We start from the raw sequence: 57,135 nt of genomic DNA, 5'->3' as shown, positions 1-57,135 counted from the left end.
GGCGATCATCCGGGGCAGCGCGGTGGGGGCCTTACGGAAGTTGGCCACCGAGAAGAAGCTCCGCCACCCCTGGTTGAAGAGCCGTCGGGCACCGGGCGCGGAGACCCAGACCGTGTAGCGGTAGGCGACGCCGAAGGCGAGGAAGACGGTGGCGACGGCGTACGGGAGCAGGGCGGAGTCGAAGTTCTCCAGCAGCCGGCTGCCGAGCACGATCGCGAGGATCAGGAGGGCGGAGACGATGACACCGGCCGTCGTCGCACGGGCGGTGACGGAGCGGGTGCCGACGCCCGGGAGGCCGGCGGCGCCGGGCCCGGCGGGTGGCTGGGTGCCGGGCACCCCGGTGGAGCCGGTGGAGCCGGTGGAGCCGGTGGAGCCGGTGCGGGCACCGGTGGCGGGCTGCGCGGCTGCGGCGGAGGCTTCTGGCGGCTCGGTCACTCCGCCACCGTAGGGTTGTACGTGACGGTTGGTCCCGTTTTACGGCTCGGCTGGGTGAGCCCGATCGCCCGTCCGGGGCATGCCCCGTTCAGCGTTGCCGACGCCCGTCTGGTGTGCTGGCTCCCATGCCCGTAATGATGGCTCGCAGCCGCACCGAGGAACATCGCGCGTCGACCCCGCTGGAACTCTTCTTCGACCTGTGCTTCGTCGTCGCCGTGGCCCAGGCGGGCGCGCGGTTGGTACATGCCGTCGCCGAAGGCCACGCCCTCACCGGAATAGGCAGCTACGCAGCCGTTTTCTTCGCGATCTGGTGGGCCTGGGTCAACTTCAGCTGGTTCGCCTCGGCCTACGACACCGACGACCCGCTGTACCGCGTCGTCACGCTCGTCCAGATCACCGGTGTGCTCATCCTCGCCGCCGGAGTGCCGCGCGCCTTCGACGCGGGCGACTGGACGATCGTCGTCATCGGTTATGTGGTGATGCGGCTCGCGCTGACCAGCCAGTGGCTGCGCGCCGCGCACTGCACCCAGGGCGGGGAGCGGCGGGTCGCGCTGCGGTACGCCGTCGGGATCACGGTGGTGCAGCTGGGCTGGATCGCCATGCTGCTGCTGCCCGCCGACTCCCGCGGAGTCCGTACCGCCGTCTTCGTCGTGCTCGCGCTCGCGGAGATGTCCGTTCCCGCGATCGCCGAGCGCGACCGCTCGACGAGCTGGCATCCGCACCACATCAGTGAGCGGTACGGACTGTTCACGATCATCGTGCTGGGCGAGACGATCGCGGCGGCCACGGTCGCGGTCCAGGAGGCGGTGGACGAGCACGACGCGCTCGGCGAACTGCTGCCGATCGCCGCAGGCGGACTGCTGATCGTCTTCTCCGCCTGGTGGATCTATTTCGCCGTGCCGATCCATGACTACCTGCGCGGCAGCAGGGAAGCGTTCATCTGGGGATACGGGCACTACCTGATCTTCGGTTCCGCGGCCGCCATCGGTGCGGGCATCGAGGTGGCGGTGGAGCAAAGCGTTGGCAAGGCCCACATCTCGGACGCGGTGGCCGCCGCCGCGGTGACCATTCCCTCCGCGCTCTTCCTGTTGACGGTGTGGGCGCTGCACGCCCGCCACTTCAAGCGCGACCTCGCGGAGCAACTGTCCCTCCCCGTGGCCGCGCTGGCCATCCTGGCCTGCACGTTCGCCGACGGGTGGGCGGTGTTGGCGGCCGGGCTGGTGGCCGCGGCGGCCGTGGCCGTGGAGGTGCTGCTGTCCCGGCGGCCCGCCATGGCCGGTTGAGCGCGACGGGACGGCCGACGACAGCTCACGCAGCGAGCAGTGCGCGGCGGGGAGCACGCAGCAAGGGGCACTCAGTGAGGAGTACGCAGTGACGGAAGAACCCCGGGCCCGGAAGCCGACGGGCCCCTCCGGCCCCCCGGATACCGCCGGGCCGAACACCGACCCGCCGAATGCCGCCCCGCCGATTCCCGCCGGGCCGCTCGACGCGCTGACCGACGTCGCGGGGCTGCGCGTCGGCCATGCGCAGGTGCCGGGCGAGGGCGCGCTGAGCGGCACCACCGTTGTCCTCGCCCCCGAGGGCGGTGCGGTCGCGGCCGTCGACGTACGCGGTGGCGGTCCCGGCACCCGGGAGACGGACGCGCTCGATCCGCGCAATCTGGTGCAGCGCATCGATGCCGTCGTCCTGACCGGCGGCAGCGCGTACGGCCTGGACGCGGCGTCCGGTGTGATGGCCTGGCTGGAGGAGCAGGGGCGCGGAGTGCGGGTCGGCCCCGACCCGGCGCACGTGGTGCCGGTGGTCCCCGCCGCCTGCCTCTTCGACCTGGGGCGGGGCGGCGACTGGCGGGCCCGCCCCGACGCCTCGACGGGCCGCGCGGCGGTGGAGGTCGCGGCAGCCGCGGGGCCGGGGGCGCCGGTGACCGAAGGGGGCGTGGGCGCGGGCACGGGCGCGGTCGCCGGGCAGCTCAAGGGCGGCGTGGGCACGGCGAGCACGCGGCTGCCCACCGGGATCACGGTGGGCGCGCTCGTCGTGGTGAACGCGGCGGGCTCGGTGGTCGATCCGCGTACCGGGGTGCTGTACGGGGAGTACGGCGCAGCCGAACCGCCGGTGCACCCGGCGCCCGAGGTCCTCCGCGCGGCGGAGCGGCGGCTCGCCGAGGCGCGGGACGCGAACACACGGCCCCCGCTCAACACCACGCTCGCCGTCGTCGCCACGGACGCCGACCTCACCCGGGCCCAGGCGCAGAAGCTCGCGGGTACGGCGCACGACGGACTGGCGCGCGCCGTCCGCCCCGTACATCTGCTCACCGACGGGGACACCGTTTTCGCGCTGGCCACCGGCGCCCGGCCGCTTGATCCGCAGAATCCGATCGCGCTCAACGACCTGCTGGCGGCCGGTGCGGATGTGCTCGCGCGCGCCATCGTGAAGGCCGTCCGGGCAGCTCGGAGCGTCGACGGCCGCCCCGGCGGCGGCTGCTACCCCTCGTACAGCGATCTCTACGGCACACCGCCTCGCCCCTCACAGCCACCGTCGGGCAACGGCCCGGAGCCCGACTCGCCTGCCGGGTAAGGAAGTTCGGACGAACCACCAGGAACCATCTGCGTGCGCCATACGTTTTCCTGAACCCCGGTCACGATGTCGGACCCAGGGACTACGTTAAGCACGCAGCAAGTAACACGCGGCAACGGCCTGGAGACAGCACCTTGAGCGATCCGTACGAGACAACCGAGCAGCACCTCGAGCGACTCCTGCGACGGGCACTCAACTCTTTCGACCTGCCCGACAGTACGGTCGAGAGACTCGGTACCGCGCTCGCCCACAGCAGTTCCCTGCACTCCTCGCACCACAGTTCCGTACTCCACCGCGAGACCTACCGGCACACGTATCTGCTGTCCGACGGCACCGCTCTCACCCTGTGGGAGCTGGTGCACGGCGGTCCGCGGAGCGCGACGGACCCGCGGTCCCGGACGGAGCCCGACCTCAGGCACCACGAGCTCTACGACGACGAGGCCGATGCCCATGTCGCCGCCGCCAGGCTCACCGGCAGCTTCGGTGAGGTCCCGGTGTTCGGGGACGACGGGCCGCAGGCCGACCTGGAGATACTCACGGTCCTGATGGCGGCTCCCCCGGCCCCGCTGCCCCGGATGTACGCCCCGGACAACTCCGCCGACCACGCCCGCCGTGTCCTGCGCCGCGCGGAGAACAGCAACGGTCCCGGCGAGGAGACCGCCCGGCTGCTGCGCGCCGCCTTCGCCCACCACATCACCCAGGTCTTCGGCCGGCAGTGCCGGGTGGACGGGCGGGACGCCGGATTCACCCTGTACGAGCACGCCTTCCTACTCCTCGACGGCAGCGAGACAAGCCTGTGGGAGGTCGAGCACACGGCCACGCCGGACGGCCGCCACATGTGCGAGGTGTACGGCGACGAGGAGACCGCACGCGGTGCCATGGAGAGCCGCACACGCATCTGCTGACCCACGGCGGCCGGCCCCCGGGGCCCGGAGCCGACACACAGGTGCCCGCACCCCCGCCGGGGGGTGCGGGCACCGTCCTCTTCTCCCGGCCGGAGGTCGGTCAGGGCGTCAGAGCGGGCTCCTTGGCGGCCTCGGAGCCGCCCGCCGCATCCGCGGCACCCGCAGCGTTCCCTGCGCCTGCCGCGCTCTCGACGCCCGCCGCGTCCACGGCCCCGTCGCCGTCCTCCACCTGCTGCCGCGGCCGCGCGGGCAGCGCGAACATCACCAGGAAGATCACCGCGAGCACCCCGGCCACCCACCACAGCGAGTTCCGGAACGCCTCCGCGAACGCCGGGCCCATCTGCGACGGCGCCGACCGGTCGTCGATCGAACCGAAGAAGACGACCGCGACCAGCCCGAGCCCCAGCGCATTGCCCATCTGCTGCACGGTGTTGATCAGCCCGGAGGCCGAACCGGAGTGCTCCTTCGGCACCTCGGAGAGCACCATGTCCGTCAGCGGCGCCACGATCAGGCCCATGCCGATGCCCATGACCACCAGCGGCAGGATCATCTGCCAGGACGTGATGCCCATGCCGTACCGGTCGGACTCCCAGATGTAGATCAGCAGTCCGGCGACCATCAGCAGCGCACCGGCCTGGAGAACCTTGCGGCCGAATTTGGGCACCAGCTTCTGTACGGAGATCCCGGCGGCGAACGAGACGGCGATCGAGAACGGCACACCGGTCGTACCGGCCCGCAGCGCGCTCCAGCCGAGGCCCTTCTGCATGTAGAGCGTCCAGACCAGGAAGAAGATGCCGAGCCCGATGCCGAAGGTCAGCTGCACCGCGATGCCCGCCGCGAAGCTCTTGACCCGGAACAGCGACAGCTCGACCAGCGGCGAACCGTCCTTGCGCGCCTTGGCCCGCTCGAACAGCACCAGGGCCAGGAACACCAGCAGGCTGCCGGCCATCGATACGTGGCCCCACAGCGGCCAGCCCAGCTCACGCCCACGGGTCAGCGGGTAGATCAGCATCAGCATCCCCAGGGTCACCAGGGCGACGCCGATCAGATCGAGCCGGAGCGCCTTCGGGGCCTTGGACTCGGTGATGAACTTCCGGCCGAGGAGCAGGCCCGCGAGGCCGACCGGCAGGTTGATCAGGAAGATCGGCCGCCATTCGAGACCGGCGATGTTCCACTCGGTGAGCAGCGCGCCCAGCAGCGGTCCCGAGACGGCACCGAGGCCGACGATCGCGCCGAAGAGGCCGAAGACCTTGCCGCGCTCGTGTGCCGGGAAGGTGGCGTGCACGATCGACAGCACCTGCGGAACCATCAGCGCGGCGGTGCCGCCCTGGAGGATGCGGGAGGCGACCAGCATCTCCGGGTTCACGGCGAAGCCGCAGAGCGCGGAGGCCAGCGTGAAGCCGCCGATGCCGATGAGGAACAGCCGCTTGCGGCCGTAGATGTCGCCCAGCCGGCCGCCGGTGATCAGACCGGCCGCGAAGGCCAGGGCGTAACCGGCGGTGATCCACTGGATCGAGCTGAACGAGGCGCCGGTGTCCTCCTGGATGCTCGGGATGGCGATGTTGACGATCGTGACGTCGACCAGGTCCATGAAGGCCGCGGTCATCACGATGGCGAGCGCGAACCAGCGTCGCCGGTCCGACGGGCCCGAGGACACCATGGGCCCGGATGCCGTGGACGACAGAGGTGCGGAAGAAGTCATATGAAGAAGCTAAACAGCCATTAGGTCAGGTCATGACCCAATAGCTGGGCATCCTGGTGGGACGACCACCACCCCGGCGTGAGACGACCGGCCCCCGGCAGAAGGCTGAGCCCATGACCGACACCCCGGCACGACTGCTGAATCTGTTGTCGCTCCTCCAGACGCCCCGCGAGTGGCCGGGCAGCGAGCTCGCCGAGCGGCTCGATGTCAGCCCGCGCACCATCCGCCGCGACATCGACCGGCTCCGCGAGCTGGGATATCCGGTCGAGGCCTCGCGCGGGTCCGTCGGCGGCTACCGGCTCGTCGCGGGCACCGCCATGCCGCCGCTGCTCCTCGACGACGAGGAGGCGGTGGCCATCGCGGTGGGGCTGCGGGCGGGGGCCGGGCATGCCATCGAGGGGGTGGACGAGGCTTCCGTACGGGCTCTGACGAAGCTGGAGCAGGTGCTGCCGTCACGGCTGCGGCACCGGGTCTCGACGCTGCAGAACGCGACGATGCCGCTGACCCGGGGCGACGGCTCGACCATCGACCCGCGGACGCTGACCGTGATGGCGTCGGCGGTCACCGGTCAGGAGCGGCTGCGGTTCGCGTACCGCGCGGGCGACGGCGCCGAGACGAAGCGGGAGGCCGAGCCGTACCGGCTGGTGAGCACGGGATGGCGCTGGTATCTCGTCGCGTACGACCTGGGGCGCGAGGACTGGCGTACGTTCCGGGTCGACCGGGTGAGCGAGCCGTTCGCGACCGGGGCCCGGTTCACACCGCGCGAGCTGCCCACGGGTGACGCGGCGGAGTTCCTCGCCGGTTCCATCTCCCGGCGGCAGCCGGAGCTGGCGGTCGATGTGAGCTTCGCGGCCCCGTCGGAATTCGTGTCCGCGCGGCTGCCGACGTCGATCGGTCCGTTGGAGCGGACCGGCGAGAACAGCTGCCGGCTGCGGGCGGTGCTCGCGGACTCGCTGGAATGGGTGGCGCTCCGGCTGGCGCTGGTGGACTGCGACTTCACCGCCCACGAGCCGCCGCAGCTGGTGGACTACCTGGGCGACCTGGGCGCCCGCCTGACCCGCGCGGCGGCACGCTGAACCCGGCCGGACCCGCCACCGCTCCCGGTCCGGATCCGCCATCCAATGGGACGCGGAGCCGTCGTGACACAAAAGAATGAGCCCCGGCGCCAGGGGGGGTGGGCGCCGGGACTCAGCTCAGGGGGTCACGCGAAGCGACCCATTTCGGAGGATACTGGACGAAGGCTCACGCCGCAGCGTCAAAACCCGTGTCGTGGGCCATTCGCTTCAATTCCAGCAGTGCGTGCTTCTCGATCTGCCGGATCCGCTCACGGGTGAGCCCGTGCTGCTTGCCGACCTCGGTGAGAGTCCGCTCACGGCCGTCCTCGATGCCGTACCTCATACGGATGATGGACGCGGTGCGGTTGTCGAGCTTGCCGATCAGGTCCTCGAGCTCCTCGCTGCGCAGCAGCGTCATCACCGACTGCTCGGGCGACACCGCGGAGGTGTCCTCCAGCAGATCGCCGAACTGGGTCTCGCCCTCGTCGTCCACGGACATGTTGAGGCTGACCGGGTCGCGGGCCCAGTCCAGGACGTCGCCCACGCGCTCCGGCGTGGAGTCCAGCTCCGCCGCTATCTCCGCGTGCTCCGGCTCGCGGCCGTGCTCACGGTTGAACTCGCGCTGCACCCGGCGGATCCGGCCGAGCTCCTCCACCAGGTGGACGGGGAGCCGGATCGTACGGGACTGGTCGGCGATGGAACGGGTGATGGCCTGACGGATCCACCACGTCGCGTACGTGGAGAACTTGAAGCCCTTGGCGTAGTCGAACTTCTCGACCGCGCGCACCAGGCCCGCGTTGCCCTCCTGGATCAGGTCGAGCAGGGGCAGCCCGGCCCGCGGATAGCGGCGGGCGACGGCAACGACGAGCCGCAGGTTGGAACGTATGAATACGTCCTTGGCGCGCTCGCCCTCGGCGACCAGCGCCTCCAGCTCCTCGCGCGTGGCTCCGCCGGCCTCGCTGTCCACCGTGCCGTCGAGTATCTGCCGGGCGTAGACACCCGCCTCGACGGTCTGCGACAGCTCGACCTCCTTGGCGGCATCGAGCAGCGGCGTACGCGCGATCTCGTCCAGGTACATGCCGACCAGGTCGCGATCGGCGATCTCTCCGCCCGCGGCGCGAACACTGCTTGCCCGGTTGGTCCCACCGGTGGTGGACGAACGACGGGCGACGGCACGGGTTGCCATGCGTGCTCCCTTGCTGAGTAGGTCGCGACACCCTTCCGGGTGCCCTGCATCCGATGGAAACAACGACTGGAATCCGGACAGAATTCCCACGCCTGGCATTCATTTTCGCGATCATGCAGTACCCTGTGCCGCCGCGAGGGGGGTGCACATGCCGGATCGCCGGACAGAAGTGCAGGTCAGGCCGGGCGTCGAGGGTGATTTGGTGGCGCTCACGGACATCTACAACCATTACGTACGTGAGACCGCGCTCACATTCGACATGACCCCCTTCTTCCCCGAACAGCGGCTGCCATGGCTGCGTTCCCACCCTGAAGACGGCCCGCACCGTCTTCTGGTTGCTCAGGATGTCCGTCTTGTCGGTCCCGCTTCGATCCTGGGTTACGCCACCAGCAGCGCTTTCCGCCCCAAGGCGGCGTACGCGACCTCGGTCGAGGTGAGCGTCTACTGCGCCCCTCACGCCACCGGCCGCGGCATCGGCACGCTCCTCTACACGGCCCTGTTCGAGGCACTCGCCGGCGAGGACCTGCACCGTGCGTACGCGGGCATCACCCAGCCCAACGACGCCTCCGTCCGGCTGCACGAGCGCTTCGGTTTCCGCCATGTCGGCACGTACGCCGAGGTGGGCCGGAAGTTCGGCGCGTACTGGGACGTGGCCTGGTACGAGAAGCGACTGGGGCCACAGCCCTAGGACCCCCGCCGGTCCCGGTCCGGGTCCGCGGTCCGTTACGCCGCGCGGGTCCCGCGCCTAGCGTGCCTCCGTATGGACGACACGACGAACGACAACAAGACGGACACGGACGACACCTCCGGCGCGGACGACACCACCGGCACGCTCGACGAGGCGCTGGAACGCCTCCACGCCTCGGGCCCCGAACGCAATGGCTGGCTGAGCAATCACGGCCCCATGGCCGTCGAGGCGCTGGTCCGGCACGGCCAGGCACCGGCCGTCCACCGCTGGCTCGACCACTACAGCCACAAGCTGGAGGACATGCCGGACACCGCGACCCGGGTGACGGCGGAGAACTGGCGCGAGGCCCTCGGCGACCCGCGCCGGATCGCGGACTGGACGGTGTACTTCGAGCGGGAGACCGCCGAGCGCCCCTGGCGGGACGTCCTCACCGAGTGGTGGCCGCGGCTGCTCCCCGGCATCGCGGCGGGCGCCACCCACCCCGTGATCCGGGTCGGCCACTCCGTACGCACCCTGCTCGCCGGCGAGGCGACCCCGCCCCGGATCACCGAGCTCGCCCACGGCCTCGGCTACTGGGCCGCCCGCCACCAGCCGCTGCCCGTGCTGACCCCGCTCGCACCCGCACCCACCGCCGCGGCAGCGCTGAACGCCGTACCGCCGGTGCCCGAGCAGGACGGCGGCATCCGGGACCGGCTGGCGCAGCTCACCGCGTTCCCGGTGTGGCCGCAGCGGTTCACCGACGACCCGGACGAGGCGCGGGCCCGGCTGGCGGAGCTGGTGCGGGCCGCGACCCACCGGTTCGCCACCCACGGGCACGGCGAACCGATCATGCTGGTGCACGCCGCGACCGCGCCCAATGCCGTGCTGCGCACCCTGCCCGCGCTCCCCCGCGCGCTGTGGGTACCGAGCCTGGGGGCCGCGTGGGCGGCGAGCGCCGCGGTCACCGCCGCGTACAGCCCGGCCGAGGCCGCCCCGTACACACCGGTGACGGCGTCCGCCGATGAGCTGTTCGCGCGGGCGGCGGCGCACGGCGACGACCACACCATCAAGTTCACCGACACCGCGCTGGACGTCGGCGACGCGACGGCCCTCGCCGCCGCACTCCGCTCGATCGAGCTGAACCCGCCGGTGCTGTGACAGACCCTGCGACAGGCGCCCGTCCGGAGCTCAGCCGAACTGCACCGACCGCTTCGCGAGTCCCATCCAGAACCCGTCGATGACGCTGCGCCCCCGGTCCAGCTCACCCTCCGAGGCGCCGAGCGTCACGAAGATCGGTGCGAAGTGCTCGGTGCGTGGATGGGCCAGCCGGCCGGCCGGGGACTTGTGCTCGAAGTCCAGCAGCGCGTCGATGTCCTGTGCTTGGAGCGCCCGGTTCCCCCAGTCGTCGAACTCCGCCGACCAGCCGGGGGTGCCGCCGCCCGCATGCCGCAGGGCGGCCAGGTTGTGGGTGAAGAAGCCGCTGCCGACGATCAGCACGCCCTCGTCGCGCAACGGCGCGAGCTTGCGCCCGATGTCCATGAGCTTCTGCGGGTCCAGCGTCGGCATGGAGATCTGGAGTACGGGGATGTCGGCACCCGGGAACATCTCCACGAGCGGGACGTACGCCCCGTGGTCGAGCCCGCGGTCCGGGATGTCCTGGACCGGCGTACCGGCGCCGCGCAGCAGCTTGCGTACGCTCTCCGCCAGTTCCGGGGCGCCCGGGGCGGCGTACCGCACCCGGTAGTAGTGCTCGGGGAAGCCCCAGAAGTCGTGGACGAGCGGAACCGTCTCCGTGGCCCCGAGGGCCAGCGGGGCCTCCTCCCAGTGCGCGGAGACCATCAGGATCGCGCGGGGGCGGGGCAGCCCGGCGGACCAGGCGGCCAGTTCGCCGGGCCAGACCGGGTCGTCGGCCAGCGGCGGGGCGCCGTGGGAGAGGTAGAGGGCGGGCATGCGCTCCGCGGTGACTGTCATGGCACTCCCCATCCACTGCTGATCCGGGTAAGTCTTCTACTGAGCCTTCTACAGGCGTCTTTTCGAGAAGGAAGGGTTCTTTAATCTTCAAGCTTCCTCCTCCTGAGACCTTAGCTCTATCTAGTTCAACTTTCAAGAAAAGGTCGTACAGTGGAGTACATGACCACGGCATCCACCGGCGAGCCCCGCTGGCTCTCCGACGAAGAGCAGAGCGTCTGGCGCGCGTATCTCCATGCCACCACGCTCATGGAGGACCACCTCGACCGCCAGTTGCAGCGCGATGCCGGCATGCCACACATCTATTACGGTCTGCTCGTCCAGCTCTCCCAGGCCCCCCGCCGCCAGAAGCGGATGACGGAACTGGCCAAGGACGCCAAGATCACCCGCTCGCGGCTCTCGCACGCCGTCTCACGGCTGGAGAAGAGCGGGTGGGTGCGGCGCGAGGACTGCCCGTCCGACAAGCGCGGCCAGAACGCGGTCCTCACCGACGACGGCTTCGAGATGCTGCGCCGGTCCGCGCCGGGCCATGTCGAGGCCGTACGCCAGGCAATGTTCGACCGGCTCACACCCGAGCAGGTGCGCTCGCTGGGCGAGATCATGCAGGTCGTCGCCACCGGGCTCCAGCCGGAGGGCACGGACGCGGACCTGCCCTGGCTGCGCTGAGCCGCACCCGCACCCGCACCGACACGGCTGTGCCCCGGTTCCGTTCGACCAGGAACCGGGGCACAGCCGCGTTCACATCATGTCCGTACCACCTGGCACCACATCACGCCGCATCACGTCACGCACCACTTCGCGTCACGCGTCACGCATCGGCGCTCAGTGGGCGACGACCGGGACCTTGAACTCGTCCTCGACACCGTCGGCCTCACCCGAACCGGAGCCTCCGGTCGCCGGGCCCGCCGAGGGACGCCCGGCGTTGATGAAGGTCACCGCGATCGCGGAGGCCACCACCAGGATGCCGACGGCCCACCAGATGGCACCGGTGAAGCCGTGCACCATCGACTGGAGCTTCAGCAGCTCCGGGTTCCTGGCGCCGAGGGCGGCGTGCGAGGAGGCGTACGCCGTCGCGGCCGACGCGGCGATGGTGTTCAGCAGCGCCGTGCCGATCGCGCCGCCCACCTGCTGCGAGGTGTTGACCATCGCGGACGCGACACCCGAGTCCCGGGGCTCGACACCGTGCGTGGCCAGCGACATGGCCGGCATGAACGCCGTACCCATGCCCAGCCCCAGCAGCAGCTGCGCGGGCAGGATGAGCCCGAAGTAGGAGGAGCCGATCTCCAGCTGCGTCAGCAGCAGCATGCCGACGGCGGCGGCCAGGAAGCCGGGGCCCATGAGCTTGCGCGCCGGGACCCGGATCATCAGCCGGGCACCGATCTGTGTCGACCCCGTGATCATGCCCGCGATCATCGGGAGGAAGGCGAAGCCGGTCCTGATCGGCGAGTAGCCCTTCACGACCTGGAGGTAGTACGTGAGGAAGAGGAACAGCCCGAACATCGCGATGACGGCCAGACCCAGCGAGAGGTAGACACCACCGCGGTTGCGGTCGAGCACGACGCGCAGCGGCAGCAGCGGCGACTTGACCCTGGACTCGGTCAGCGCGAAGGAGAGCAGCAGTACGGCGGACGCGACGAACATGCCGATGGTCAGCCCGTCCGACCAGCCCGCGGACTCGGCCCGGGTGAACCCGTACACCAGCGAGACCAGGCCCAGCGCGGACAGGACGACCCCGGGGATGTCGAGCGCCGAGCGGTTGCGGCTCCCGGCCGGCTCACGGATCACGAAGTACGCACCCGCGGCCGCGACGATGGCGAACGGGATGTTGACGAAGAACGTCCAGCGCCAGTTCAGCGCCTGGGTCAGGAAGCCGCCGAGGATCAGACCGACGGCGCCGCCGCCACCGGCGATCGCGCCGTAGATGCCGAACGCCTTGGCGCGCTCCTTGGCGTCGGTGAACATCACGGCGAGCAGCGACAGGGCCGCCGGGGCGAGCAGCGCACCGAAGACGCCCTGGAGCGCGCGGGAGCCGAAGAGCATGCCCTGGTTCTGCGCCGCGCCACCGAGCGCGGAGGCCAGCGCGAAGCCGATCAGGCCGACGACAAAGGTCCGCTTACGGCCCCAGAGGTCGGCGATCCGCCCTCCGAAGAGGAGCAGCCCACCGAAGGCGAGGGCGTACGCCGTGATGACCCACTGCTTGTTGGCATCGGAAATGCCCAGGGCCGTCTGGGCGTGCGGCAGCGCGATGTTCACGATCGTGGCATCGAGCACGACCATCAGCTGCGCGAGGGCGATGAACGCCAGCGCTTTCCAGCGACTGGGGTCCGGGAGTCGGATATCGGCTGTTTTTGACATGGGGGTATCCACCTAAGGACGTGCATGCGCGCGCATGCACGCGAAGAGTCGTGAACCGAGATGTCGGTGAAAGGTCGAGCCCTGAACGGACAGGTGATGAACGGACGGGCGGTGAACGGACGGGCCGTGAACGGACGGGTGTGAAAGGGATGGTCAAGGCGTGGCGGTCGCGTCGCCGGACTCCTGGTTCAGGTCAGGAGCCCGGCGCGGATGTCATGACCGGCGCCGCAGATCCTCCAAGGTCGCCGCCGTTCCCGGCAGTTCGGACCGGGCCGGAGCCTCCAGGCCGTCCAGGAACAGCTGTAGATGACGGTGGGTGAACCGGTCGATGTTCGGGCAGCCGATGCCGGGCAGCGGCCGGGTGAGCTGGGAGAGGGCGACGAGTACGTCACCGACGGCGATGTCGGTGCGCAGCCGCCCCGCGGACATGGCGCGCGACACGAGCCCCTCGACGGCCTCTTCGAGGCGCCGGCGCTCGGCGAGCAGTTCGGGATGGTCCTTGTCGAAGCCGCCGGACAGCATCGGACACAGTGCCCCGATCCGTTCGTCGGCCGCCGCGTGCACGAAGCGGCTGAGTGCGGCGAAGGGATCGGCCTCCTCGGCCACCGCCTCCTCCGCGCGGTCGGTGGTCCGGGAGGTGACCGCGAGCACGACCTCGTGCGTCAGCGCGGCCCGGTCGGGGAAGTTCCGGTAGAGCGTGGCGTTGCCGACGCCGGCGCGCCTGGCGACCTCGTCGAGCGGCACATCGGGCCCGAACTCGACGAACATCTCGCGCGCGGCCGTCACGATCCGCTCCCGGTTGCGCAGCGCATCGGCCCGCGGACGAGGCGTCCGGGGCTGCGTCGCTCCGGCGGCGATGCCGCTGACGGTCCCCACGACGACCATCCCCTTCCCCTGCTTCCGTTGCCACGACGACCCCTTCCCGTAACCGGGGACCGCCTCCCCGTTTCGCGGGGACACCGATGCAAACGGGGAAATGGTCCCCGGTTATTTCCCCACTTCCATGTGACCCGAGTCACATACCGGGACGGAAAACCAGCCGAACGGCGCACCCAACGAGCGGCGCCGCACCACCCGCAACAGGCTGATCCGCAGAGCGCAGTCAGGGCCGGCCGACTGCCGCGGACCCCGAGGCGCCTATATGCAAAAGCCCCGCCACCGGATACGCAACCACCGCCACCCGATCGCTCTCGCCTCCGCAACAGCCCTGGTCATCGCCGCAGTGGCCACGGGCAGCAACACCCTTCCGATAGGAAGCCGGGCCTCGGCCGGCCCGGTCGCCACCGCCCGTTCCGCAGGCATAGCCCCGTGCCGGATATCGGCGACCATGGGCGTACAGATGTCGGAAGGCATACCGACACCCGAGGGCTACGCCCGCTCCACGGGCAAGGTCCGTGCCCTCAACCTGATGATCGACTTCCCGGACGCACCGGGCGCCGGCCGGGCAATGGACCGGTACAAGGAATTCTTCCCGCAGACCACCGACTGGTTCCGGACCGGATCGTACGGACGGCTCACATATACCCCCGACGCCCCCCTGAAGTCCTGGCTGCGGATGCCACTGCCGTTCTCGGAGTACGGGATAGACCGCGGCTCACCGTACGAACCGGGCTACCGCCAACTCGTCCAGGACATCGTCGCCGCCGCCGATCCGAAGGTGGACTTCGCCGCGTACGACCTGGTCAACATCCTGGTCACCCCGAACGCCGGGCCCTCCGCCCTGGACACCGTCCTGTCCGTGACCTTCTCCGGCAACGACGACACCCCGCGGGCGGACGGCGTCCCGCTGGCCAACACGTCCTTCATCTACAGCCGCCAGGACGACGGCTCGGGATCGTTCAAACAGACCGGATACCGGGTCCTGCCGCACGAGAACGGCCATGTCTTCGGCCTCCCCGACCTCTACACGGTGGAGGGCGGCGGCTCGGTGGGGCACTGGGACATCATGTCCGAGGACTGGGGAGCCAACAACGACCTGCTGGGCTGGCACAAGTGGAAGCTCGGCTGGCTGGACAACAGCCAGATCAGCTGCGCCGCACGGTCCGGCACCAGCGACCATGTGCTCGGCCCGCTGGCCACCCGGGGCGGCACCAAGCTGGCGTTCGTACCGCTGAGCGGCAAGTCCGGCTACGCGGTGGAGGTACGGACCCAGGCCGGCAACGACCAGGCGATCTGCAGGCCGGGCGTACTGATCTACAAGGTGAGCTCGGACGTCGACACCGGACAGGGCCCGGTGTCCGTCGCGGACAGCACCAAGGGCAGCACCGGCTGCACCCGACTGCCCAATGTGCACGCCGGACTGTCAGACGCCGCGTTCCAGCCCGGCGAGACCTTCACCGACCGGACCAACGGGATACGCATATCCGTGATCGACAAGGACAAGAAGGGCAACTACCGAGTCCGCATAACCCGCCCGTGAATGACCTGTCCATGAATGACCCGCCCGCGAATGACCCGCCCGTGAGTGACCCACCCGTGAATAACCCGCCCGTGAGTGACCCACTCGTGAATAACCCGTCCGTGAGTGACCCACCCGTGAATAACCCGCCCGGTATTACCCGTCCGTGAATGACCCACCCCTGACGACGCCTCCGCCCGCACCGCTCACTCGCCCCGGACCTCCGCTTCGACGGGCCCGCGCAGCTCGCGCTTGAGGATCTTCCCGGTCGGGTTCCGGGGCAACGGCTCCTCCCGTACGAGCACATGGGCCGGAACCTTGAACGCGGCCAGGCTGCGTCCGACGTGCGCCCTCAGCTCCTCCGCGGTGACGGTGGCACCGGCCCGCAGCCGCACGACCGCGGCGACCTCCTCGCCCAGCACCGGGTGCGCCACCCCCAGCACCGCCGCGTCCTCGACGTCCGGGTGGTCGTGCAGCACGGCCTCGACCTCGACGCAGTACACGTTCTCCCCGCCGCGGATCACCATGTCCTTGATCCGGTCGACGACGCTGACCCGCCCCTCCCGCACCACGGCGAGATCACCGGTCCGGAACCACCCCTCGGTGAACGCCTGGGCCGTCGCCGCCTCGTCGCGCCAGTAGCCGCGGACCAGGGACTGGCCGCGCAGCCACAGCTCCCCGACCTCCCCCTCGGGCAGCGCCTCGCCCGCGGGCCCGGCGATCCGCACCTCGGTGGTGGGGGTGGGACGGCCGACGCTGTCCGGGTGGAGCCGGTACTCGGCACCGAAGTTGGCCAGCACACCACCGCTGGTCTCGGTCAGGCCGTAGCCGTTGCGGGGTTCGATGCGGTCGCCGTGCCGGGCGGTCAGCCGGGCGACCAGATCGGGCGGTGCGGCGGCCCCGCCGGTGTTCAGCATCCGCAGACTCTCCAGGCCGTCGCCCGCCCGCTCGGCCGCGGCGAGCAGCTGGAGCGCGGTCGCCGGGACACCGGCGTAGTGGGTGACGCCGTGCTCGCGGATCAGCCGCAGCGCCTCCTCGGCGTCCCACTTCCGCATCAGCACGATGGCGCCGCCCGCCGCCATCGCCGCGTAGAAGCCGGTGAACGCGGCGACGTGGAAGAACGGGAACGTCAGCAGCGACACCGGGGCGGGCCCCTGCCCCGGGATGATCCCGCGGCCGAGCGCGGAGGCGGCCGCGTGGAACCGCGGGTTGAGCGCCGCCCCCACCTGGGCGAGATGGGTGGCGACCGCGCCCTTGGGCCGGCCGGTGGTGCCTGAGGTGTAGATGATCGTCGCGTCGTCCTCGGGCCGGATCTCGACCTCGGGGGGCGCGGCGAGCGGATCGGGTGCGGGCAGGTCCTCGTACCGCTGGACGCCGTCCGGAACCGCCCCCTCCCCGTGGAAGACGACCACGCGCGCCCCGTTCGCCGCCGCCCAGCCGGCGACCCCGGGCAGCCGCTCACCGTCCACGAGGAGCACCCGCGGCCCGGAGTCGTCCAGCGCGTAGCTGAACTCGTCCTCGGTCCACCATGCGTTGAGCGGTACGGCGACCAGACCGGCCAGCTGAGCCGCCCAGAACGCGATCTGCCACTCGGGGTGGTTGCGCATCGCGATGACGGCCCGGTCACCCCGGCGGAGCCCGTACTCCCCGGCCATCCGGCAGGCCAGCGCGGACGCGGCGGCGAAGAACTCGGCGTACGAGTAGCTGCGCTCCGCCGAGATCAGGAACGGCTGGTCCCCGAAGGCCCAGGTGGTCTCCACGAACTCCCGGAGCGTCCTGGGCCCGTCCGCGTACACGAGCGAGCCGGCGTGCACCCCGTCCGCCACCCGCACCACGGCGAACGGGGCTCCCGGGCCGGTCAGCGTGGCTTCGATACGGATGGCGGCCTCCGCCGCGGCCGCGACGGCCTCCGGGTCGGCGGCGGCGGCGGGGGCGGGGGCGGGGGTCGGGTCGGTGTGTGGCACGAACGACCTCTCTAAGCGCTTGCTCAGTACATTCGCGACGCTATGCCCGCCCCCGCTGCCCGTCAAGACACCCGCAACACCCTCGCCCGCCGGTCAGCGCGCGGCCGGGGAACCGGCTCGGGCGGCGGCGACAAGATCCCCCAGGCGCCCTTCCCCAAGGGCCCCGGACGCGGTCGCGGCAACCCGGCCACGCGCGTCCACGACGAGGGTGACAGGCAGCCCCTGGGTGTTCAGCAGCCCCTTGGGCAGCGCGAGAAGCTGCTTCCCGCCGGGGTCGAGAATGCTGGGGTAGGACATATGGAACTCCCGGGCGAAGGCACGCGCCGCATTGGCGGAACCGTCCCGGTTCAGCCCCAGGACAACGACCCCCTGCTCCTTCATCCTCCGGTGGAACCCCACCAGGACCGGCGTCTCCTTCCGACAGGGCCCGCACCAGGAGGCCCATGCGTTGACCACGACGGTCTTCCCCGCGTAGTCGGAGAGACGGACCGGGCTCCCGTCGGCCCCGGCCCCGGTGAAGTCCGGCGCGAGAGGACGGTGCGAGCTGTCGATCGTCAGCGTGCCGTCCTTGCCGCGGTGGTAACCGTCGGGAGTACCGGGACTGCCTCCGATCGTGATCGCGCCGACGAGAGCGACGGCACAGGCGAGGGCGGCCAGAAAGGGAACATAGGGGCGTTTCATGGGGGGTCCTTCGACGAATCGACGGTCACCCGCCGCGCGGCATTCGCCCCGGAGGCCCCGAGCCCGCAGCGCACCACCACACCCCGGCCGCCCGTGCGGCGCCACCCGCCACCCCGAGGAAGATCCGAGATCTGCGGCGCGGGCGGGACATGCGAAAACACCCCCGTGCATGCTGCACAACGGTTCTTGCTGGTCAGCCAGAACGGTACGCCCACCCCCAACTCCCCCTACGAACAGCCCCCTTACGAACACACCCCCACGCCCACCTCCCCAACCGGCACCGCCCACCCGAAAGACGCCCCCCGGCCCACCCCAGTCCGTCACACCCTCGCGAACGGCCCAGGATCAGGCCAGCCGAGCACACAACCGGTCGCGGCCCCAAAGGGGTGCGACCTCCGCAGGCCCTATCCGCTAGGCTGTCAGCGCCGCCTTCGTAGCTCAGGGGATAGAGCACCGCTCTCCTAAAGCGGGTGTCGCAGGTTCGAATCCTGCCGGGGGCACACAGGTCAGAGGGGGCACCTCCGAATTTTCGGAGGTGCCCTCTCTGCTTTGACATCCACCTTTGACATCAACGGCGACGGTCACTGACGACCGGGACGCCTCCTGAGCAGCCGGTCCATGTGGCTCATGGCCTCCCGCTGCGTGTCCTGGACGACGTGGGTGTAGACGTCCATGGTGATGCTGATCTGGGAGTGCCCAAGGATCTCCATCACGACGCGGGGCGCGACTCCGGCCGCCGTGAGGAGAGTGGCGGTGCCGTGCCGAGCGTCGTGCAGGCGGATCACCCGGAGGCCGGCGGACTCGGAGACGCGGGTGAAGGAGCGGTAGACGTTCCGCAGCTCGACCTGGCGGCCGGTGCGGGTGGCGAAGACGTGGAAGGCGCCGTAGCCGGCGGAGACCGCTTCGGTGGCGGGCTCGACCCCCTGGGAACGCACGAGTTGAAAGGCCAGGTGGTCCACGCCCGCGTGGAAGGCGCGGGCGAACAGCCCGAACATGACCAGCACCCCGCCCCGCAGTCCCCAACCGGCGCTGCGGGCCCCGACGCGTGCGGCCACCACGGCCACGGCCGGCCAGAGCAGCAGGCTGCCTGCGGCGAGGAGGCCGTATGCGGTGGCCAGCAGGGTGGGGTGCCGCTCGTACGCGGCGAGTTGATCGGGGCAGAAGAAGTGGAAGCGGGCCCGCAACAACGCACCGGCCAGCATCAGGAGTGGGCCGAGGACCATGGCGGTGCCACCCGCCCAGCGTCCCGGGAAGCCGGTGGCCTCCAGCTGCTCCACCGGCAGCGCGCCACGCAGCCGGGTGCCGATCGTCGTGACCGGGGCGGCCATGGATGTTGTCGGGTTCGTCATGCTGATGACGGTGCCTTCGCCGTCCCCGCGGGGCGTCGGAACAGGAGCTGAACCGTGGGGTCGGACCTGGGTAGGACCCGTCGGGCGGCCTGCCCGCTCGCCGTCTCCGAGCCGCCGCACCGGCTCGGTGCAGGTCGGCCTGCTGGACCGGAGGATCCCAGTACCAGTGCGTCGCGCTGGCAGGGAGCAAGTCCGGGAAGCGCGGCGAGTATCGCTTCGATCGGCGGCCTGGCGGTGCGCGTCATCATGCCCTCCGGTCGGCTGGTCGTGGTTCGTAGGCCGTGGGTCGCAGGCCGTGGTTCGCAGGCCGTAGATCGCCTACAGCACATGAACACTCCTTCACGCATCAACTCCGTGTGAGCGGTGCGTGGGTGATCCGGGCCGGCACCCCTCCCCGTGCGGCGTGGCGTACGTCACACCGCCCCCGTGTCACGGACGGGACGGCAGCTTGCATCTGGTGGTCGTCAGCGGCGGAACGAGGAAGGCGAGACCATGAGCGCACAGCATGAAGCCGGTACGGCGGTCACCCACCGTGTGCTGGTCCTCGGGGCGGGTTACGCGGGTATGTCGGCGGCCATCCAGCTCGCGGGCCGCGTCGGGCGGCGCGAGGGCGTGCGAGTGGTGCTGGTGAACGCGCAGGAGCGGTTCACCGAGCGGATGCGGCTGCATATGACGGCGACCGGGCAGCAGCTCGCGGAGCTGAGCATCCCGGAGCTGCTGGAGGGCACGGGCGTGCGGTTCGTGCGCGGCTGGGTGACAGCGGTCGATGCCGGTGCGAGGACCGTACGGATCGACGACGACCGGGTGCTGCACTACGACACGCTGGTGTACGGGTTGGGCGGGGTGGCCGACACGGCGGCGGTACCGGGTGCCGAGGACCACGCGTACACCCTGAACAGCGCCCAGGACGCCGAGGTGCTGGCCGACCGGATCGGGCGGCTCGGCGGTGGCGGGAGTGGAGGCACGGTGGTGGTCGGCGGGAGTGGGCTGACCGGTATCGAGTCGGCCGCGGAGATCGCCGGCGCCCACCCGGGCCTGAACGTCGTCCTGTTGGGCCGGAGGGAGCCCGGCGCCGCCATGCACCCGAGGGCACGGGCGTATCTGCGCGGCGCGCTCGACCGGCTGGGCGTCCAGGTGCGCAGTGGGGTCGAGGTGGCGAAGGTGCTGCCCGGTGCGGTGGAGCTCGTGGGTGGGGAGAGCATCGCCGCCGACGTGGTCCTGTGGACCAGCGGTACGCGGGTGTCGCCGCTCGCGGCCGCCTCGGGGCTGGCCGTCGACGAGCGCGGCCGCATCGTCACCGACGCCGCGCTGCGGTCGGTGTCGCACCCCGAGGTGTACGCGGTCGGCGACGCGGCCGCGATCCGACAGGGCTACGGGGTCATGCACGGCACCTGCCAGGGCGGCATGCCGACCGGGGTGCACGCCGCGCTGTCGATCGTCCGGGTCCTCAGGGGCAGGCGGCCCAAGCCGTTCCGGTTCGGCTACTACCACACGCCGGTGAGCCTGGGCCGGGACGATGCCGTCGTGCAGTTCACCCGCCCCGACGACAGCCCGCGCCGGATCTTCCTGACCGGCCGCCCGGCGATCCGGTACAAGGAGACGGTGACCGCTTCGCCCTGGCCGACCTACGGCCATATGAAGAAGATGCCCGCCTCGGGCGCGTTCTGGCCGCGCGGCGGCCGCTTCACCCGTGTCCGGGAGGCCCGGTGACCGACCTGTCCGTCAACCCCGACCAGCAGGTGTTCCACGAGCACCGCAGGCTGCTGTTCTCCGTGGCCTACCGCTTCCTCGGTTCCGCGGCCGACGCCGAGGACGCGGTCCAGGACGCCTGGATCAAGTGGTCGGCCGCCGACCGCTCCCAAGTGGCCGACCACAAGGCGTACTTGACCCGGATCGTGTCCAACCTGGCGCTGGCGAGGCTGCGTTCCACCCGGCACCAGCGCGAGACCTACGTGGGCCCGTGGCTTCCCGAGCCCATCCTCACCGGCGGCACCTCCGCTGCCGCCGATGGCTCCGATGCCGCCGACTCCGTCATGGCTGCCGAGTCGGTGTCCATGGCGTTGCTGGTGGTCCTTGAGACACTGAGCCCGATCGAGCGTGCGGTGTTCGTGCTGAAGGAGGTCTTCGGCTTCAGCCATGCCGAGATCGCGGAGGCGGTGGAGCGTTCCGAGGCGGCCGTACGGCAGGCCGCGCACCGCGCGCGTGAGCACGTCCGGGCCCGGCGGCCGCGCTTCACCGCCGACCGCGCCCGGCAGCGCGAGGTCACCGAGCGGTTCGTCGCCGCCGCGACCGGTGGTGACGTCAACGCCCTGATGGAGCTGCTGTCCCCGGACGTCACGCTGTGGACGGACGGTGGCGGCAAGGTCCGTCAGGCCCTGCGGCCGGTCGTGGGCGCCGGGACGGTGGCCTCCTGGTTCTCGGCCATCGGCACCGTCACCTACCAGGGCGTCGAGCCTGCCGACATGCGTGCCGAACTCGTCGAGATCAACGGCGCGCCCGGCCTGGTCTTCAGCGGTCCGGACCGGGTGATCGCCACGGTGACCTTCGACTTCGACGCCGACGGCCGCATCACCACCGTCCACAACGTGGCCAACCCCGACAAACTCCGGGCCGTGGCCGATGGCGTCGCCCGCGATGTCGGGACGCGGTGAGACCGGTACGGTGCGCTCCTCGGTGCGCACCGGGCCCGCGGGTTGACGTCGATGACGTCCAGCCGGATGCGTCGGCGGCCGTGGTCGGCGGCCACCGTCGCGATCTCCGTCAGCAGCAGGCTCCCGCGGCCGCGGCACTCCGGGCTCACGGCGATGCCGTCCATCACCGGCTCGTGTGCCGCGGGGGTCCGCGGGAGCAGGGCCAGGAGCAGCAGTCCCGGCAGTCCGCGCAGCGAACCGTGGGTCGCCAGTACGTCACGTGCGCCGCCTCCGGTCAGCGCGCCCGCCGAGTTGGTATCCGGCCACGCCGACCACTTCGCCGTCGACGGGCGCGGCGATGCCCCGGTCGTGGTGGAGGTGCGCCGCGATGAACCGCTGTGCGCTTCCGGGCGGGTTGGGGGCCGGGCCGAGCTTGCGCCCGAAGGCGTCCCATGTACAGCTCGGCGTATCGGTGGCTTCCTCAGTGACCGGTGCCGCCTCCTCCCGGAGCAGTTGTCGCGCTCGCCGTCAGGTCGCCCACCGAGTCCGCGTAGTAGGCCGACTCGGCCAGGTGGAAGGCGAGTTGGCGGAAGGTCCAGCCCGTTCCGGCCGACCGGTCGAGCTCGTCGGGCGTCAGGGCGTCCAGGCGGTTCGCCCAGATCCTGGCCAGGCGGGTGAGGCGGCTGCGCGCCTCGTCCAGGTCGGCCCCGGTGAACGGGGCGAGGTCGGCCGCGGTGGTGGTCGCCGAGGCGTGCCAGTGGTCGGGCTGCGTCTCCTCGCCGACGAGCCGGGCCTCCATCTCGGCGAGATGGTCGACCATGTGGTCGGCGACGCGGCGGATCGCCTTGTGCGGGGTGTAGAGCCGGTCACCGGCGGGGACGGGGCGGCCGTCCCAGTCGGTCCAGGTCGCGGCGAGGGCCAGGACGTGGTCGACCATGGCCGTCAGGATCTGCGCGGGGTCGCGGTCGTCCGTCGCCGGGGTCTCGTCGGGGGTGTCGGGAGCGCTGAGGTCGTCAGGAGCGTCGGAGGCGTCGGGTACGTGCTTCGTTTCCGTCATGGCTCGACGCTAGATCCGGGACGTTTCGGCCCCCGCCGAACCATTCCCTCCGCCGAACCACTCCCCCGCCGAACCACTCCCTCCACCGATCCGCTTCCGCCGCCGAACCACTCCGCCGCCGCCTCCCGAACCGCCCCGCGCCGCGCTCCGGTTCAGGACGACGTGACGTCCCGCGATCGCGGACGCCGGCCCGGGGAGGCGCAGTTCGGGCACCAGTAGCCCTCCTGGTGGATGAATTTCCACCCGAGCTCCTCGATGTACGGGGAGGCGACGCTCGCGCTGTGCAGCAGGTGGCCGAACAGGTCGGTCTCGATGTCCGGCGGCGGTTCCGCGATGACCAGGTCGAACACGGCCCGCGCCACGCAGCCTTTGCGGTCGCACGCGAGGTGGAACCGCACGGGGCCGGGCGGCTCTCCGCCGGTGGTCAGGCTCATGTCTCAACTATGGCCGCGAAGTCGGTCCCGTGGTGCCGTTTCCCGACCGGTCCACCCTTCCCGACCGGTCCGCCTTTCCCGGCCGGTCCCCCTTCCCGACCGGTCCACCTTTCTCGACCGGCCTCAGGAAGGCAGGGCCGCCGCCATTGCCGCCGACGCGCGGCGCACCCGGGACGCGTCGTCGCGAACGGTGCGGCTGAACTCCATGTGCAGGAAGGGCACTCCCTGGTCCTGCGCCTCTTTGCCCTGTACGTTGCCGCGGCCCTCCAGTGCGCAGCGGCGGGCCCAGGCGCGGCAGACGGCGAAGCCCTCGTGACGCAGTGACGTTGCGGTGCGGCGGGCGGTGGGCAGGCCCTTGTCCGCCGAGCCGAGGGAGGCGATCACGTCGTAGTCCGGTTCGGTGCTGTCGGCGAAGCCGTGGACCTGGAGCCCGGGGAGGCGACGTGCGGCCAGTTCGTCGCAGACGGCGTCGAACACGGTGTCTCTGCGGTGGGCCACGTCGGCGCGGCCCTTCCGGTCGGCGTCGCGGTGGGCTCCGGCCATGACCAGTACGCCTCCCCGCCTTGCCCGCAGCACTCCGATGCCGAGCTGTTCGCTGCCGGCGTCGGCCACCGGGTGGGGCACCTGGACCGACCAGCGGGTGGTGGCGCTCAGGTCGATGTAGACCCGGCCCCAGCCCCGGCGGCCCTCCGCCGCCCGGTCGGCGATCTCCGCGAATCTGCGGCCGGTCGCCGTGTCGGTGTACGTCCTGATGGCGAAGTCGATGTCGTCGAGGCGGCGCCCCGCTTCGGCCCGCCGGCCGTCGAGGAAGAGGCCGACCGCTTCGGCGGCGGTACGGCGCTGGGTGCGCAGCGGCGGAAGGTAGTCGCTGCGGGCGACCGTGTCCTGGGTGAAGTCCGTGATGCGGCGCGCGAGATCCACGCCGTCGCGGTCGCCCGTCGCGGAATCTCCGGAGCGGCCGTCCTCGTTCCCGGCGTCCGCCCCCCGGCCGCCGAAAGGAACGAAGCCGAAAGGAGCAAAAAGGGTCACGAGGGTGTCTAGAGTGACGACCATCACGGCGATACCGATCAGTGTTCGCTTGATCGTTACCTTCGACGCCGGATTCCCTGCCATAGGCATATAAAAATATCAGGGGTGTCCCGCTACTCGCCTTCCGTCTCCGCCACTCGCGCCACCGCGCCCGTGCTACTCCTCGCGGCCCTCGCCGGCTGCTCGGTTCCGGGCGGTGGCAGCGACTCCGCGGACGCGAAGGAGGGGCCTTCCTTCACCGTCGCCGCGGCCGGCGACGTTCTGATCCACCCCCAGCTGACCGAGCAGGGGCGCAAGGATGCCGCGGCGGGCGGGGACAGTACCGGAAAGAAGATCGACTTCCGTCCGCTGCTGGCCGGGGTCAAGCCCGTGATCAGCAAGGCCGACCTGGCGATCTGCCACTTCGAGCCGGTCGCGGGCAAGCCACAGGGACCGTTCCAGGGCTTCCCCGACTTCGTCGTACCGCCGCAGATCACCACGGCGCTCAAGGACGTCGGTTACGACACCTGCTCGACGGCCTCGAACCACACCCTCGACCACGGGGCCCCCGGAGTACGGCGCACTCTCGACGCGCTCGACGAGGCCGGGCTCAAGCACACCGGGTCGGCGCGCAGCAGCGCCGAGGCCGCCAAGCCGCTGATCATGGACGTGAAGGGCGTGAAGGTCGCCCAGCTGTCCTACGCCTTCGGCTTCAACGGGCGGGATGTTCCGGCCGACAAGCCGTGGCTGACCAATCAGACCGACTTCAAGAGGATCGCCGCCGCCGAGAAGGCCGCCCGCAAGGCCGGTTCCGAGGTGGTGATCCTCAGCATCCACTGGGGCCGCGAGCACCATCCCGACCCGAGCAACGGGCAGTTGAAGCTGGCCCGCAAGCTGGCGCGGGAGACCGGGATCAATCTGGTGATCGGCCACCACGCCCATGTGGTGCAGCCGATGGAGAAGATCGGCTCCACGTGGGTCGCGTACGGCCTGGGCAATCAGGTGGCGCGGCACGACGTGCCCTCGGGGCTGACCGAGGAAGGCGTCATCGGCTGGTTCGAGTTCCACAAGCGCGGTGACAACTGGGACGTCGATGCCCGGTACGTACCGACGCTGCTGACGATTCCTCCGGACTCCGGCACCGACACCGACACCGGCGGTGCGCAGGACGCGGACGCGGCGGTGGTGAAGGACCACCGGCTGGTGGACCTGGCCGGATCGCTGCAGAACGCCGAGGACCTGCCCGCCGCGGAGCGGGCCAGATACCGGATGGCCTTCCAGCGGACCCAGGGCACTCTGCTCAACCGGGGCGCCGTCGAGGACGGGTTGAAACCCCTGAAGGACCTGCCGGAATGAGTCCGGAGTGAGCCCGGGGCGAGTCTGAGGCCCACGGACTGACCCGGCCCGCCCGACCAACCCGACCAACCCGGCCGATCCGGCCCGCCCGACCAACCCGGCTCCCCGACCCACCCGATCTGCCCGACCGCCCCGGCGAACCCGCCGGGCTCCCGCGGCGCCCTGCGGGCCTCCCAGCAGGGAGGGACCACAGGGACGGGAGGGACGGGAGGGACGGGAGGGACAAGAAGCGGCAGGGGTTCCACCCCCGCCCCGGGCGTCGGAAATCTCACACCCACTACCCTCCGCGCAACCTTCCGCAAAGCTTTTGTGTCCAGCAAACGGCTGTGCCTCGTTCAGCACGCCGGAACCGAGCAGACAGTCAAAGGGGAACACGATGGCCGCTTCGTCCTCGAAGCGGCGGCACAAGGTCCGTCGGCGGGCCGATATGTCGCTGCTGGGTGGCATCCGGCCTCCCATCGCGGTTCTCTCCGCGCTGCTGCTCTCCCTCGCGGGCATCACCGCCCTCGGGCTGGGCAGGGCGAGCCAGGACTCCGTACCGGAGGCGGTGCTGACCTCGCAGCAGCACTTCGCCGAGGACGGCGCCGTCACGATGCGTGCCTCGATCGACGAGAGCGTCACCGACCTGACCCGCACCGCGGGGCTCTTCAGCGCGGGGGATCCGGTCTCGCCCGACGCCGTACTCGACAAGATCGGCAGCGTCTACCAGAAGTGGACGGGCACCGCCGTCGTCGAGATCGAGTCCGGCCGGATGCTCGCCGCCCGTGGCGAGAACGTCCCCGTCACCGCGATCGACACCGGCAAACTCGCCCAGAAGGACGGGCTCAGCCCGCGCATCGTACGGCTCCAGAACGGCGAGAGCAGGCTGCTCGCCTTCGCCCTGCTGTCCTGGCCGGACCGGCCGCAGCAGCTGCTGATCGCCTCCAACAGCCTTCGCTTCCCCGGCGTCAGCCGCGGTCAGTTCCGCTCGATCGCCGTCGTCGACACCACGGGCCACATCCTCAGCCGCGACGGCGTCCACGAGCCGGAGGAGGTCAAGACCGAGAAGCAGCGCGCGGACGCCAAGCGCTCCGCCGAGCAGCTGAAGTCCTTCGCCGAGACGGCCGCGACCAAGACCAGGCAGCACCCGCTCCAGGCCAAGGAGCCCGGCTCCGGCGGCTTCCCCGGTGTCAGCGGCAGCCTGCGCGGCAACACCGTCCGCGGTGACCGCGCCGTCGCCGGTTACGCCGCGCTCGCCGGACCGCAACCGGGCGAAGGCACCGTCGCCACCTCCCTCGGGCTCACCGTCGTCGCCATGGTCGACGTCGCGGAGGACCCGACCCGCGTCGCGGGCCCCTTCTTCGGCCTGGTCTCCGCCGCCGCCCTGCTGCTCATCGGCGCACTCGCGGTGGCGCTGCTGCTCGGCACCGTCCAACGGCCGCTGCTGAAGCTGTTCCTGGAGAGCCGCCGGCTGACCCGGGGCGATCTGACCCGCCCGGTCTCCGTTCCCAGGTTCGGCGAGACGGCGCGCATCGGGCGCGCCCTTGAGCGCCTGCGCCGCCAGCTCCTCGGCGAACCGGCGGACGGCGGGGACGGCGGGGAGACCTCCGGCCGCCCGGGGCGCCGGAGCCGGCTCGGCAGCCGCGCGCTCATCGTCATCTGCGGCGTACTCCTGCTGGCCTGGTCCGCGCCGATGCTGCTGCTCTTCAACCGTGCCGACTCCACCGTCGCCGTACCGGAGCAGGTCGTCAGCGACCAGCGCGAGCGCACCCAGACCATCTCCGACCGGGTCCGGCGCGCGCTCAACGAGGGCCACGCCGACCTGGTGTCCGTCGCCTCGCTGATCGGCAACCGCACCACGCCCGACGACATGGAGAAGGTCCTGGAGCGCACCCGCACCGAGCACCAGCGCTACCGCTCGATCTACGTACGCTCCGCCGACGGCACCGTCCAGGCCCGCGCCGGCGAGAAGCCGCACGCGCTGCCCACCGGCTCCAAGGGCAAGCCGCTCACCCAGCCCATCAGCGTCCTGAACGAATCCGGCAAGGAGCCCTCCGTCGTCGGGTACGCGGAGATCCCCGGCCGGAACGGCGCCATGGTGATCGGCGAGTTCCGGATCGACTTCATCAACGCGCTGCTCAAGCGACCCGGTCTCGGCCAGGTCCGGGTGGTCGACAGCGAACACCGGGTCATCGGCGGCAACTCCGGCTACCTCGCCTTCGACTCCCTGCCGGAGAGGCTGGACGAGCTGGTCTCCGGCACGAACCAGCGCGTCGGCATGAACGCCCCCGCGGGCGCCGTCGTCTACCGCGACGGCGACGGCGTCCAGATCTCCGCCGCCGCACCCTTCGCCGGTGGCGGCGCCGCGAAGCAGCTCCGCTGGACGGTGGTCAGCTGGCAGCCCGCGTCCGGCCTCGCCATCCCCGAGTACAGCCTGCAGAACCGCACCGTTCTCGCCGGTCTGCTCGGCATCACCGCTGCCGTGGCCTGCCTCGGCTGGCTGTACATCGTCGTCGTACGTCCGCTGCGCGAACTGGCCGGGCAGGCCGAGTCGCTGGCCGACGGCGACCGCCGCACCGTGCTCTTCCCGCACCACCACGACGAGGTCGGCGCGGTCACCCGCAGTCTGGAAATTGTCCGGCAGCAGCTCCAGGAGCAGCGCAGACGCGACAGCGCTCCCCTGGTCGGAAGGAACTGAACGGCCGTGCTCTTCCTCTACGGCGTGCTCGTCGTGTGCTGTGCGATCCTCCTGATCTCCGGCATCGTCGAACAGCGGCGCCACTTCACCAATCTGGAGCGCATACCCACCCGGGTGCTGATCAACGGCATCCGCGGCAAGAGCTCCATCACCCGCCTGTGCGCGGGCGCCCTGCGCGGCGGCGACCTGGTCACCGTCGCCAAGACGACCGGCACCGCGGCCCGCTTCATCCATCCGGACGCCACCGAGGAGCCGGTCTACCGCAAGTTCGGCATCGCCAATGTCGTGGAGCAGATCGGCATCGTGCGGCGCGCGGCCTCCTACAACCCGGACGCGCTGGTCATCGAGTGCATGGCGGTCATGCCGGCGCTCCAGGAGATCAACCAGTCCAAGCTGATCCGGTCGACGATCGGCGTGCTGTGCAACGTGCGTGAGGACCACCTGGCCGAGATGGGCCCCACGCTCGACGACGTGGCCCGCTCGCTGTGCCGCTCCATGCCGGAGGGCGGCATCTGCGTCACCGCCGAGCAGGACCGCTTCCACATCCTCCAGGAGGAGGCTGACGCCCGGGACTGCAAGCTGATCTACGCGGACCCGGAGACCGTGAGCGACGAGGAGCTGCGCGGCTTCAGCTGGTTCACGTTCAAGGAGAACGTGGCGATCGCGCTGACGGTCGCCGAACTCCTCGGTGTGGACCGGCAGACGGCGCTCCAGGGCATGTACGACGCCCCGCCGGACCCGGGTGTCCTCTCGGTCGAGCGGTACCGCACCCACGACGACAAGCGGCTGCGCTTCGCCAACGTCTTCGCGGCGAACGACCCCGAGTCGACGCTGATGAACATCAACCAGCTGCTCGATCTGGGGGCGATCGAACGGCCGCTGAACGTCGTGATCAACTGCCGCCCCGACCGGGTCGAGCGCAACGGCCAGATGGGGCAGATCATTCCCGATCTCCAGCCGGAGAAGGTGTTCGTGATCGGTCACCCGGCGAAGAGCGCCATCGACGCGATCCCCTCCGAGTGGCGCCACACGGCGGTCGACCTCGGGGGCGACAAACGCGACCCCGAAGAGTTCATGAACCAGCTGCTCGGGCACCTCGGGCCGGAGTCGTCGCTGGTCGCGATCGGCAACATCCACGGGCAGGGCGAACTGCTCCTGGAACACCTCGCCGAGCTGCCCGCCGACGAGACGCCGGACGAGATGCCGGGCGAGACGCAGGGCGGAACCCCCGGCGGAACCACGGAACAGGCCGCTCCGCAGGAATCCCCGCACGAATCCCCGCAGGGAACCCCGCACGCCGACGGCCCGGTCCCCTCGCTCTTCCCGACGGTCCCGACCCAGCGGCGCCAGTCGCCCCAGCCCCAGCCCCAACTCCAGCCCCAGGCACCCCAGCAGCCGCAGCAACCCCAGCAGCCGCGGCATGACGAGACCCTGGCGCTCCCCCGCTACACCCCGCACATCGACCCGTACCAGCCCTACCCCGAGGCGTACGAGGCCCGGTACCAGCAGCCCCTGCGCCCGGCCGCCGTACCGCAGCAGCCGCAACCGCAGTCGGGTCCGCACCCGCAGCAGAGTCCGGAAGACCCGGCCGAACCACCCGCACCCCGTGTCCGCGGCATGTTCGAGCCGGTCCGGCCGCCCGCCCCGGCCCAGCAGGAATACCCAGGAGAACCCCGTTGATCCCCTCCGTCCTCACCCCCGAGATTGCCGCCATAGGCATCGCCCTGGGGCTGATGTTCTCGCTGGTCTGCTATCTGACGACCAACCTCTCCCCGGGCGGGATGATCACCCCGGGCTGGCTGGCGCTCACCCTCGTCGAGGACCTCCAGCGCGCGGCCATGGTGGTCGGCGTGACCGTTCTGACGTACGTCGCGGTGCTCGGCCTCCAGAAGGTCGTGATCCTCTACGGCAAGCGGCTGTTCTCCACCGTGGTCCTCACCGGTGTCATCTTCCAGGCGACGCTGATGATCGTGCTGTCGATCGAGTTCCCTCTGATGTACACCAACCAGACCCTGGGCTTCATCGTCCCCGGCCTGATCGCGTACCAGCTCGTCCGCCAGCCCAAGGGCGCGACCCTGCTGGCGACCGGCTCGGTGACGCTCATGGCCTATGTCGTTCTCACCGCAGGAATCCTGCTCGGCGCGCTGCCGACCGTCTGACCCGACCTTCCGGAGCTGACTGACTCATGAGTGCCAAGACCAAGCGCCGCCCCCGCCAGGTGCTGCACGCCGTCACGGTGACCGCTCTGCTCGCCGGCAGCGCCTACCTCACCGTCGAACTGCGCAAGGACGAACAGGCCAAGGCCCCGGCCGTGCAGGCCGTCACCGACAATCCGGCGCTGAAGACGTCGAACCTGAAGAACGGCGAACAGCGCTGGGAACGGCTGCGCAACCCGTCCCGCACCCTGCTGCGCGGCGCCGACGGCGAGATCCTCGCCAGCTTCACCGACGGCGCCCGCACCGCCACTCTCACCGGCCCCAGCCGCACCTTCACCGAGCCCAGCACCACCACGTCCAAGGTCGTCACCGAGGACTGGGTGCGGCTGATGCCGTACCAGTGGAAGAAGGGCGCCGAGAACGAGAAGTGGTTCAAGGACTGGTTCAAGGAGTTCTTCGGCAGCGAGGAGGACGACCTCTTCGCCACCGCCTTCCAGTACGTCGCCGACGCCCCGGTCAAGAAGGACGACGAGGGGGTCCCCTATGCGGGCGACGCCAACTTCGGCCCGCTCAACCCGAACGGCAGCGAGGGCAACGACCTGCGGCTGGAGGAGTCCGACTTCTACGACTACCTCGGCATCCCGTACACCTTCCGCAACGGCATGACGATGCAGCCCCGGACCGAGCGCGCCCGCTCGATGGACTGCTCGGGCTTCATCCGTACGGTGTTCGGCTACCGGGCCCGCTACCCGCTCATGGCCACCGACAAGGCCGGCGACGGCCTGCCGCGTACCGCCAACGGCATGGCCCGCTCCCAACGCGGTACGGACGTGATCGACCTGAAGGGCATCACACCGGCCGACCGGCCGAAGAACATCGATGTGCTGCAACCCGGTGACCTGGTCTTCTTCAAGCTCGACCAGCGCACCAAGCAGCGTCTCGACCACGTCGGCATATATCTCGGGCACGACACCGAGGGCCACAAGATCTTCATATCCAGCCGCGAGGAGGCCAACGGCCCGACCATCGGCGACAAGGGCGGCACGTCCCGTCTCGACGGGAACGGCTACTACGCGGCGACGCTGCGCAGCGCGAAGCGCCTGTAGCGCGCGGCCGCCCGCTGCGGGAGGCGCGAAGCGCCCGCAGCGGGCGGCGGACGGCGGGCGACGGCCGGGGTCAGCGCAGCTCCTCCGGGCACGGCGTGCCGGGTGACAGCTGGTAGGGGGCGGCCAGCCGGTACACACCGGGCCGCGGCGCGAGCAGTTCCGTCCACTCGTCGCCGTCCGCGTCCTCCTCGACCTTGAGCAGACAGCCGTTGGTGTTGACGAAGGTCCGCGGAGTGTTCTCGTCCGTGCGCCGCTTGGACTCCTCGGTCTCCTGCGGCCGCTCCACGCTCTTGCCCTCGTGGTCGACCAGGGCGAGCCAGGGCGAGTACGGGACGCGGATCAGGATCCGGCCCGGCGTCTTCACATGGATGGTCAGTTCGCCCGCCTCGGCCCGGTCCACCGTGGCCGGCGGATCGGCCAGCGGCACCGGGCTGTCCACCTCGAAGAGCCGCCAGTTGGCGTCGGACCACACCGGCTTCAGATACGGCAGCCCCTCGTCGACCAGCTGCGCCTCCTGCACCGCGCCGTTGGAGTCCGGCGTCCCCTTGGGCAGCACCACGTAGTGCACCGCCCAACGGTCGAGCCACTGCCGGTAGTTGGCGCTGTCCAGGGTGTCGTCGTAGAAGAGCGGGTTGCGCTCCATGTCCGCCTGCCGGTTCCATCCCCGGGCCAGATTGACGTACGGCGCGAGCGCGGACGCCTCCCGGTGGCTGCTCGCGGGCACGACCTCGACCCTGCCCCGCTCGGCGCCGACCTGCTGGAGCTCATTGACCAGCGGGGCCAGCTCACGTGCCCAGGAGGCGGTGGGGGCGGTGCGGACGATGTCGTCGACGCCCTTGAAGCCGATCCAGAAGTTCAGCCCGGCGAACGCGACGATCAGCGCGTACCAGCGCCGGGAGCGCGGCGTGGTGTACGGCAGCGCGGCGAGGAGCACCACTCCGGCGAACAGCATCGCCATCCGGGTGACGTTCGAGCCGATCTGCGAGTCGACCACATAGGTCAGCAGCGTCCCGACGCCGTACACGGCGGCCGCGGTGCGGACCGTCTTCCAGTCGCGCGGTACGAGGACGAAGACGAGGACCGAGAAGAGGAACGGCAGCGACAGGGTCGCGATCGACATCGGCTGCGTACCGGAGAACGGGAACAGCCACGCGGACAGCGCCACCACCGCGACCGGGGCCAGGCCCAGCGCGTACGCGCCGGGGCGCCGCTTGTTCAGGAACAGCGCGGCGGCGACCACTCCCAGGAAAAGTCCGGCCACGGGGCTGCTGGCCGTCGCGAGGCCTGCGAGCGGTGCGGCGACGGCCGCCTTCGCCCACCGCTTGTACCGCCAGCGGTAGGGCCAGCAGAACACCGCGGCCGTCGCGCCCACCGCGAACATCATGCCGAGCCCGAAGGTCACCCGCCCCGACAGCGCGTTGCACAGATACGCGAACACCCCGGCGAGCGAGCAGGCCAGCGGGTTGCGGACGGCCCGGACCCGGACCAGGATCAGCGCGGTAAGCGCCGCCGACACGGTCCCGGCGACCATCATCGTCGTACGCACGCCGAGCACCGACATCAGATACGGCGAGACGACGCTGTACGAGACGGGGTGCATGCCCCCGTACCAGGCCAGGTTGTACGCGGTCCCGGGATGCCGGCCGACGAACTCGGCCCAGGCATCCTGGGCCGCGAGGTCGCCGCCGCTGTTCGCGAAGAAGAAGAACCAGAGCAGGTGGGTGACCGCGGCGGCGGCCGTCGCGATCGTCACCGGATGCCGCAGCAGCCGCCGGGCGCGGACCCTGCGGGACTGGTCCGCGGGCGACGGGTCGGTGCGCGGCGCGGCGGCGTCCCGGGCTTCCGCGTCCTCCTGCGCCGACGTGGCGTCCGGGGCGTGCGCGGCCGTCCGTGTGCTGCCGCCGCCGCTCCTGCCGCCGATGCCGCTGCCCCTTATGCCCGTGCTGTCGGCCGCCCCATGGCCGGGCCCCGGCTCCGCCGTGGTCACTACGGCTCTCCCCGTCTCCCCGAATCCCGCCTGCCCCGTGCCCCGTACCCTGCGCACCCATGAGGACGCCGTCCCGGCGTCATCGAGTTGCCTCGGGACGCTAACACGTACGCAGTACGGAAGGGGGTGCCGGGATCGGCACCCCCTTCTTCATCAGGTCGTTCCGGCCATCGGGCCGTTCCCCGTCGGCCCGGTCGGCCGAACCGGGCCGTCCGAACGGGTCGGACGATCCCGGTCGGACGAACCGGGTCAGGCGATCCGGCTCAGCCGATCCGGCTCAGCCGATCCGGGTCAGCTTGTCCCCGAAGGTCGGCTCCGTCATCTCCGACTGGAGCGTGACCGGAGCCGAGACCTTGCCGGTACCCGTGCCGACCGTCACCTCACCGACCGTGGTGCCCGCCTTCGCGGAGTGCGGGATCGGCTTGTCGCCCGCTCCGATCTTGAGACTCACGGTGAGCCCGCCCCAGCCGATCGCCTTGAGGTCCTTGGTGGAAACCACGGGGGTCCGGCCACCGAGTCCGTTGTCGACATACCCGACGACATCGCCCTTCTTGACGACAGCAGCGGAAACGACGCCCTTCTGAGCGGCCTTGATCAGCTTCAGACTGTTCTGTATGGCTCGCTGCAGCTTGGCGTCCAGGGTGCCGTCCAACTGGGCCCCCATCACCGCGCCGACGATCCGGCGGCTCTTGCCGTCGATGATCGTGTCGGCCGCCCAGACCAGGTTGCCGCCGGCCGGAGTCGAGGAACCGGTCTTGATACCGCTCACCCCGGGCTCCAGCAGGATCACATTGTTGTTGTAGATGGTCTTGCCGATGCCTGGGATGTCGGCCTGGGGCATGTTCACGATCTCGCGGAAGACGTCGTTCTGCATGACCGCCTTGGCCAGCTTGAGCTGATCGGCGGGCGTGGACCTGGTGGAGGACTCCAGACCGCTCGGGTCCGTGTACGTCGAGTCCGTCATGCCGAGGTCCTTGGCCGCCGCGTTCATCCGCTCGACGAAGGCATCCTCGGTCTTGGCATCCCAGCGAGCGAGCAGCCGCGCCACGTTGTTCCCGGAGGGGATCATCAGCAGCTGCAGCATCTGGCGCTGCGTGTACTTCTGCCCTTCCTTGATCGGCGCGGTCGACTCGTCCGGGCGGTTGGCTTCCTCTCCCGCCTTCTTGTCGACCTCGATCAGGCCACCGTTCTGCTTACCGGTGATCGGGTGGTCCTTGAGGATCACGTACGCGGTCATGATCTTCGCGACGCTCGCGATCGGCGCAGCCTTCTGGTTGCCGTACGTGCCGAGCGAACCGACGCCCTCGACCTCGACCGCACCCTGCCCCTCGCCGGGCCACGGCATGTCCAGCTTCCCGCCACCGAAGGTGTACGTGGGGTCCGCGGAGAGCGCCAGGGTGGGCGTGGGCAGTGGACGTACCGTCTGCGCGATCGCAAAGACGATCAGCAGGAGCAGGACCAGCGGGGTCCAGATCTTGACCCGGCGGACGGCGGTGCGAACCGGCGTCTCCGGGGGCGGAGGCGTGTTCGTCAGCTCGGCCAGCAGGTCGAGCGGCGGCTTGGGCGGCATCGGCTGCTGCGTGGTCCGCTCGGCGCCGGACAGCGCGGCGGGAGGCGGCGTACCGGGCCTCGCGGCGGAGGCGGCGGGCACCTCGGGCTTACGGGGCGCGGGCGCCTGCCGTACGTCGTCGCCGCGCAGCGGTACGAACTTGCTGGTCCGCTCGGCGGCGGACTCGGGCTTCGGATCGAGCGGGGGGATCTTCAGCGCGGTCGTCGGCTGGTCGACCTTGGGTGCGGCGGGCGCCCTGAAGATGGCGGTCGGCTGATCGATCCCGCGCTCGTCCTCGGCGGCGGCGTCGCCGCTGTCGCCGTCGCCGTCGCCCCCAGCGACAGCCTTCTTCTCCTCGGCGGAGGGGGCCTTGTCGTCGGACACCTCGGCATCGGCATCGGCATCATCCTCGGCCGGCGCGGCAGGCGTTCCCGGAGTTACGTCGTCCGCGTCCTCGTCCGCGTCGTCCGCAGCCCCGTCCTCCGACGTGGCGGTCTTCGCGTCGTCGTCGTCCTTCGCGCCCTCGTCGTCCGCGTCGTCGTCCTTCGACACCCAGGCAGCGACGGCCGCACGCAGCCGCGCATCGCCCTCCTCGGAGCCTTCAGAGGCTTCGGAGCTCTCGGCGGCCTCGGAGTCCTCGGCGGCCTTCGCCGCTCCCTCCTCGTCCGCTACGGCATCCGCCGACGCGCTCTCCGCATCGTCATCGCCGTCATCATCGGCGTCGGCATCGCCGGCCGGCTCAGCCGCATCCGCACCCTCCGAGGCCTCAGTGGGCTCAGCAGACTCAGCGGACCCGGCCGCATCCACACCCTCCGGGGTCTCAGGCGCCTCAGGCGCCTCCTCCGGAGCCTCGGCACCCTTCCCGGCCCCGGCGGCCTCCTCGGCGCCCACAGCGCCGCCGGAGCCCTCGGCCTCCGAGCCGGCACCGTCCGCGCTGTCCTCGCCGCTCTCGCCGTCCCCGGACGGCATCGTGCGGAAGACGGCCGTGGCCGTGTCCGACTCCGCTGCCTCGCCGTCCCCGGCGACCGGTCCCGTACTGAAGATGGCCGTGGCCGTGTCCGTCTTTCCGGCGACCGCGTCATCGGCGGACGGTTCACGGAAAACGGCGAGCCGCGGATCGCTTTCGCTCCGAGCCGTCCCCGACGACTTCTGCTGCTCCGACTTGTCGGGGGACTCGCCCGCCACCGATGCCTCCTCCATGCGGCACGGGGGACACCCCCGCGCTGTCCGAACCATCTACCAGTGTCCCGTGTGAACCACCGGCCCGGCTGCTAGACGAGAACGACATACCTACTGGTTCCCTTACAAAGCACCCAGGCACTCTCGACAGACCAATGTGAGAGGGGTCACCCTGTCATTCATCCACGCGGGGAGGCATGGATGGGCAGGAGCCGCAGAACAATTCCGGAGGAGCTTCTGCTGCTCGCTCTGGACCCGACCACGGGTACCACAGCGCAGCCGCAGTCGCTCGACCTCGGCCTCGCCGGAGCTCAGCTAGTGGAGCTGGCTCTGGCAGGACGGATAGCCCCTGACGGGGATCGTATCGCCGTGGTGATGCCACGGCCGACAGGAGATCCGACTCTGGACTCCGCACTGGAACTGCTGCGGCGACGCGGCAGCCCGGTTCGGGCGGTCCACTGGATTGGCGGGCCCCGGCTGGGGCTGCGTCAGATCTACCTCGCTCATCTGGGGCGGTGCGGCATGGTGCATGCCGTGGCGGGCCAGATGTGCGGAGTGCTGCCGACAACTCGCTACCAGGCGACGGACACGGCAATCAGCCGGGACATCAGAGCCAGGCTGGACAGTGCGATCCGCACCGGCGTACCGCCGGACCCGCGGACCGCGGCGCTCGCCGCGCTGGCCCACGCGGTCGGACTCGGCAAGCACCTTTATCCCGGGAACGAGGGGCGTTCATCACGCTCCCGGCTCCGGGACCTGATCAGGCACGACCCCATGGGCGGACTCGTGGCGCACGCCGTGATGGACGTTCAGAACGGGGCGGTCGCACAGCCGCGCCGCAACCAGGCGGCCGGAGTTCCGTTGCAACCGCAAGTGCAGTCGCAGTCACGCCGCAGCAGCATGGCGCACACCGCGGCCCACTAGGCGCACACCACGCCCGGGGTCGCACGCACCGCAGCACGGCAGCACGGCAGCACCAACCGAATACCGCCGCACCGTCGTCCCATGACCCGGTTCGGGAGCCGCACCAAGCGCGGGGCAGCCGGAAATCACGGCTGCCCCGCGCGCTTGTGTGTGGCCGTTTTCCAGCGCGGTCGGGGGCAGGGGTGGCAATCTGCTGAGCAGTAGATACGCACAGCTACATAGCCGGAGGTGCCGTTTCCGTGCCGTCCAACGTCAATCCCACCGTCAGACGACGCCGGTTGGGCCAGGAATTGCGCCGCCTGCGCGAGCTCAAGGGCATGACGGCCGAGGAGGTGGCGGAGCGGCTGCTGGTCTCGCAGTCGAAGATCAGCCGCCTGGAGAACGGTCGCCGTTCCATCAGCCAGCGTGACGTCCGCGACCTCTGCGGGGTGTACGAGGTCGAGGACCACCGGATCGTCGACTCGCTCATGCAGATGGCCAAGGACTCCCGCCAGCAGGGCTGGTGGCACGCCTTCGGCGACATCCCGTACAGCGTCTACATCGGTCTGGAGACGGACGCCGAATCACTGCGGGTGTACGAACCCCAGGTGGTCCCGGGCCTGTTGCAGACCCGGGGCTACGCCGAGGCGCTGATCAACGGAGCGCTGCCGGAGGCCCCGCCGAGCGACATCGACAAGCGCGTCAGCGTCCGGGCCCGCCGCCAGGACCGGATCACCGATCCCGAGCATCCGCTGCGGCTGTGGGCGGTCATCGACGAGTCGGCGCTGCGCCGGATGGTCGGCAGCAAGCAGGTGATGATCGAGCAGCTGGAGCAACTGGTCGAGCTGTCCCAACTGCCGCATGTGACCGTGCAGGTGCTGCCGTTCGACATGGGCGCACACCCCGGTATCAACGGGCAGTACGCCATTCTGGAATTCCCGGACGCCGCCGACTCCAGTGTCGTTTATATCGAGGGCGTCACCAGCGATCTCTATCTGGAGAAAGCCAATGATGTGCAGCGGTACAGCGTCATGTACGAGCACCTGCGGGCCCAGGCGCTGAATGTGGAACAGACCCGGCACTTCATCACCGACATCGTGAAGGACTACACCCGGCGCAGCATCGACCGAGCGGACCACTGAGTCCGGAATGCGGATAATGAAGCGTTGCCACGGGAGGGGCGGCGGTAAGGTACACCGCCGCCCGCCCCGAGCGGAAGATCCACTTGGTACATACCACTCGGTCGAGTGAACACCCCCTTCACTCAAGGAGCTTGGCGAGTAGCGTCGATCACACCAACCGGAACGCTGTTGGTTTCATTCACGCGACTCTTTGAACCGGAGTGAACATGGCCATTCGTCAAGGTGCTACGGACAAGTGGACGAAGTCCTCGTATTCCGGGGGCAACGGCGCCTGCGTCGAAGTCAAGTCCCCCATCACGCAGGCAATTGCGGTGCGCGACTCGAAGGCCCCCGAGGGTCCTTCGATCACGTTCGTCCCCGCCGCGTGGAACGCATTCGTACGTGATGTCGGCAGGGGTTCCATCAACGCCTGACCGAGGTCTTTCCCGTTCGCATCTCGGCGCCGGATTCGGTGCCGCTGTCAGCCCTCTCGACTGGTCCGCCGTCCTGGCCGAGGGGGCTCGATGCCCGACCCGACGGGCAGCCGGGCGACCGCAGGCGCTCAGCGCAACCGATCGACGTACAGATCGGTGCCCGGCACCGTCGGGATGAACGGGGCCACCAGCTCCACCCGCCCCAGACCGGATTCCGCGACCGCCGCGTCGAGCCCGGTGAAGTGCTCGGCCCAGCACTCCCCGGGGTCCTCCTGGAGGAACCACAGCAGGGTCAGCCGGGTGTCGACTCCCTCGACCTGTTTCACATAGCTCATCCGGTCACCCGGCAGTGGCGTGGGACGGAAGACGGTCACCATCGCCGCCGGCGACCCGGCCAGCCGCTTCGGCAGATGCCGCGAGCGCAGCCACTCCAGCAACTCGCCCCGCGTCCCGGCCCCTTCGGCGCCACCCCCTTCCGCGTCGATCACTTCGAGGACCAGCCCCCGGTAGGGATGGTCGAGGGCATGGAAGTCCCGGGGCCCCGCCGCACCGTCCCGGTAGACCGTCGCCTCGTGGTCCTGGAACGCGGTGAACACATGGGTGCGGGCCTGGTGGACCCGGCCGTCCCGGTTGAGCCTCCGGTTGATGCCGACGGTCCACCTCATGTGGTCGTCGTAGCGCCCGTCCGTCACCCAGTACGTCGACAGATAGCAGCCGGCTGTGACGGGCTGCGCGACGGCGGACACCTCCGGGTAGCGCAGCTCCTGGAGTTCCCGGGTGGCCACCCAGCGCCGCCCGGCGAACATCCAGGGCATCGCCATCGCGCCCGCGTAGTAGTGGTCGTCCTCGTACCAGCGGTTGTACGCGTACTCATGGCCCGGGTGCGGTTCGACCATGGTGATCAGCGCATGGCCGGGATGGACGCCGTACGGCCCCAGCGCGGCCAGTTCGGCGTACGTGTCGCTCCGCGTCTCGTCGCTCATGCCGTTCCCCTTCCGTACTCCGCAGCGGCGTCCTACCCTGACGCCCCGTCAGACGTACTGCCAGAGCCGGGAGGCCGCCGATGTTGCTCGCGGGGAAGACCGTCATCGTGTCCGGGGTGGGCGCCGGGCTCGGGCACCGGGTCGCGGCCGCGGTCGTGCGGGACGGCGGAAACGCGGTGCTCGGGGCGCGCACCGCCGCGAATCTCGCCAAGTCGGCCGCGGAGATCGACCCGGACGGCGGGCACACGGCCCGGCTGGTCACCGACATCACCGACGAGGCGCAGTGCGAGGCGCTCGCCGCGCTGGCACTGGAACGGTTCGGGCGGATCGACGCGGTGGTCCATGTCGCCGCCCGGGACAGCTACTTCGGCGGGGTCGAGGATGCCGACTTCGCCACCTGGCAGTCGGTGATCGACGTCAATCTGCTCGGCACGCTGCGGATGACCCGCGCCTGCCTGCCCGGCCTCAAGGAGCGCGGCGGCTCGGTGGTGATCATCGGTACGCAGTCCTCGGTGGCCGCACCGACGCAGGTCCGGCAGGCGGCGTACGCGGCCTCGAAGGGGGCACTGACCTCGGCCATGTACTCCATGGCGCAGGAGCTGGGCCCGCACCGGATCAGGGTGAACACGGTGCTGCCGGGCTGGATGTGGGGGCCGCCGGTGCAGGCGTACGTGCGGTTCACGGCGCACGGCGAAGGGGTGCCCGAGGCCGAGGTGCTGGGCAGGCTCACCGAACGCATGGCGCTCCCGGAACCGGCCACCGACGGCGATGTCGCCGAGGCCGCCGCTTTCCTGGCCTCGGACCGGGCGCGGGCGATCACCGGGCAGTCGCTCCTGGTCAACGCGGGCGAGCTGATGCGATAGCCCCGCCTCCTGCGACAGCGCCCCCTCTCCTCCTCCGCCGCACGGGACCCGCATCCCGTGCGGTTCTCTGCGCTCTTCCGCGCTCTTCTGCGCTCTTCGGCGTTCCTGACGAAGTGCCCGCTCATCGTGTGTCCGCCGTCACGTCGGCGACAACGACCGCGTAAGTCGAGAGCAAGCAAAATCGTTCGACTTACTGATCTGCGTTCACATCCCTGACCGCCAAAACCTTGACCGCGATACCGGACAGGCGGTTCAATCCCCGATGTCCCCGCTCCCGCACGGGGCCCCGCTGAACGGCCGTACTGACGAAGCGCGCACCCCGTTCACAAGGCGGACCCCAGGAGGGGGCACATGAACAGTCTCGACTGGGTCGTGCTCATCGGCTACTTCGGCGTGATGGTCGCGATCGGGCTCTGGTCCCACAAGCGCGTGGACAACGTCAGTGACTTCTTCACGGCCGACGGCAAGATGCCGTGGTGGCTGTCCGGCATCTCGCACCACATGTCCGGCTACAGCGCGGTGATGTTCACCGGTTACGCGGGCATCGCGTACCAGTACGGCGTCACGTCGTTCGTCACCTGGTCGCTGCCGATCGCCATCGGCATCGGCATCGGCGCCCAGATCTTCGCTCCCCGGCTCAACCGGCTGCGCTCGCGGCTGCATGTCGCCTCGCCGCTCGAATACCTGAAGAACCGCTACAACATCCCGACGCAGCAGGCGCTCGCCTGGTCCGGGCTGCTGCTGAAGATCGTGGACGTCGGCGCCAAGTGGGCGGCCATCGCCACTCTCCTGTCCGTGTTCACGGGCATCTCGATCACCCAGGGCATCTTCATCACCGGCTGCATCACCGCCGTCTACTGCACGGTCGGCGGCCTGTGGGCGGACGCGCTCACGGAGCTGGGCCAGTTCGTCATCCAGCTCCTCGCCGGTGTCGCGATGCTCGTCACCGCCATGAGCGAGCTCGACGGTGTCAGCACCCTGTGGACGGTCTGGGACAAGCTGCCCGAGGGGCATACGGACCCGACGGCCGGGCCGTACACCGTGACCTTTCTGCTGGCCTACCTCTTCATCAAGACCTTCGAGTACAACGGCGGCATGTGGAACCAGGCGCAGCGCTACATGGCCACGGATTCCGCCGCCGCCGCGAAGCGTTCGGCCCGGCTCTCCGCCGTGCTGTGGCTGGTCTGGCCCACGGTCCTGTTCTTCCCTATGTGGTGCGCCCCGCTGCTGGTCCACGCGCAGAAGCCGGACGCCTCGGACAGCTACGCCCTGATGACCGAACAGCTGCTGCCGCACGGCCTGCTGGGCCTGGTCGTCGTCGGTTTCTTCTCGCACACGATGGCCATGTGCTCCTCGGACGCCAACGCCATCTCGGCGGTCTTCACCCGGGACATCGCCCCGGTCCTCTCCAGGTCGGCGCGCAGCTGGGGCAGCCGGGCCGGTCTGCTGGCGGCGCGGCTGTCCACGCTCGGCTTCCTCGGTCTGTCGATGGCGCTCGCCACCCAGATCGACTCGCCGACGTTCAAGGACATCATCTCCGTCGTCATCAAGTGGGTCGCCGGTCTGATGGGCCCGATCGCGATTCCGTTCATGCTCGGCCTGCTGCGCAGGTTCCGCAGGTCGGGCCCGACGGCGGCGCTCGTCAGCTGGGCGGCGGGGCTGCTGGCGTTCTACTTCACCAACTACGACCTCGACGGTTCGGTGAAGACGGACGTCGCGCTCCAGTACCAGGTGGCCCTGCCGCTGGCGATCTCGCTGGTCCTCTACATCGTGATCGGCTTCGTCAAACCCGAGGACACCCCGGAGCGCGACGCGATCATCGAGAAGATCAACTCGGACGGCGACGGTGACGGTGACGGTGGTGGCGCGGCGGCCGGAGCGAGTGTTCCGGCGCAGTCCGGCTCCGGGGACGCGGCCGTTGCCGAGGGCGCGAAGGACTGACGTCCGGCGGGTTACGGGGCGCCGCCGCGTCCCGTACCCACACCCCCGTACGAGGGTTCAGGCGCGCGGGTAGCGGGCCAGCCAGCCCGGTGCGGCGGCCGACGGGCCGTGCAGGGCCGGCCCCTGCGTCATCTCCATGGCGAAGTCGTCCGCCAGCTCCAACACCGTTGCCCGGCCCTCCAGTTCGGCCAGCCAGGCGGGCGGCAGCGCGGTCTCGCCGTGCAGCGCGCCGAGCAGCGCCCCGCACAGGGCTCCGGTGGCCGAGGACGGCCCGCCGTGGTTGACGGCCAGCCGCAGCCCGTGCCGTATGTCCTCGCCGACCAGCGCGCAGTACACGGCGACGGCGAGGACCTCCTCCGCGGCGTCCGTGGCTCCCAGCGACTCGATCAGGGCGGGTCCCGGGATGCCCTGGCGCACGGTGCCGAGGGCCTGCTTCAGCGCCTCGGTGACCGGTTCGTGCCCCGGGCGCTCGGTGAGCAGGGCCAGCGCGTGCTGTACGGAGCCGTCCAGGGTCTCGCCGCGGGCCAGGCCGTGCACCATGACGGCGAGGGCGCCCGCGGAGAGCAGGGCGGTGGGGTGGCCGTGGGTCTGGGCGGCGCACTCGACGGCGAGCTGGAGGACGAGCTGCGGCTCCCAGCCGACGAGCAGCCCGAACGGTACGGACCGGGTGAGGGCCGCCGAGTCCTGCGCCTGGGGGTTCTTGGGCTGGTCGAGGGTGCCCATGGTGGTGTCGCCGAGTCCCGTCAGGCATTCCCGGGTGGGGCTGCGGCGGACGTACAGCCACTCCTGCTGGGCGAGCCAGCCGTTGTCCTTGCGGCGTTCGTCGGGCCCCCAGTCGTGCTGGGTGGCCGCCCACCGCAGATGCGCCCGGTGCACATCGGTGGGCGGGTGCCAGGCCCCGGTGTCCCGGCGGACCTGGGCGCGGATCAGCCCGTCGACGGTGAAGAGGGTGAGCTGGGTGACGGCGGTGACGGTGCCGCGTCGGCCGTGCACGGGCACCAGGTCGGTGAGGGCGTCGGCGCCGTGGACCGCCCGGATCTCTTCGAGCGTGAGCCCGTCCACCCCGGCCCCGAGCGCGTCCCCGATGGCCCCGCCCAGCAGTGCGCCGCGCACCCGGCTGCGGAAGTCCTGCTGCTCGGCACGGCCCCACACAGCCGTGGTCCCTGTGCTCACCGTGCCCCTCCCCCGCCGGCCCGAAATCCGGCCTGCCTGCGACTGCGCAGCACTGTAATCGAACAGGAACCGTCGGTAGAGGTCACGGAATCGGGTACGCGTGGTTATGTGCGCAGTTGGCCGGCAGAAAAATACCGGCGGGTTGCGGCGATGAGTTTGCCGGGCCGGGGGAGTCTCACCATTACCGACGAACACCGGAGGAAACACGTGTCTCAGCTGCTGAGAGTCCAGAACTTCAACGTTTCGAGCGACGGCTTCGGCGCCGGCGAGAACCAGAGTCTGGAGCGTCCGTTCGGCGACGCCGATCCCGGGGCCATGTTCTCCTGGGCCGGGGCCACCGCGAGCTGGCCGATGCGCACCGACCCCGGCGGCAGCCGCGGCCTCGACGACTACCTCACGCGGGACTACGCACGCAATATCGGCGCCGAGATCATGGGCCGCAACAAGTTCGGGCCCCAGCGCGGTCCCTGGGAGAACCTCGACTGGCGCGGCTGGTGGGGCGACGAGCCCCCGTTCCGCACCCCGGTGTTCGTGATGACCCACCACACGCGCCCCTCGTTCACGCTCTCCGACACCACCTTCCACTTCGTCGACGCCGACCCGGCCACGGTCCTCGAACAGGCGCGGGAAGCCGCGCAGGGCAAGGACGTCCGGCTCGGCGGCGGGGCCACCACCATCCGGGAGTTCCTCGACGCCGACCTCGTCGACACCATGCATGTGGCGGTCTCGCCGGTGGAGCTCGGATCCGGGTCACGGCTCTGGAAGTCGCCCGACGAACTGCTCGACCGTTTCCACCTCGATGTCGTGCCCAGCCCGAGCGGCGTGACGCACCACCTGTTCTGGCGGAAGTGACACGAGGGCGACCGTCGCGGACGGCGGTCTAGGACCTGCCCGCGGGGGCCGGGCCGGTCGGCCGGTCGTGCCCCGCGCGCAGGCTCGCCACGGTACTCAGCAGCAGCACGCCCATGAAGGCGAGGAGGGGCACGGTCCAGGTGTCCGTGACGGCGTGCAGTACGGACGCGGTGACCGGCCCGGCGGCGGCAAGGAGGTAGCCGCCCGTCTGAGCCACCGTGGACAGCGCGGCGACGTGGTCGTGGTCCCGGCCCCGCTTCACGTACAGGACTCCGGCCACCGCCTGGCCGCCCCCGAGGCCGATGCCGAGCACGAGCGACCAGATCGCGGGGGCGCTCGCGGGGGCGGCGAGCAGGCCGGCGTAGCCGAGCGCGCAGATCAGGATGACCGCGAAGAGGTGGGGGCGCTGGTCGGCCCGGGGGGCGGCCAGGACCGGCGTGAGGAAGCCGCCGATCGCGACGCCGAGGATGAAGAGGGACTGCATGCCCCCCGCCGTCCCCTTGGCGACCCCGGCGTCCACGAGGATCGCGGGCAGCCAGGCGAGGGTGGTGTAGAAGAGCAGGGTCTGCAGGCCGAAGAAGATGATCAGGCTCCACGCCAGCCCCCTGCCGCCACCGCCGCCGCTGCCCCTGCCGCCGAAGACGCCCACGCGCACCGGGTCCGGCCCCATGCCGCGCTCGGCGTGCCGCAGTTGGGGGGCGATGCCGAGCGCCGCCAGGGCCGCCGGGACGACGGCGAGCCCGATCGCGGTCTGCCAGGAGTGCCCGGACGCCTGCCAGACGGGGACCATCAGGGCGGCGACGAGCGCGGAACCGGCCCCCATGGACAGCGCGTAGACCCCCATCATCACGCCGACCCTGCGCGGGGCGAACCGGCTGCGCACGAACACCGGGATCAGTACGTTCACGACGGCCGTCGCGATGCTGACGAGCACGGTTCCGATGAACAGGCCGGGCAGGCCGAGTACACGGACGATCGCCCCGACGAGCAGGAGCGCGCTTGCCCAGAACAGGCCGCGCTCCTCGCCGAGCCGTCGTCGTGCGGTGGCCGCGAGCGGGGCGAACAGGCCCATGCAGAGCGGCGGCAGCAGGCCGAGCAGGGTGAGGGACCCGGTTCCGAACCCGGCCACCGGGGCGAGCGGCCCCAGCTGTCCGAAGGCCACCCGCGTGTTGAGGCTGAGCAGGACGAAGCCGACGACCAGCATCGCGGCGGTGGCTGGACCTTTGCGGGCGGGGCGCGGCGGAGCCGGATCGGGCGCACCGGACGACCGGGTGGCGGCGGGGACGGGAACAGGGGCGGGCACGGGCACGGGGACCTTCCTGAGGTGGACGACCTACCCCTTCAGCGTTCACGCTCAAGTAAACTTGAGCGCAAGAGCGGGCGTCGGCCGGAGGTGCCCATGAAGGACCTGTACTCGATCAGCGAGGTCGCGGAGGCGTTCGGGATCTCGGTGGCCGCCCTCCGCTTCTACGAGGAGCGCGGCCTCGTCCGGCACAGCGAGCGCCGGGGCCGGGTCCGCCACTACACCCGCGAGGATCTGGCCGGGCTCGCGTACGCACAGCTCTGGCACGAGGACGGCCTGCTCACGCTCGCGGAGACGAGCGCGATCGTCGACAGCGAGCACGTCGCGGACCGGCTCACCCTCATCGCCTCCCAGCGGGACGCGATGCTCGACCAGATCTCGAAGCTCGAACGCGCCGTGACCGTCCTCACCCACATGCTCGGCTGCCGCACCGACAAGGCCCTGGACTGCCCCATGACCGGCGGCTACATCCGGGGCCGGGTCGACGCCGCCCTCGACGGAACGCCGCACATGACGGACTTCTGGCCCCCGCCCGGCCCGGACACCTCTCCCGGGCCGGTCGCCCCCGCCTCCTGAGCCGCCTCAGTCCGGCAGCACGGGAAGCAGCTCCGGAAGGTGCCCGTCGGACGCCGCCGCCGCCGACACCCGCTCCTGAGGGACCTCCCCGTACAGCGTCGTACGCGGCTTCGCCGGGCGCCCCGCGAGTTCCGCGATGGCGATCAGGTCCTGGACCGAGCGGTACGAGCCGTAACCGGAGCCGGCCATCCGGGAGATGGTCTCCTCCATCAGCGTGCCGCCCAGGTCGTTGGCGCCCGAGCGGAGCATCTCGGCCGCGCCCTCCGTGCCGAGCTTGACCCAGCTGGTCTGGATGTTGGTGATGTGCGGGTGCAGCAGCAGCCGGGCCATGGCGGTGACGGCCCGGTTGTCGCGGTCGGTCGGGCCGGGGCGGGCGATGCCCGCGAGATAGACCGGCGCGTTGGTGTGGATGAAGGGCAGAGTCACGAACTCCGTGAACCCGCCGGTCTCCTGCTGGAGCCGGGCCAGCGTCCGCAGGTGGCCGAGCCAGTGGCGGGGCTGGTCGACGTGCCCGTACATCATCGTCGAGGACGAGCGCAGACCCACCTCGTGGGCGGTCCTGATGACCTCCAGCCAGGTCGCGGTCGGCAGCTTGCCCTTGGTGAGGACCCAGCGGACCTCGTCGTCCAGGATCTCGGCCGCCGTGCCGGGGATCGAGCCGAGCCCGGCCTCCTTCGCGGCGATCAGCCAGTCCCGGATGGACATGCCGGTGCGGGTGGCGCCGTTGACGACCTCCATGGGCGAGAAGGCGTGCACATGGATGCCGGGGACGCGCTCGCGCACCGCCCGCGCGATGTCGAAGTACGCGGTGCCGGGCAGGTCCGGGTGGATGCCGCCCTGCATGCAGACCTCGACCGCGCCGACGTCCCAGGCCTGCGCGGCCCGGTCGGCGACCTGGTCCAGGGAGAGGGTGTACGCGTCGGCGTCGGTGCGCCGCTGCGCGAAGGCGCAGAACCGGCAGCCGGTGTAGCAGACGTTGGTGAAGTTGATGTTCCTGGTGACGATGTACGTGACGTCGTCGCCGACCACGTCGCGGCGCAACGTGTCCGCGATCCGGCACAGTTCGTCGAGCGCCGGGCCGTCCGCGTGGAGCAGGGCCAGCGCCTGCTCGTCGGTGAGCTTCGTCGGATCATCGGCCGCCTGGCTCAGTGCTTCGCGCACATCGCCGTCGATCCTGGACGGGACCATGCCTGGCACGGCGGCCTCGCGCAGCGCCTCCCAGTCCCCGTACACCTCGTCGAAGTCCTCACGACGGTCCCCGGTGCGGCCCTCGGTGTCGATGGTGCGGTGCAGGTCGGTGCGGCCGGTGGCGCCGAACTCCTCGTCGGGCTCCTGCCAGGGCAGCCCGGCAGGCAGGGCACCCTCGCGGGCGAGCCCCGTCTCCGGGTCGGCCAGCGCGCGGACGTGCGGGAGGAGTCGGGGGTCGAGCCACGGCTCGCCGCGCCGGATGAACTCCGGGTAGATGGTGAGCCGTTCACGCAGTGCGAACCCCGACTCGGCGGTCTTCGCGGCGAGTTCATCGATGTGCGGCCAGGGGCGCTCGGGGTTCACATGGTCGGGCGTGAGCGGCGAGACGCCGCCCCAGTCGTCGATCCCGGCGCCGATGAGCAGAGCGTACTCCGCGTCGACGAGGTTCGGCGGGGCCTGGATGCGGGCGGACGGTCCGAGGATGTGCCGGGCCACGGCGATGGCGGCTGCCAGCTCCTCCAGCTCGGCGTCCGGCATGCCGCGCATCGCGGTGTCCGGCTTGGCGCGGAAGTTCTGGACGATGATTTCCTGGATGCCGTGGTAGGCGCGGGCGGTCCTGCGCAGCTCGAAGAGGGAGTCGGCGCGCTCCTCGTACGACTCGCCGATACCGATCAGGATGCCGGTGGTGAACGGGACGTTGGAGCGCCCCGCGTCCTCCAGCACCCGCAGCCGCACGGCCGGCTCCTTGTCCGGGGAGCCGTGGTGCGGGCCGCCCGGCTCGGACCACAGCCGGGTGGCCGTCGTCTCCAGCATCATGCCCATGGACGGCGCGACGGGCTTGAGCCGCTGAAGATCGGTCCAGCTCAGCACGCCCGGGTTGAGGTGCGGGAGCAGCCCGGTCTCTTCGAGCACCCGGATCGCCATGGCGCGTACGTACGCGAGGGTGTCGTCGTACCCCTCGGCCTCCAGCCACTCCCGCGCCTCGGGCCAGCGGTCCTCCGGCCGGTCCCCGAGCGTGAACAACGCTTCCTTGCACCCCATGGCCGCGCCCTTGCGGGCGATGTCCAGCACCTCGTCGGGCGACAGGAACATCCCGTGCCCCTCGCGCCGCAGCTTGCCGGGCACGGTGACGAAGGTGCAGTAGTGGCACTTGTCGCGGCAGAGCCGGGTGAGCGGGATGAAGACCTTGCGGGAGTACGTGATCACACCCGGCCGCCCCGCGGCGTCGAGACCGGCGTCACGCACCCGGGCGGCCGAAGCGGCGAGATCCGTCAGATCCTCGCCCCGCGCCTGGAGCAGGACGGCGGCCTCGGCCACATCGAGAGCGACACCGTCACGGGCCCGCTTGAGGGCACGCCGCATGGAATTGGTCGTCGGACGTCCGCGCTGAGGATCGGTCATGAACCCGAGCATACGAGCGGGGCCCGCGCCCGGGACCAGGGCATCTGCCGGGCACGACCACTGGGCCGGTCGGGGCTGCCGCCGAGGGCGATCTGGACTGGGCCGTCGCGGTCGACCCGACTGTCGTGCGTGCACACCAGCACGCCGCCGGGCCCCGTCAAAAGGGGCGCCGGTCGGCGAGCCGCTCGACCATGCCTTCGGACGCTCCCGCGGCGGGCTGACCACAAAGGTCCACCCTCGCCTCCGACGGACGGTGCCGGCCGCCGACATTCGTCCTCACTGCGGGCCGGGCCGGGGATGCACCCACCTTCTCTCAGGTCATGGGCCACCTGCATGTCCCGACCGCCGTTGGACGTCCCAGAACCACGCCGGAAGCGGTCCTCGCCGACAAGGCGCACCCCATCACGCGCGATTCACGCGCGATCCGGCAGCATCTACGCAGACGCGGAATCCGCGCTGTCGTCCGAGTCCCGGCTGACCAGCAGGCCAACCGTTACGACAAGAACGCCACCATCCACCTGGCCGGACTTCACCTTGCCGACATCTTCCTCCGGTCCGCACGATGATCCGAAAGAGGGCCCTCAACCTTCAGCGCGGCGGCGGTACGTGTTGATCAAGACGCCGGACGGTGTCGGCTGCGTGGCGGTAAGCGTCAGGCAGTGAGGGCTCTTGCCATCGGCGAAGAGCTGCTTCCCGCTACCCAGGACGAGAGGAAAGACCAGCAGCCGGTACTCGTCGACGAGGTCGTACTCGATCAGGGTTCCGAGCAGCCCTCCGCTGCCGAGCACCACCGTCTCGGTCTCGGATGCGGCCTTGATACGGCTGACCTCCTCCGCCAGATCAGCGCCGAGGAGGGTGGAGTTCGCCCACGTCAGGTCCCTGAGCGTGTGGGAAGCCACGTACTTGGGCATCGCGTTCATTGCGGCCACCGCGGGGTCGTTCATGTCGGCATGCGGCCACGTGGCGGCGAAGATCTCGTACGTCCTGCGGCCCAGGAGCAGGGCTCCGGCACTAGCCGTGGCCTCGCTCATGAACCGCTCCACCGCCTCGTCGACATAAGGCAGCACCCAGCCGCCTTGATCGAACCCACCGTCCCGGTCCTCGTCGGCCGAGAGGACCGATTGCATGACGCCGTCCAGCGATACGAAGTTGACCACGGCCAGCTGTCCCATGTGCTGCTCCCATCTGTGTGCTTGACTCACCGATGTTGACCGCACACAGGAGCGGAACTCATCGGTCGCGCAGACACCCTCCTGTTGGGCAGTGCGTTGATCCTAAAGAAACGGCCTGGCGGAAGCCGCCCCGCATGACCAGGTCCGTGCACGACTTGGCCTGGAGCAAAGTTGACACGTCTGATCACCTGAGGCGAGCACGCCGGATCGCGGAGGCTGCGGTCGTCATCATCGTGATCCACACCGGCCGCCTCGACTGACCTTCACCGGGTCGTGGCCAGCTCCGCCCACACCGTCTTGCCCACGACCCGGTCCTTCACGCCCCACGACGTCGCCAGGGCCCCGACCAGGTGCAGGCCGAACCCCGATTCCGCGCCGGGGCGAGAGAGCCGGACCTCCGGCCCCCGTTCGCCCCTCGCGTCCGACACTTCGATACGGAGCGTGCCCGCGAGGGCGACGAGCCGCAGTTCGAAGTCCCGCCCCGGCACCAGCCCGTGCAGCACCGCGTTGGCCGCCAGCTCCGACACGATCAACGCGACATCGTCGGAGAGCCCACTCCCGTACGGCACACCCCACGCGTCGAGTTGGTGCACCGCCAGCCGACGGGCGAGCCGCGCGCCCCGACGGGTGGCGCTGAAACGTTGGACGAACTCGGCGCCCACAAGGGTGATTTCGGCGTTCATGTGACTCAGCGTGTCCGGTTGCTCGTACGCTGACCAGCAGTGACACCACGACGCCGAGTAGCTGTACGGGCACGCCCTGTCGGCCGTGCGGGGCGTCGGCCGTGACCGGGCGAACAGAGAGCGGTGCGGGGCAGATGGCGAACGCGGAACGCGAGGAAAGGCCGGAGCGGCCGGCCGAATCGGATGGAACGGCGCACCTCTTCAAAGCGCTGGGCAAACAGATCAAGGTGCTGCGCGAACGCGCGGGCCTGAGCCAGAAGGACCTGGGCCTCGCGGCCCACTGCGGGGAAGACCTGATCTCGGCGATGGAACGGGGCGTACGTACGCCGCAGCCGGAGTTCCTGATCCGCGTGGACCCGCTCCTTGATGCGGGTGGGGTGCTGTGCGCCGCCGTCGACGAAGTGCGGGAGGCGCTGACGCGGGCGCGTACCCGTCATCCGGACTGGTTCCGGAACTACGCGCGGGTGGAGGCGGATGCGGCCGCGTTGCACGAGTACAGCGCCCAGGTCGTGCCCGGCCTGCTGCAGACGGAGGCGTACGCGCGGGCCGTCTTCACGCAGCGCCGCCCGTTGCTGGACGAGGCGACCATCGAGAAACGGGTCGCAGACCGGCTGGCTCGGCAACAGATCTTCGAGCGCTGGCCTGCGCCGACCTTCAGCTACGTACTGGAAGAGGCCGTGTTGCGGCGCCCAATCGGAGGCGGGGCCGTCCACGCAGAGCAGTTGCAACGGCTCATGCACATCGGAAGGCTGCGGACGGTGGAGATCCAGGTCATGCCGACGCATCGCGAGGAACACGCCGCGATTGGCGGCACGTTCACGCTGATCACCCCCAAGGGGCGGCAGCAAGCGGTTTACACGGAGCTCTATGGACATCCACGGCTGATCACGGACTCCGAGGAGGTCCGCGTCTTCAGCGAGCGCTATGGGATCATCCGAGCGCAGGCTCTCACCCCGAGGGAGTCCCTGATGCTGATCGAGAAGATGCTGGGAGAGCTATGAACACCGAGCAACTGCAATGGTTCAAGAGCAGCCACAGCGACGGCGAAGGCGGCAACTGCATCGAGGTCGCCTACGACTGGCGCAAGAGCAGCTACAGCAGCGGTGATGGCGGCGAGTGCGTCGAGGTAGCAACCTGCCCCACCACCATCCACATCCGCGACTCCAAGAACACCCAGGGCCCCCACCTCGACGTCGCCCCCGGCGCCTGGTCCGCGTTCGTCACGTACGCACGTCAGGGCTGATCGCCCCAGGTCCGCGCCCCGCACCGGATCGCGACAGCCGCGACCCGGTGCGCCGCGACCCGGCTGACCGCGACGCGGCGGACCCCGACGTAAAAAGGCTTTTAAAGGCTTTGGGAAGAAGAAACTTCCCCAACCCAACCCTTCCCCCAGCCACGTACAGGAGCCCGTCACTCGCACGGGTGAGGTTCACCAACTGAGCTGGATTTCGGAGTTGTTCGCTGGCATATGCTCGCGGCACCAACCCCCAAACATGCGTCGGCCCCCGGCCGGGAGTCACGATCCCGAACGAGGGCCTGACCACCAAGGAAGTCAGGGCTTCCCGATGGATACACAGCAGGTTAGCGCGCCCTCGCGCGCCGTGTCTCCCGTTCGCGGGGGCGCCACGCCGACGTCCGGTGTCATGCACGTCAACACCCGGCACACCAGCCGCTTCACCGTCATCGGCAACCACCTCGCCCAGCACCGCGAGCTCTCCCTGCTCGCGATCGGGCTCTCGACGTACATCCAGTCGCTTCCCGCCGGGGCGCGGATCGGCATCAAGACGCTGGCCGAGCGGTTTCCCGACAGCGAGGCCCGTATCGCCGCCGCGTTACGCGAACTGGAGGCCCACGGATACCTGAGCCGTACCCGCGAGCGCCTCCCCAACGGGCGTGTGGTCACCCGTACTTGCTCCTACAACCAGCCGACCGGCACCGCGCAACGGCGCCCGGCCCCGACGCCCAAGCCTCGCCGCCAGGCACTCGTCCCCGACCCCGTGGCCGCAACGCCCCCGCCCGCTCCCCCGCCCCCGCCGCTCCCCCAGCCCCGCAACCCGCTCCCCCAGTACCTCCGCGCCGCCACCGCGCTGCTCACCGATCTCCACCGGCACGCGGCCGAGATCACCCTCACCGAGAAGGACGTCGTCCTGCTCGCCCCCGCCGCCGCCACCTGGTTCGAGCGCGGTGCCACGCCCGCCGCTCTCCGGCACGCCCTCACCCACGATCTGCCCCAGCCCCTCAAGCGCCCCGCGAAACTCCTCCGATACCGCCTCACCGCTCTCCTCCCGCCCCCGCCGACCCCGGAGCACCCCACGGTCCTGCTCCAGAACTGCGACCGCTGCGACCGGGCCTTCCGCTCCTCCACCCCGGGCAACTGCCGCGACTGCCGAGAAGAAGCGGCCGACGATCCACGCTCCTCGGTCCCTATCCTGAGCGGATGATCACTGCTCCTGAACTCGTCATATTCGACTGCGACGGCGTGCTCGTCGACAGCGAGCGCATCGCCGTACGCATCCAGGTCCAGGTGGGCACCGAGCTGGGGTGGCCGCTGACGGCGGAGGAGGTCGTCGAGAAGTTCGTGGGCAGGTCGAACAAGTCCATCGGGGAGCTGATCGACGCCCGGCTGCCCGGCACGTCCGCCGCCTGGCAGCAGCGCTTCGAGGACCTCCACCACGACGCGGTCGAGACCGAACTCGTCGCGGTGGAAGGGATTCACGAAGCGCTGGCCGCCCTCACGCTCCCCACCTGCGTGGCGTCCAGCGGCAGCCACGACAAGATGCGCCACACCCTGGGCCACACCGGGCTCTACGCGCACTTCGAGGGACGCATCTTCAGCGCCACCGAGGTCGCACGCGGAAAGCCCGCCCCCGATCTCTTTCTTCACGCGGCCCGGCGGATGGGGGTCGACCCCGCCGACTGTGTGGTCGTCGAGGACAGCAAGTACGGCGTACAGGCCGCCCGTTCGGCCGGGATGCAAGCCTTCGGCTACGCGGGTGGGCTGACCCCGGCGCACTGGCTGGAAGGCCCGGACACCGTGGTCTTCGACGACATGCGCAAGCTGCCGTCGCTGCTGTCCGGGGGCTGAGAGTTCCCGGCCCACCGCTTCACGTGTCTCGCGGTGCGCCGGGCCGTCACCACTCCTCGCCGTAGCCGATCACCCGGAAGCTGCCCGCGACGCCGTCTTCGATGAACCCGCCGCCATGGACGGTAGGGGTCACGACACCGTAGGTGCTGCCATAGGGGCCGACCGTGGCGACCGGAGAACCGCCGTCACAGGCGAACCCCCGAAAGACCTCGACCGCATGCCGGCTGTCGTTGTAGATGCTGAAGCTGCTCGATCCCAGCCCGCTGGCCGCGGGGACGCAGCCCCCCGGATAGGCGGCGTACTCCCGCTCGTTGAAGAAGATCCTCCCCTCCCTCTTCCCGCCGTAGCCGCGGTCGCGCCCGCCCCGGTCGCCGCCTTCGTCGCCGCGCCCGCCCCGGTCGCCGCCTTCGTCGTCCCGCCCGCCCCGGCCGCCTCCCTCGTCGTCCCGCCCACCTCGGTCGCCGCCGCCCTCGTCGCCGCGCCCACCCCGGTCGGAGCCCTCGCGGTCGCCGCCCCTGTCCCCCTTGGCCTCCGTTCCGCTCTCGCTGCCGACGGGGGCCGGTGCGGGGGCGGCCTGCCGGGCGGGCGGGGCGGCCCGGTGGGCGGGCTGCTCGGCCCGCTCGGCGGCCGGTTCGGCCTGGGTGGATCCGTCATTCGAGGCATAGGTGATGCCGGTGGCAAGGACCGCAGTGCTGACCACGGCGGCCGCCACAGTGAAGGTTCGCGAGGACATGTCACTTCTCTCCGTCTCAGAGACGCCGGCCGGACGGCCGACCTGCGGCGAACGTACCGACGGACCCCATACCTGTCATTTCGGGCAAGTCCAGGGCGTGACACCGTAGGACCGGTCGGGTACAAAGACGGCGTTCAACGCATATCCATGGCTTTCAGGTCGCGTCGCGCCCCGGTGTGCCACGCCCTTGGCCACCCCGCACACGTCCCCACCGATATTCGCTGGATCCGGTGGGGGTGCGTTGTTACGGTGCTGGCACCTCGACCACGGTGCCGACCGTCGGTGACGTATGGGCGTTCGCCCTGGAAAGCAGTTGATGTATGCCCCGGCCAGCAGTTCCGAGCCACCCTCGCCGCGTCTTCATCCGCGCCGGGGCGATCGGAGCCGCGTGCACGCGCGCCCGCGGCATCGCACTGACCCGCGCAACCTGACCGGTACGCGCTTCCTTTCCGTCAGTACGTGATTCCCGGCCGACGCCTCACACCTCTCCGGCCGCCGCCCCCGAGGGCCGCTCGGTACTTCCCTGCTGCATTGCTCATCCTCTTCGGCAAGGAGAAACCCGGGTGTCCACCGACAACCCCCAGCACCGTACGTCCAAGTCCTCCCACCACGGCCCCAGCGCTTATCTGAGGACCGATACCTTCACCTGCGTGTGGTGCGGGCTGACCATCGCCACGCTCGCGCCCGATGGCGGCCGTCGCAACCACTGCCCCAGCTGCCTGCACTCGAAGCACTGCCTCGACCACGTCGAGGGCGGCCCGTCCGACTGCGGGGCGCGTATGACCCCGATCTCCATCGCGGTGCTCCGTACCGGTGACTGGATGGTCATCCACCGCTGCACCCGCTGCGACGAGCTGACCTCGAACCCGGTCTGCGGGGACGACAACCAGCTGATCCTGGTGCGGATGGCGGTCCGCCCGCTGGCCCAACCGCCCTTCCCCCTCGAAGCGTTCGGCGATCTGTGACCCACCGGAAGCGACCGAGGAACGGACGGAGGACCCACCATGCCACGACGTGGACCCCGGCGGTCGTCGCACCGCCCGCAGAGACGGAAGGACGTCCTGCACAAACCGGGCGGCGCCCACGGCGACGCGTTCCGTTGCGCCGGCTGCCGGCTCGACGTACCACTGACCGCCCCGGGCACCGCCCATCGCAACCACTGCCCGCACTGCCTGACCAGCCTGCACGTCGATCTGCGGATACCGGGCGACCGGGCCGCCGACTGCGGCGGGCGGATGACGGCGCTCAGCCTGTCCGTCCGGCAGGACGGGGAATGGACGCTCATCCATGAGTGCCTGACCTGCGGTGAGCTCAGTGCCAACCGCATCGCGGGGGACGACAACGCCCTTGCGCTGATGCGCATGGCCGTACGCCCCTTGTCGGACACTCTCGTCCCCGTACGGGCGCTGCTCATGCTGTGACGCGGGCGTCGCCGCTGCCCGAGCCGCCCGGCTCGGGCAGCGGCGACAAACGAGTTGCGCACCGACCGGACGGGGTCCGGCCGATGCTGCCGAGGGCGAGGGCGGGGCTCTTCTTCAGCACGTTCCCGCTGCTTCCTCTGCCACCCCTCAAGCAATATGGCAGCGAGGCGACTACTCCACGAAACGCCAGGTGACGTCGATCGAACCCTGGTCGAGGGAAGCGAGCGCCCCGTATGCGCCGGGCGTCAGATCGAGGCCATACCTGCCCGCACCCGGGCTCTGGTCAACGACCGTCGCGGTTATGGACTTTCCGTTGTGCGTGATCTCGACCTTCTTCCCGCAGGAGGGAGACGGGTACCCGGATCCGAACATGCTGGAGTCGAGCGCCACAGCGAAATCACTGTCCGTGATCGTTATGCCGCACGCCGTCAATCCGGGCTGGTAGTACGTCGCGTTTCCGTGGTAGCCGCTCGGCGGCGGCTCTGCGGGCGGCCCCGACGTCCGGCCCGGCTCCGGGGGTGTCTCCTTGGCCTGCTCCGGGGGCGGCGCCGTCGTCCGGCCCGGCTCCGGGGGCGGCGCCGTTGTGCTGCCCGGCCCCGGAGGCACCGTTGTCCCACTTGGTTCCGGGGCGAGAGTGGAACGGGGCGGCTCGGGCAGAGTGGAGGCGGATTCCTCCGGTTGCCCTGAAGTGCTCAATGCCGGGACGGGGGTGTCGGTTTCCTCCGAGGCGGAGGCGGTGGCGACGATCCCGGCAGCGGAGCCGACGGCCAGTATTGCGGCGGCCGCGATTTTGGTGATCTTTGCTCTCAACGTTCCCTCTCTGAATGTCACATTCCGGACGGCGCGCATGCGAAGCATTCGTGGCGGGGGGTGCCATGAAGTTTCCTCGCGACCACGCCGCCGCGATCGCCGGCCCACGGGAGCCGAC

The 57,135-nt window shown here is 70.5% G+C and carries 49 protein-coding genes, 1 tRNA gene and 3 pseudogenes (1 of these 53 only partly in view); 30 read left to right on the top strand and 23 right to left on the bottom strand.

Translation table 11 applies throughout. The annotated features are described in order from the left end of the window. On the bottom strand, positions 1–435 hold the 5' end (the start) of the coding sequence (locus ABZY11_RS03250; protein ID WP_356477469.1) for an MFS transporter. 747 nt of this gene lie to the left of the window's left edge; 435 of the gene's 1,182 nt are visible here — the first part of the coding sequence; the start codon lies at positions 433–435; the stop codon falls past the left edge of the window. A 125-nt stretch (positions 436–560) separates the two neighbouring features. Here ABZY11_RS03250 and ABZY11_RS03245 point away from each other — a divergent pair, with 125 nt between their 5' ends. The 3 genes from ABZY11_RS03245 to ABZY11_RS03235 all read left to right on the top strand — a co-directional run bounded on the left by ABZY11_RS03245 (position 561) and on the right by ABZY11_RS03235 (position 3,911). Next, positions 561–1,718, top strand: coding sequence for a low temperature requirement protein A (locus ABZY11_RS03245; RefSeq protein WP_356477468.1), 1,158 nt, complete (start codon positions 561–563; stop codon positions 1,716–1,718). 184 nt (positions 1,719–1,902) lie between these two features. Then, positions 1,903–3,006, top strand: a complete 1,104-nt coding sequence (locus ABZY11_RS03240) for a P1 family peptidase (protein ID WP_356477513.1) — start codon at positions 1,903–1,905, stop codon at positions 3,004–3,006. A 134-nt stretch (positions 3,007–3,140) separates the two neighbouring features. Continuing rightward, positions 3,141–3,911, top strand: coding sequence for a DUF6227 family protein (locus ABZY11_RS03235; RefSeq protein WP_356477467.1), 771 nt, complete (start codon positions 3,141–3,143; stop codon positions 3,909–3,911). Between the two features lie 100 nt (positions 3,912–4,011). Here ABZY11_RS03235 and ABZY11_RS03230 read toward each other — a convergent pair whose 3' ends face one another. Beyond that, positions 4,012–5,613 (bottom strand): MFS transporter, encoded by a 1,602-nt coding sequence (locus tag ABZY11_RS03230; RefSeq protein WP_356477466.1) that lies wholly within the window; start codon positions 5,611–5,613, stop codon positions 4,012–4,014. 113 nt (positions 5,614–5,726) lie between these two features. Between ABZY11_RS03230 and ABZY11_RS03225 the strand changes: the two genes are divergently transcribed. Next, positions 5,727–6,689 carry a YafY family protein gene (locus ABZY11_RS03225; RefSeq protein WP_356477465.1) on the top strand — a complete coding sequence of 321 codons (963 nt, stop codon included), beginning with the start codon at positions 5,727–5,729 and terminating at the stop codon, positions 6,687–6,689. A gap of 166 nt (positions 6,690–6,855) precedes the next feature. Here ABZY11_RS03225 and ABZY11_RS03220 read toward each other — a convergent pair whose 3' ends face one another. Next, the gene (locus ABZY11_RS03220) at positions 6,856–7,854 is read right to left on the bottom strand and encodes a sigma-70 family RNA polymerase sigma factor (protein ID WP_356477464.1); all 999 of its coding nucleotides are present in this window, start codon (positions 7,852–7,854) and stop codon (positions 6,856–6,858) included. A 148-nt stretch (positions 7,855–8,002) separates the two neighbouring features. Between ABZY11_RS03220 and ABZY11_RS03215 the strand changes: the two genes are divergently transcribed. Both ABZY11_RS03215 and ABZY11_RS03210 read left to right on the top strand, forming a co-directional pair. Beyond that, complete coding sequence (locus ABZY11_RS03215; protein ID WP_356477463.1) at positions 8,003–8,542, top strand: N-acetyltransferase family protein; 540 nt, start codon at positions 8,003–8,005, stop codon at positions 8,540–8,542. Between the two features lie 72 nt (positions 8,543–8,614). Beyond that, entirely contained in the window at positions 8,615–9,679 is a 1,065-nt protein-coding gene (locus ABZY11_RS03210; RefSeq protein WP_356477462.1) for a questin oxidase family protein, read from the top strand. A 30-nt stretch (positions 9,680–9,709) separates the two neighbouring features. On the opposite strand, the gene ABZY11_RS03205 is transcribed toward ABZY11_RS03210, so the two are convergent. Then, positions 9,710–10,492, bottom strand: a complete 783-nt coding sequence (locus ABZY11_RS03205; RefSeq protein WP_356477461.1) for a class III extradiol ring-cleavage dioxygenase — start codon at positions 10,490–10,492, stop codon at positions 9,710–9,712. A 150-nt stretch (positions 10,493–10,642) separates the two neighbouring features. Between ABZY11_RS03205 and ABZY11_RS03200 the strand changes: the two genes are divergently transcribed. Then, positions 10,643–11,155 (top strand): MarR family transcriptional regulator, encoded by a 513-nt coding sequence (locus tag ABZY11_RS03200; protein ID WP_356477460.1) that lies wholly within the window; start codon positions 10,643–10,645, stop codon positions 11,153–11,155. A gap of 156 nt (positions 11,156–11,311) precedes the next feature. Here ABZY11_RS03200 and ABZY11_RS03195 read toward each other — a convergent pair whose 3' ends face one another. Continuing rightward, a complete protein-coding gene (locus ABZY11_RS03195) occupies positions 11,312–12,844 on the bottom strand; it encodes an MFS transporter (RefSeq protein ID WP_356477459.1) in 1,533 nt (510 codons plus the stop codon). A gap of 213 nt (positions 12,845–13,057) precedes the next feature. Then, positions 13,058–13,720, bottom strand: coding sequence for a TetR/AcrR family transcriptional regulator (locus ABZY11_RS03190; protein WP_356477458.1), 663 nt, complete (start codon positions 13,718–13,720; stop codon positions 13,058–13,060). 265 nt (positions 13,721–13,985) lie between these two features. Here ABZY11_RS03190 and ABZY11_RS03185 point away from each other — a divergent pair, with 265 nt between their 5' ends. Then, positions 13,986–15,263 carry a M6 family metalloprotease domain-containing protein gene (locus ABZY11_RS03185; protein WP_356477457.1) on the top strand — a complete coding sequence of 426 codons (1,278 nt, stop codon included), beginning with the start codon at positions 13,986–13,988 and terminating at the stop codon, positions 15,261–15,263. Between the two features lie 185 nt (positions 15,264–15,448). On the opposite strand, the gene ABZY11_RS03180 is transcribed toward ABZY11_RS03185, so the two are convergent. Together ABZY11_RS03180 and ABZY11_RS03175 are read right to left on the bottom strand one after the other, a co-directional pair. Beyond that, positions 15,449–17,122, bottom strand: coding sequence for a class I adenylate-forming enzyme family protein (locus ABZY11_RS03180; RefSeq protein ID WP_356477512.1), 1,674 nt, complete (start codon positions 17,120–17,122; stop codon positions 15,449–15,451). Positions 17,123–17,299: 177 nt separating this feature from the next. Next, positions 17,300–17,887, bottom strand: coding sequence for a TlpA disulfide reductase family protein (locus tag ABZY11_RS03175; protein WP_356477456.1), 588 nt, complete (start codon positions 17,885–17,887; stop codon positions 17,300–17,302). A gap of 427 nt (positions 17,888–18,314) precedes the next feature. Here ABZY11_RS03175 and ABZY11_RS03170 point away from each other — a divergent pair. Further along, positions 18,315–18,387, top strand: a tRNA-Arg gene (locus ABZY11_RS03170). A gap of 81 nt (positions 18,388–18,468) precedes the next feature. On the opposite strand, the pseudogene ABZY11_RS03165 reads toward ABZY11_RS03170, so the two are convergent. Then, positions 18,469–18,762 (bottom strand): annotated as a pseudogene (locus ABZY11_RS03165) (tyrosine-type recombinase/integrase); the annotation flags it as partial. A 966-nt stretch (positions 18,763–19,728) separates the two neighbouring features. Here ABZY11_RS03165 and ABZY11_RS03160 point away from each other — a divergent pair. Together ABZY11_RS03160 and ABZY11_RS03155 are read left to right on the top strand one after the other, a co-directional pair. Next, entirely contained in the window at positions 19,729–20,946 is a 1,218-nt protein-coding gene (locus ABZY11_RS03160; RefSeq protein WP_356477455.1) for an FAD-dependent oxidoreductase, read from the top strand. Further along, the gene (locus tag ABZY11_RS03155) at positions 20,943–21,887 is read left to right on the top strand and encodes an RNA polymerase sigma-70 factor (protein ID WP_356477454.1); all 945 of its coding nucleotides are present in this window, start codon (positions 20,943–20,945) and stop codon (positions 21,885–21,887) included. Before ABZY11_RS03160 ends, ABZY11_RS03155 begins: the two co-directional genes overlap by 4 nt. A gap of 89 nt (positions 21,888–21,976) precedes the next feature. On the opposite strand, the pseudogene ABZY11_RS03150 reads toward ABZY11_RS03155, so the two are convergent. The 4 genes and pseudogenes from ABZY11_RS03150 to ABZY11_RS03135 all read right to left on the bottom strand — a co-directional run. Further along, a pseudogene (locus ABZY11_RS03150) lies at positions 21,977–22,051 on the bottom strand (molybdopterin-guanine dinucleotide biosynthesis protein MobC); the annotation flags it as partial. A gap of 296 nt (positions 22,052–22,347) precedes the next feature. Continuing rightward, the gene (locus tag ABZY11_RS03145; RefSeq protein ID WP_356477511.1) at positions 22,348–22,803 is read right to left on the bottom strand and encodes a hypothetical protein; all 456 of its coding nucleotides are present in this window, start codon (positions 22,801–22,803) and stop codon (positions 22,348–22,350) included. A gap of 272 nt (positions 22,804–23,075) precedes the next feature. Continuing rightward, a complete protein-coding gene (locus tag ABZY11_RS03140) occupies positions 23,076–23,357 on the bottom strand; it encodes a hypothetical protein (protein WP_356477453.1) in 282 nt (93 codons plus the stop codon). Positions 23,358–23,480: 123 nt separating this feature from the next. Then, positions 23,481–24,470: a hypothetical protein gene (locus ABZY11_RS03135; RefSeq protein ID WP_356477452.1), complete on the bottom strand. Its 990-nt coding sequence runs from the start codon at positions 24,468–24,470 to the stop codon at positions 23,481–23,483. 21 nt (positions 24,471–24,491) lie between these two features. On the opposite strand from ABZY11_RS03135, the gene ABZY11_RS03130 reads away from it, so the two are divergent. The 5 genes from ABZY11_RS03130 (at position 24,492) to ABZY11_RS03110 (ending at position 31,660) form a co-directional block, all read left to right on the top strand. After that, a complete protein-coding gene (locus tag ABZY11_RS03130; RefSeq protein ID WP_356477451.1) occupies positions 24,492–25,721 on the top strand; it encodes a CapA family protein in 1,230 nt (409 codons plus the stop codon). Between the two features lie 376 nt (positions 25,722–26,097). Further along, positions 26,098–28,398, top strand: coding sequence for a HAMP domain-containing protein (locus ABZY11_RS03125; protein WP_356477450.1), 2,301 nt, complete (start codon positions 26,098–26,100; stop codon positions 28,396–28,398). 6 nt (positions 28,399–28,404) lie between these two features. Then, positions 28,405–30,078, top strand: coding sequence for a poly-gamma-glutamate synthase PgsB (pgsB, locus tag ABZY11_RS03120; protein WP_356477449.1), 1,674 nt, complete (start codon positions 28,405–28,407; stop codon positions 30,076–30,078). Further along, positions 30,075–30,557 (top strand): poly-gamma-glutamate biosynthesis protein PgsC/CapC, encoded by a 483-nt coding sequence (locus ABZY11_RS03115; RefSeq protein WP_093540014.1) that lies wholly within the window; start codon positions 30,075–30,077, stop codon positions 30,555–30,557. The genes pgsB and ABZY11_RS03115 overlap by 4 nt, the downstream gene beginning before the upstream one ends. A 26-nt stretch (positions 30,558–30,583) precedes the next feature. Next, complete coding sequence (locus tag ABZY11_RS03110) at positions 30,584–31,660, top strand: NlpC/P60 family protein (protein WP_356477448.1); 1,077 nt, start codon at positions 30,584–30,586, stop codon at positions 31,658–31,660. 70 nt (positions 31,661–31,730) lie between these two features. On the opposite strand, the gene ABZY11_RS03105 is transcribed toward ABZY11_RS03110, so the two are convergent. Both ABZY11_RS03105 and ABZY11_RS03100 read right to left on the bottom strand, forming a co-directional pair. Beyond that, positions 31,731–33,647 carry an MFS transporter gene (locus ABZY11_RS03105; RefSeq protein WP_356477447.1) on the bottom strand — a complete coding sequence of 639 codons (1,917 nt, stop codon included), beginning with the start codon at positions 33,645–33,647 and terminating at the stop codon, positions 31,731–31,733. 277 nt (positions 33,648–33,924) lie between these two features. Continuing rightward, positions 33,925–36,396, bottom strand: coding sequence for a D-alanyl-D-alanine carboxypeptidase (locus tag ABZY11_RS03100; protein ID WP_356477446.1), 2,472 nt, complete (start codon positions 36,394–36,396; stop codon positions 33,925–33,927). Positions 36,397–36,576: 180 nt separating this feature from the next. Here ABZY11_RS03100 and ABZY11_RS03095 point away from each other — a divergent pair, with 180 nt between their 5' ends. From ABZY11_RS03095 to ABZY11_RS03085, 3 genes are all read left to right on the top strand, one after another. Beyond that, entirely contained in the window at positions 36,577–37,299 is a 723-nt protein-coding gene (locus ABZY11_RS03095; protein ID WP_356477445.1) for a GPP34 family phosphoprotein, read from the top strand. Positions 37,300–37,538: 239 nt separating this feature from the next. Beyond that, entirely contained in the window at positions 37,539–38,420 is an 882-nt protein-coding gene (locus ABZY11_RS03090) for a helix-turn-helix transcriptional regulator (RefSeq protein WP_356477444.1), read from the top strand. 206 nt (positions 38,421–38,626) lie between these two features. After that, positions 38,627–38,833, top strand: a complete 207-nt coding sequence (locus ABZY11_RS03085; RefSeq protein ID WP_356477443.1) for a DUF397 domain-containing protein — start codon at positions 38,627–38,629, stop codon at positions 38,831–38,833. 128 nt (positions 38,834–38,961) lie between these two features. Here the strand turns inward: ABZY11_RS03085 and ABZY11_RS03080 are convergent, their stop codons facing one another. Then, on the bottom strand, positions 38,962–39,816 hold the full coding sequence (locus ABZY11_RS03080; protein ID WP_356477442.1) for a hypothetical protein: 855 nt from the start codon (positions 39,814–39,816) through the stop codon (positions 38,962–38,964). An 80-nt stretch (positions 39,817–39,896) separates the two neighbouring features. On the opposite strand from ABZY11_RS03080, the gene ABZY11_RS03075 reads away from it, so the two are divergent. Together ABZY11_RS03075 and ABZY11_RS03070 are read left to right on the top strand one after the other, a co-directional pair. Continuing rightward, on the top strand, positions 39,897–40,679 hold the full coding sequence (locus ABZY11_RS03075; RefSeq protein WP_356477441.1) for an SDR family oxidoreductase: 783 nt from the start codon (positions 39,897–39,899) through the stop codon (positions 40,677–40,679). A gap of 351 nt (positions 40,680–41,030) precedes the next feature. Beyond that, positions 41,031–42,620 (top strand): sodium:solute symporter family protein, encoded by a 1,590-nt coding sequence (locus tag ABZY11_RS03070; protein ID WP_356477440.1) that lies wholly within the window; start codon positions 41,031–41,033, stop codon positions 42,618–42,620. Positions 42,621–42,677: 57 nt separating this feature from the next. Here ABZY11_RS03070 and ABZY11_RS03065 read toward each other — a convergent pair whose 3' ends face one another. Then, the gene (locus tag ABZY11_RS03065) at positions 42,678–43,793 is read right to left on the bottom strand and encodes an ADP-ribosylglycohydrolase family protein (RefSeq protein ID WP_356477439.1); all 1,116 of its coding nucleotides are present in this window, start codon (positions 43,791–43,793) and stop codon (positions 42,678–42,680) included. A 207-nt stretch (positions 43,794–44,000) separates the two neighbouring features. Here ABZY11_RS03065 and ABZY11_RS03060 point away from each other — a divergent pair, with 207 nt between their 5' ends. After that, the gene (locus ABZY11_RS03060) at positions 44,001–44,645 is read left to right on the top strand and encodes a dihydrofolate reductase family protein (RefSeq protein ID WP_356477438.1); all 645 of its coding nucleotides are present in this window, start codon (positions 44,001–44,003) and stop codon (positions 44,643–44,645) included. A gap of 28 nt (positions 44,646–44,673) precedes the next feature. On the opposite strand, the gene ABZY11_RS03055 is transcribed toward ABZY11_RS03060, so the two are convergent. Then, the gene (locus tag ABZY11_RS03055) at positions 44,674–45,954 is read right to left on the bottom strand and encodes an MFS transporter (RefSeq protein ID WP_356477437.1); all 1,281 of its coding nucleotides are present in this window, start codon (positions 45,952–45,954) and stop codon (positions 44,674–44,676) included. A gap of 90 nt (positions 45,955–46,044) precedes the next feature. Here ABZY11_RS03055 and ABZY11_RS03050 point away from each other — a divergent pair, with 90 nt between their 5' ends. Further along, positions 46,045–46,524, top strand: a complete 480-nt coding sequence (locus tag ABZY11_RS03050; RefSeq protein ID WP_356477436.1) for a MerR family transcriptional regulator — start codon at positions 46,045–46,047, stop codon at positions 46,522–46,524. Between the two features lie 6 nt (positions 46,525–46,530). Here ABZY11_RS03050 and ABZY11_RS03045 read toward each other — a convergent pair whose 3' ends face one another. Then, on the bottom strand, positions 46,531–49,113 hold the full coding sequence (locus ABZY11_RS03045) for a bifunctional FO biosynthesis protein CofGH (protein ID WP_356477435.1): 2,583 nt from the start codon (positions 49,111–49,113) through the stop codon (positions 46,531–46,533). Positions 49,114–49,202: 89 nt separating this feature from the next. Here ABZY11_RS03045 and ABZY11_RS03040 point away from each other — a divergent pair. Next, positions 49,203–49,607: pseudogene (locus tag ABZY11_RS03040) on the top strand (transposase); the annotation flags it as partial. Positions 49,608–49,694: 87 nt separating this feature from the next. On the opposite strand, the gene ABZY11_RS03035 reads toward ABZY11_RS03040, so the two are convergent. Continuing rightward, positions 49,695–50,285: a dihydrofolate reductase family protein gene (locus ABZY11_RS03035; RefSeq protein ID WP_356477434.1), complete on the bottom strand. Its 591-nt coding sequence runs from the start codon at positions 50,283–50,285 to the stop codon at positions 49,695–49,697. 263 nt (positions 50,286–50,548) lie between these two features. After that, positions 50,549–50,968: an ATP-binding protein gene (locus ABZY11_RS03030; protein WP_356477433.1), complete on the bottom strand. Its 420-nt coding sequence runs from the start codon at positions 50,966–50,968 to the stop codon at positions 50,549–50,551. Positions 50,969–51,102: 134 nt separating this feature from the next. Here ABZY11_RS03030 and ABZY11_RS03025 point away from each other — a divergent pair, with 134 nt between their 5' ends. From ABZY11_RS03025 to ABZY11_RS03010, 4 genes are all read left to right on the top strand, one after another. After that, positions 51,103–51,969 carry a helix-turn-helix transcriptional regulator gene (locus tag ABZY11_RS03025; protein ID WP_356477432.1) on the top strand — a complete coding sequence of 289 codons (867 nt, stop codon included), beginning with the start codon at positions 51,103–51,105 and terminating at the stop codon, positions 51,967–51,969. After that, positions 51,966–52,211: a DUF397 domain-containing protein gene (locus tag ABZY11_RS03020; RefSeq protein ID WP_356477431.1), complete on the top strand. Its 246-nt coding sequence runs from the start codon at positions 51,966–51,968 to the stop codon at positions 52,209–52,211. The genes ABZY11_RS03025 and ABZY11_RS03020 overlap by 4 nt, the downstream gene beginning before the upstream one ends. Positions 52,212–52,533: 322 nt before the next feature. Next, positions 52,534–53,409: a helix-turn-helix domain-containing protein gene (locus tag ABZY11_RS03015; RefSeq protein ID WP_356477430.1), complete on the top strand. Its 876-nt coding sequence runs from the start codon at positions 52,534–52,536 to the stop codon at positions 53,407–53,409. Beyond that, the gene (locus ABZY11_RS03010) at positions 53,406–54,053 is read left to right on the top strand and encodes an HAD family hydrolase (protein WP_356477429.1); all 648 of its coding nucleotides are present in this window, start codon (positions 53,406–53,408) and stop codon (positions 54,051–54,053) included. Before ABZY11_RS03015 ends, ABZY11_RS03010 begins: the two co-directional genes overlap by 4 nt. Before the next feature lie 46 nt (positions 54,054–54,099). On the opposite strand, the gene ABZY11_RS03005 is transcribed toward ABZY11_RS03010, so the two are convergent. After that, positions 54,100–54,786 carry a hypothetical protein gene (locus ABZY11_RS03005; protein WP_356477428.1) on the bottom strand — a complete coding sequence of 229 codons (687 nt, stop codon included), beginning with the start codon at positions 54,784–54,786 and terminating at the stop codon, positions 54,100–54,102. Between the two features lie 563 nt (positions 54,787–55,349). On the opposite strand from ABZY11_RS03005, the gene ABZY11_RS03000 reads away from it, so the two are divergent. Then, entirely contained in the window at positions 55,350–55,751 is a 402-nt protein-coding gene (locus ABZY11_RS03000) for an RNHCP domain-containing protein (RefSeq protein ID WP_356477427.1), read from the top strand. Between the two features lie 39 nt (positions 55,752–55,790). After that, complete coding sequence (locus ABZY11_RS02995) at positions 55,791–56,207, top strand: RNHCP domain-containing protein (protein ID WP_356477426.1); 417 nt, start codon at positions 55,791–55,793, stop codon at positions 56,205–56,207. A 171-nt stretch (positions 56,208–56,378) separates the two neighbouring features. Here the strand turns inward: ABZY11_RS02995 and ABZY11_RS02990 are convergent, their stop codons facing one another. Continuing rightward, on the bottom strand, positions 56,379–57,056 hold the full coding sequence (locus ABZY11_RS02990; protein WP_356477425.1) for an RlpA-like double-psi beta-barrel domain-containing protein: 678 nt from the start codon (positions 57,054–57,056) through the stop codon (positions 56,379–56,381). Between the last annotated feature and the right edge of the window lie 79 nt (positions 57,057–57,135).

This window comes from Streptomyces sp. NPDC006510, assembly GCF_040611955.1.
Classification (GTDB): domain Bacteria; phylum Actinomycetota; class Actinomycetes; order Streptomycetales; family Streptomycetaceae; genus Streptomyces.
This window is presented reverse-complemented; position numbering and strand designations above follow the sequence as displayed.

Coding starts and splice junctions, on each gene's coding strand:
- ABZY11_RS03070 (WP_356477440.1), top strand. CDS start 41,031: ATGAACAGTCTCGACTGGGTCGTGCTCATCGGCTACTTCGGCGTGATG.
- ABZY11_RS03185 (WP_356477457.1), top strand. CDS start 13,986: ATGCAAAAGCCCCGCCACCGGATACGCAACCACCGCCACCCGATCGCT.
- ABZY11_RS03045 (WP_356477435.1), bottom strand. CDS start 49,113: ATGACCGATCCTCAGCGCGGACGTCCGACGACCAATTCCATGCGGCGT.
- ABZY11_RS03095 (WP_356477445.1), top strand. CDS start 36,577: ATGGGCAGGAGCCGCAGAACAATTCCGGAGGAGCTTCTGCTGCTCGCT.
- ABZY11_RS03210 (WP_356477462.1), top strand. CDS start 8,615: ATGGACGACACGACGAACGACAACAAGACGGACACGGACGACACCTCC.
- ABZY11_RS02990 (WP_356477425.1), bottom strand. CDS start 57,056: ATGCGCGCCGTCCGGAATGTGACATTCAGAGAGGGAACGTTGAGAGCA.
- ABZY11_RS03005 (WP_356477428.1), bottom strand. CDS start 54,786: ATGTCCTCGCGAACCTTCACTGTGGCGGCCGCCGTGGTCAGCACTGCG.
- ABZY11_RS03075 (WP_356477441.1), top strand. CDS start 39,897: ATGTTGCTCGCGGGGAAGACCGTCATCGTGTCCGGGGTGGGCGCCGGG.
- ABZY11_RS03145 (WP_356477511.1), bottom strand. CDS start 22,803: ATGGTCGACCACGTCCTGGCCCTCGCCGCGACCTGGACCGACTGGGAC.
- ABZY11_RS03025 (WP_356477432.1), top strand. CDS start 51,103: ATGGCGAACGCGGAACGCGAGGAAAGGCCGGAGCGGCCGGCCGAATCG.
- ABZY11_RS03225 (WP_356477465.1), top strand. CDS start 5,727: ATGACCGACACCCCGGCACGACTGCTGAATCTGTTGTCGCTCCTCCAG.
- ABZY11_RS03010 (WP_356477429.1), top strand. CDS start 53,406: ATGATCACTGCTCCTGAACTCGTCATATTCGACTGCGACGGCGTGCTC.
- ABZY11_RS03140 (WP_356477453.1), bottom strand. CDS start 23,357: ATGAGCCTGACCACCGGCGGAGAGCCGCCCGGCCCCGTGCGGTTCCAC.
- ABZY11_RS03220 (WP_356477464.1), bottom strand. CDS start 7,854: ATGGCAACCCGTGCCGTCGCCCGTCGTTCGTCCACCACCGGTGGGACC.
- ABZY11_RS03175 (WP_356477456.1), bottom strand. CDS start 17,887: ATGAAACGCCCCTATGTTCCCTTTCTGGCCGCCCTCGCCTGTGCCGTC.
- ABZY11_RS03100 (WP_356477446.1), bottom strand. CDS start 36,396: ATGGAGGAGGCATCGGTGGCGGGCGAGTCCCCCGACAAGTCGGAGCAG.
- ABZY11_RS03205 (WP_356477461.1), bottom strand. CDS start 10,492: ATGACAGTCACCGCGGAGCGCATGCCCGCCCTCTACCTCTCCCACGGC.
- ABZY11_RS03135 (WP_356477452.1), bottom strand. CDS start 24,470: ATGGCAGGGAATCCGGCGTCGAAGGTAACGATCAAGCGAACACTGATC.
- ABZY11_RS02995 (WP_356477426.1), top strand. CDS start 55,791: ATGCCACGACGTGGACCCCGGCGGTCGTCGCACCGCCCGCAGAGACGG.
- ABZY11_RS03050 (WP_356477436.1), top strand. CDS start 46,045: ATGAAGGACCTGTACTCGATCAGCGAGGTCGCGGAGGCGTTCGGGATC.
- ABZY11_RS03160 (WP_356477455.1), top strand. CDS start 19,729: ATGAGCGCACAGCATGAAGCCGGTACGGCGGTCACCCACCGTGTGCTG.
- ABZY11_RS03035 (WP_356477434.1), bottom strand. CDS start 50,285: ATGGGACAGCTGGCCGTGGTCAACTTCGTATCGCTGGACGGCGTCATG.
- ABZY11_RS03245 (WP_356477468.1), top strand. CDS start 561: ATGCCCGTAATGATGGCTCGCAGCCGCACCGAGGAACATCGCGCGTCG.
- ABZY11_RS03020 (WP_356477431.1), top strand. CDS start 51,966: ATGAACACCGAGCAACTGCAATGGTTCAAGAGCAGCCACAGCGACGGC.
- ABZY11_RS03085 (WP_356477443.1), top strand. CDS start 38,627: ATGGCCATTCGTCAAGGTGCTACGGACAAGTGGACGAAGTCCTCGTAT.
- ABZY11_RS03195 (WP_356477459.1), bottom strand. CDS start 12,844: ATGTCAAAAACAGCCGATATCCGACTCCCGGACCCCAGTCGCTGGAAA.
- ABZY11_RS03030 (WP_356477433.1), bottom strand. CDS start 50,968: ATGAACGCCGAAATCACCCTTGTGGGCGCCGAGTTCGTCCAACGTTTC.
- ABZY11_RS03080 (WP_356477442.1), bottom strand. CDS start 39,816: ATGAGCGACGAGACGCGGAGCGACACGTACGCCGAACTGGCCGCGCTG.
- ABZY11_RS03230 (WP_356477466.1), bottom strand. CDS start 5,613: ATGACTTCTTCCGCACCTCTGTCGTCCACGGCATCCGGGCCCATGGTG.
- ABZY11_RS03125 (WP_356477450.1), top strand. CDS start 26,098: ATGGCCGCTTCGTCCTCGAAGCGGCGGCACAAGGTCCGTCGGCGGGCC.
- ABZY11_RS03215 (WP_356477463.1), top strand. CDS start 8,003: ATGCCGGATCGCCGGACAGAAGTGCAGGTCAGGCCGGGCGTCGAGGGT.
- ABZY11_RS03015 (WP_356477430.1), top strand. CDS start 52,534: ATGGATACACAGCAGGTTAGCGCGCCCTCGCGCGCCGTGTCTCCCGTT.
- ABZY11_RS03110 (WP_356477448.1), top strand. CDS start 30,584: ATGAGTGCCAAGACCAAGCGCCGCCCCCGCCAGGTGCTGCACGCCGTC.